This window comes from Maricaulis sp., from assembly GCF_015665295.1.
GTDB lineage: Bacteria > Pseudomonadota > Alphaproteobacteria > Caulobacterales > Maricaulaceae > Maricaulis.
This window is the reverse complement of sequence record NZ_JADFAJ010000011.1, coordinates 56,205-112,537: the sequence shown is the minus strand read 5'-3', so window position 1 is coordinate 112,537 and position 56,333 is coordinate 56,205. Positions and strand designations below refer to the sequence as shown.

Here is a 56,333-nt window from a genome sequence, read left to right as displayed (position 1 = left end):
GACTCGTAGAAGGCGCCGGTCGCCGTGGTGATGCGGTATTGCTCAACGGCGCGAACCTCGAGTTCGGCCCGCGGAAGCTGCCCGAAATATTGCGGGGCGACTTCGGTGATCTGGTCGATCATGGCGGCCGACTCGGTCAGATAGCGCTGCCGGCCTTCCTCGGAATCCTCATAGTAGAATTCATCGCTCGTGCGCAGGTGCTCAAAGAAGTCCTGCAGCGTGCCCTCGAAGCCGACCTGCGCCATGATCTGGCGCATCTCGCCATGGATGCGCGCGACCTCGTCCAGCCCGGTCTGGTGGATCTGGTCCGCCGTCATGTCGCTGCGGGTCGTGTAGTTCATCAGCTGGCTGCGGTAATAGGCTTCGCCATCGGGCAGGGCCCAGGCGCCGTTATTGGCCTCGCCGGCCAGCTCGGCATGGGACTGCATGGTGGCGATCAGACGGCCATAGGCCGGGCCGACGCCGGTGAGCAGGGCGGCCTCGGCGCGGTCGAGCAGGGCCTGGCGGGTCTCGTCGTCGATCTCGATGCCGGCCAGCTTGGTCTGGATATCGCCCCAGAGCGGCGAGTCGGTGTTGCTGTCGCCGAACGGGGCACCGGTGATGAAACGCTCGGACGCGCCGATGATGATCGGATAGGCGAAAGCCGGTGCGATCACGCCCTGGCGCGCCCGATCATCCGCCTGCTGCGTGTAGACGTCGAGCACTTCGCCGAGGGATTCCAGGCGGCTGAGATAGGCTTCAGCATGGTCGAGATTGTCGATCCTGTGATAGCCGATCAGCGTTGAAGGCAGGCCGGTATGCTGGCCGAAGAAGGACGAGAAGACAAAGCCGTGATCCCAGAATTCCGATTGCTGGGCATTGTTCTCGGTGATGAAATCGGCGAAGCGCCAGGTGACCTGCGCTTCCGGGGTGAGCGCGTCAAAGTCGAAATTCTCATGCATGTAGCGCTGCCGGTCGGCGGCGCGCTGCAGGCCGGCGCGGAACGCCTCTTCGCCGGGGTCGTTCCACTGGCCATAGGCCTCCAGGTCGTCCAGCATGCCCAGATAGGTCTTGGCGACCGGCTGGAACTCGATCTCCGCCTCGAACTCCTGCTGGAACCAGGCATAGAGGCGTTCGGTCTCGGTCTGCTCGCTCGCCGCTGCTCCGCTTGCGGAGGCCGGTGTCTCGACCGCCGGACGCGCAGCCGCCGTGTCGATGGTCTCGTCGGCGGGCGTGCAGGCCGCCGCCAGAACCAGGGCGCTCGCGCTTGCGAGCAGGAGATGAAGGCGCATGACTGGGTGTCCCCGTTTACAAGAATTGACTATTTCTTAACGCTGCAGAGGCATGCGTAAATATAATTAATCTTAAGACCGATTCTCCCCGCTTGTGCTGAGGCGAGACCCGTGACCGGACCTGAAGTTCTCGATTTCGCAAGAGAAGCCATCTGGCTCATGCTGGCCATGTCGGCCCCGGTCATGCTGGTCGGGCTGGCCGTGGGGGTCACGATTGCCCTCTTTCAGGCCCTCACCCAGGTCCAGGAAATGACCCTGGTCTTCGTCCCGAAGATCATCGCCATCTTCATTGCCCTGCTGCTTTTCCTGCCGCTCATGGGCGGTTTGATGGCCGGCTTCATGGCCATGATCTTCGACCGGATCGCCAATCCATGATCCCCGAGCTTCCCGCTCTGGTTTACGCTGCGGGCCTGGTTTTCGCCCGCCTCGGGGCAATCCTGATGCTGCTGCCCGGCTTTGGCGAGCCGTCCATCCCGGTCCGTATCCGGCTGGCTTTCGCGCTGCTGCTCTGCCTGATCATGGGGCCGATCATTGCGCCCGGTCTGCCTGCCATGCCGGCCCAGCCGCTCTCGATGGCCGGGATTGTGATGAGCGAGGTGATCATCGGTCTGATGATCGGCGCCGTGGCCCGAATGCTGGTGTCCACGGCGGCTGTGGCCGGGCAGGTGATCGGCATGCAGTCGGGCCTCGCCATGGCGCAGTCCTTCGACCCGTCGCAGGGATCGCAGGGCGCGCTGATCGCGACCTTCCTGAACCTGACCTTCCTGCTCGTCCTGCTGGCGACCAATACGCACCACATGCTGCTGCATATGGCGGTGAATTCCTATTCGGTGTTTGAGGCCGGCAGCATGCCCTCGATGGCTGACGCGGCCGACTGGGCCCTGTCGGCCTTCAGTGACTCCTTCCGCCTCGGCGTGCAGCTGGCTTCGCCCCTGATCCTCTACGGCCTGCTCTTCTATCTCGCGCTGGGCATTCTCTCGCGCCTGATGCCGCAGGCCCAGATCTTCTTTATCGCCATGCCTTCGAATATCATGGTCGGTCTGTTCATCCTCACCATCGCGCTCGGCGCGATGAGTGCGGTCTGGCTGGAGCGCATGCAGCGCTTCGCCGTAGACATGAACTGAAAGGCTGAACCGGCATGGCCGAAGGTGAAGACGACAGCCAGAAAACCGAGGAACCGACCCAGCGGCGGCTGGATGACGCGCGCAAGAAGGGCGATGTCGCCAAGTCGCAGGAGATACCCGGCTGGTTCATACTGGCGGCCGGCCTGGCCCTTTTGAGTTTCATCTTCCCGCTGATGTCGCGGGCGCTTGCCGGCAACATGGAAGTCTTCTTCGAACAGCCACACCGTTTCGCGCTCGAGCCGGGCGCCATGATGACGCTGATGCGTTCGGTGTCCTGGCAGGTGGTGACCGTTGTCGGCCTGCCGATTGGCGTGCTCGCGCTGGCCGGGTTTGCCGGTCATTATGTCCAGCAGGGCCTGTTATTCACGACCGAGAAGATCCAGCCCAAGCTCGACAAGCTCAATCCGATCGAGGGGTTCAAGCGCAATTTCGGCCCGCAGGGTGTCGCCAATTTTCTCAAGGGTGTCGGCAAGATGGCCCTGGTCGCGATGGCCGCCTTCCTGGTCATCTATCCCAAGCGGGAAACCCTTGCCGGCATGCCGGCACTGGATATCACTGCGCTCCTGTCGCTGGTCCGGCAGGGCGCGATCGAGCTGTTGCTGGCGGCCCTGACGGTCTATGCCGTCATCGCCGGCCTCGATTATGTCTTCCAGCGTCAGAGCTTCATGAAGCGCAACCGGATGTCGCGGCGCGAGATCAAGGACGAGATGAAGCAGTCCGAGGGCGACCCGCTGGTGCGCGCCAAGCTGCGCCAGCTGCGCCATGAACGCGCCCAGCGCCGCATGATGACCAAGGTCCCCGATGCCACGGTTGTGGTCACCAATCCGACCCACTACGCGATTGCGCTCTATTATGTTCAGGGCGAAACGCCGGCCCCGATCTGTGTGGCCAAGGGTGTAGACGAGGTGGCGCTGCGTATCCGCGAGGTCGCCGAGGAGAACAGCGTGCCGATTGTCGAGGACCCGCCGCTCGCGCGGGCCCTGCACGCAACCGCCGATCTCGACGAGGAGATTCCCACCGAACATTTCCAGGCGGTGGCCAAGGTGGTCGGCTATGTCCTGTCGCTCGCACAAGGACAGCGCGCACGTTATCGCCCGAGCGAGTAGACTTCCCCTTTGCCGTCCTGATTCGCGCCGGAGAGCCGCATGGCCGAAACGTCCCAGTCCAGCCCGCAAGTCGATGCCCCTGTCGAGCGAAAGCCTTTCTGGTCGAAACCGGCCGGGCGGGTGGCTTTCTGGGTTTGCGGGGTGATCGCGGTCGCGGCTGCAGCCGTGGCGCTGGTCGGCGCCGGCCAGGATGGCGGGCATGGGCTGGTCTACCTGTTCGGGCTCGCAGTGATTGCGGTCCTGATCCTGTTCGCCATTGCGGCGGGTGAGGCAGCCGGCCAGACCATGCGGCGCCAGGTGGCGCGCAACCAGGCGCCCAGTACCACTGATATCGGATTCGCAGCGATGGACGGGTTTCCCGATCCGGTCCTGATTTCCGACCAGCGTGGCGCGGCCCGCTGGGCCAATGCAGCCTATCGCGAACTGGCCCGCAAGGCCGGCGGTTTTGGCCAGAGCTTCGGCCTGCCGACCGTCGACCGGCTGTGGGCCGGCTCCGGTGGTGGCGACGGAACGGTCTATCGCCTGGCCCGCGCGGCGGCGCGCGGCGAGGGGGCTTGCGAACTGCTGCCGCCGCTTGATCTCGGCGAACATGGCGTCCAGCGCTTCCACCTCGAGGCCGCCCCGCAGGACGGTGGCCTTATCCTGTGGCGTTTGATGCCGGCGGGCGATCGCGAGAGCGGGTCTTCGGCGGCGCTGGCGGACTGGTCACAGCATTCTCCGGTGGCGCTGTTTTCATTGCGCCCCAATGGCGACGTGCCGATGGGCAATGCGACGTTGCGCGACTGGCTCGGCCTGTCCGACGGCGCGGTCTTCCCGCCGCTCAGGGACATGTTGACCGGTGACGGTGCCAAACGCGTGCTTCAGACGCGCGGCGGCGAGGGCATTGCCCGGATCGATGCGCGCCTGAAGGCCCGCGACGGGATTGAAAGCCCGGTCGCGCTGGCGGTCGAGTGGGCACCGGGCGATCCCGGCGCCGGTCGTGTGGTGATGTATGGCCTGTCGATCACCGGCGCACCGCCCGGCGTGGCCCAGGCCATGGCCAGCGATGATGGTGCCGCCCCGCGTCCGACCGGTCGCACGCTGGACGACATGTTCGGCAATGCGCCCTTCGGTGTCGTGCGGCTCGACGGGGCCGATCCGGAAACCGCCATTATCGAGGATGTGAATCCCGCCCTGGTCCAGCTCTCCGGCGGCAAGGCGTTGCCCGGCATCAAATTCTGCGACCTGTTCAACTGGGAGGACGGGCGCTCGCCGACCGATGCCTTCGCCGCCGCGATGGCTGGCAGCAGCGATCCGGCCGAGGCGCGCATCGATCGCGAGGAACGCTCGATCTATGTCCACCTCGCCTTTGCCCCGGCCCGCGGTGGCAAGCGGGTCGCCTATGTCATCGATGTGACCGCCTGGAAAGAGCTGGAACGGCAGTTCAGCCAGGCCAACAAGATGCAGGCTGTCGGCCAGCTCGCCGGCGGTGTGGCGCATGATTTCAACAATCTGCTCACCGCCGTCCGACTCAATTGCGACGAGCTCCTGAACCGTCACCCGGTCGGCGATCCTGATTATTCCGAGCTGCAGGCGATCAACCAGACCGTCGCCCGGGCCGCCGGCCTGGTGCGCAAACTGTTGGCCTTCTCGCGCAAGCAGACCTTCCGCATGGAGACGATGGATATCGGCGACCTCCTGTCCGACGTCTCGGTCCTGTTGCGCCAGATTGTCGAGGAAACGGTGCGGCTGGACATCAAGCATGGCCGCGACCTGCCGCTGATCAAGGCCGACAAGGGCCAGCTGGAGACCGCCATCATCAATCTCGCGGCCAATGCCCGCGACGCCATGCGCGATAATGGTGGCGGCTCCCTGATCGTGAAGACGAGCCGGGTCGATGCCGACACGGTGCGCAATGCCGGTGCGCCCAATCCGCGTGAGGGCGACTGGCTGGCCATCGCCGTGACCGATGAGGGCCACGGCATGGACAAGGCGACGATGGAGAAGATTTTCGAACCCTTCTTCACCACCAAGGAGGCCGGCAAGGGCACCGGTCTGGGCCTCGCCACCGTCTACGGCATCGTCAAACAGTCGGGCGGCTTCCTGTTTGCCGACAGTGAAGTGGGTGTCGGCACGACCTTCACCATCTATCTGCCCGGTCATGAGCCGACCGAGGAAGAAGCCAGCGAGCTGGAACAGGCCGAGGTCGCCAGGACCGTCGAGAAGGCACCGGCAGATCTCTCCGGTCGCGGCCGCATCCTCTTGGTCGAGGACGAGGACGCGGTCCGCCAGATCGCCGCCAAGACCCTGGTCAAGCGCGGCTATGAGGTGGTCGAGGCCTGTGATGGCGAGGAAGCCTTCGAGATCCTGGAAGACGAGGAAGAGGGTTTCGACCTGATGATCTCCGATGTCGTCATGCCGGGGCTGGACGGGCCGGGCCTGTTGAAGAAGGCCCGCGACCTGCTCAAGGACACCCGCATCGTCTTCATCTCCGGCTATGCCGCCGAGCAATTCTCCGAGACGCTGTCCAAGGAACAGGACGTCTCCTTCCTGCCCAAGCCCTTCACGCTGACCCAGCTGGCGGAGAAGGTGAAGGAAGAGCTCGGCCAGCGCAGCGAGTAGCGGCGTCCGGATTCGCCCAGGCCCACAGCGTCGATCCGCAGTTTGCGGGCTGACAATTGCCGTGAGATGTCCATAAAGGTGCCGAACGCGCGCTTTCGCGCCCAACTCGCTGTGCGGACCATGATGGACAAGACCTTCAACCCGAATGACGCCGAAACCCGGATCTACCAGGCCTGGGAAGACAGCGGGGCTTTCCAGCCAAAGGATGACGACAATGCCGAGGCCTTCTCGATCGTCATTCCGCCGCCCAACGTCACCGGTCGCCTGCATATCGGCCACGCGCTGAACAATACGCTGCAGGACGTGCTTGTCCGCTACAAGCGCATGCTGGGCTGTTCTGTCCTCTGGCAGCCGGGCACCGACCATGCCGGTATCGCCACCCAGATGGTGGTCGAGCGCCAGCTCGCCGACGAAGGCAATATCTCGCGCCGCGACATGGGCCGCGACGCCTTCATCAAGCGCGTCTGGGAATGGAAAGAGGAGAGCGGCGGCGCCATCCTGCAGCAGCTGCGCCGTCTCGGTGCCTCCTGCGACTGGTCGCGCGAGCGCTTCACCCTGGATGAGGGCCTGTCCAAGGCCGTCCTCAAGGTCTTCGTGGAACTGCACCAGCAGGGTCTCATCTACCGCGATAAACGCCTGGTGAACTGGGACCCGCATTTCCAGACCGCGATCTCCGACCTTGAAGTCGAGAACCGCGAGACCCAGGGCCATTTCTGGCATTTCGCCTATCCGCTGGCCGACGGCTCCGGCGAGCTGGTCGTGGCCACCACGCGCCCGGAAACCGTGCTCGGTGACAGCGCCGTCGCCGTCCATCCGGAGGATGAGCGCTACAAGCATCTCATCGGCAAGATGATCAAACTGCCGATCGCCAATGTCGAAATCCCGATCGTCGCCGACGAGCATGCCGATCCGGAGCAGGGCACGGGTTGTGTGAAGATCACGCCGGCGCATGACTTCAACGATTTCGAGGTCGGCAAGCGTCACGACCTGCCGAAGGTCAATATTCTCGACCGCGAAGCGCGCCTCCTCACCGAGGATGACGGCACCGGCGGTCTCGAGCGCATTCCGGCCGAATGGCGCGGCCTGGACCGCTTCGAGGCCCGCAAGAAGCTGGTCGCGAAGATGGACGAGCTGGGTCTTCTCCGCGCCGTCGAGGACAAGGTCATCCAGCAGCCTTATGGCGACCGTTCCGGCGTGGTCATCGAGCCCTGGCTGACCGATCAGTGGTATGTGAATGCCGGCGAGCTGGCCAAGGAGGCCATCGCCGCCGTCGAGGATGGCCGCACCACCTTCCACCCCAAGACCTGGGAAAAGACCTATTTCGAATGGATGCGCAACATCCAGCCCTGGTGTATCTCGCGCCAGCTCTGGTGGGGGCATCGGGTTCCGGCCTGGTATGACGAGGACGGCAATGTCTTTGTCGCCGAGAGCGAAGCAGAGGCCGCCGAGCAGGCACGCGCCCAGCACGACAGGGACGTGCCGCTGAGCCAGGACGAGGACGTCCTCGACACCTGGTTCTCCTCCGCGCTCTGGCCGTTTTCCACGCTGGGCTGGCCGGATGACACGCCGGAGATGGTCGAGAAATTCTATCCGACCTCGGTCCTGATCACCGCCTTCGACATCATCTTCTTCTGGGTTGCCCGCATGATGATGCAGGGCCTTCACTTCATGAAGGATGCCGACGGCCAGCCACAGGTGCCCTTCAAGGACGTCTATATCCACGCCCTCGTCCGTGACGAGAACGGGCAGAAAATGTCCAAGTCCAAGGGCAATGTGATCGACCCGCTGGAGCTGATCGACGAATACGGCGCCGACGCCGTGCGCTTCACCCTGGCTGCCCAGGCCGGGCAGGGCCGCGATATCCGCATGTCCAAGGAACGCGTCGAGGGCTATCGCAATTTCGGCACCAAGCTGTGGAATGCGGCGCGTTTTGCCGAGATGAATGAATGCATCGTGCCGGACGGGTTTGATCCCAAGTCCGTCACCCAGACCGTCAACAAGTGGATCCTTTCGGAGGCCGCCCAGGCCATCGAGGCGATCAATGCCGGCCTCGATACCTACCGCTTCAATGACGCCGCGGCGGCGGCCTACCGTTTCGTGTGGAATGTGTTCTGCGACTGGCATCTGGAATTCGCCAAACCGCTCTTCAATGGCGAGGACGAGGCAGCGAAGGCCGAGACCAGGGCGACGACCGCCTTCGTGCTCGACCAGGCGCTGAAAATGCTGCACCCCTTCATGCCTTTCGTCACCGAGGAACTGTGGCAGCAGACCGGGACGCGCGACACCCATCTCATTGTCGCCGACTGGCCGCAGCTTGATGGCCTGCAAAATGTCGACGCCACCGCCGAGATGGACTGGCTGATCAATCTCGTGACCGATATCCGCCGCCTGCGTGCCGAGATGAACATCCCGGCCGGGGCCCAGCTGCCGCTGGTGGCCGTCGGGGCCGATCCCGTCACCACCGAGCGCTTTGCCCGTCACGAAGCGCTGATCAGGCGCATGGCGCGCCTGTCCGACGTGACGACCGCCGTCGCCGTCCCGCCGGCCTCGGCACAGACGGTACTGGGCACGACGACGCTGGCCCTGCCGCTTGAAGGTGTCATCGATTTCGACGCCGAGAAGGCGCGTCTCTCCAAGGAGGTCGCCAAGCTCGACGGCGAGATCGGCCGGCTGGAGAAAAAGCTCGGCAATGAGAAATTTGTCGCCAATGCCCCGGAAAGCGTCGTCGCCGAGCAGCGCGAGAAACTGACCGATTATGCCGGCCAGAAAGCCAAGATGACCGAAGCCCTGGCCCGGCTCGAGGGGATGTAGTGGACGAACGTTTCCAGGCCGTTTGGACCGAAAAACTCGAACCCTGGCTCGCCGGTCTGGAGGCGGACCGGAAGCGTTTTGTCGGTCGGCGATGGATGTGGCTGGGTGGCGGTGCTGCGCTCGGCGGGGGCCTGGCGACTGTTCTCGCGGCCAACAATGCCGAGGGCATGCCGGTCGTGATGGCGCTCGTTCTGGCGCCCTTGCTCGGCTACGTGATCGGCAGCCATGCGCTGCATGCCATGTCGAAACGGGTCAAGGCCGAGCTCAATACCACGATCGCCGAGGCGCTGGGCCTGGCCTATTCGCCCAAGCCCTATTCGCCGTCCCGCTTTGACCGCTTGCGTGAATTCGGCCTGTTGCCGTCGTCTGACCGTCGCAAGTTCGAGGACCATTTCTCCGGCGCGCGCGATGGCTGTGAGTTCGAGCTCTACGAGGCGCATCTGGAACAGCGTCGCCGCTCGAACAAGCGCACCTACTATGTCACCGTGTTTCGCGGCGTCATCATCCGCATCAATTTTCCGCGCAAGGTCGAAGGGATCACGGTCATTACGCGCGATGCGGGCTGGTTCAACGGCGTCCAGTCCTTCGCTCGGGGATTCGGGGCCCACAAGCTGGAGCGCATCGGCCTGGTTGACCCGACATTCGAGAAGGCCTTCGAGGTCTATGGCAATGACCAGGTCCTCGCCCGCTACATGCTCACCCCGTCCTTCATGGAGCGTTTGCTGGCGCTGGAAACCAGCCTGAACGGCAAGAAGGTCCGCGCCGCCTTCGATGCGGATAGCGGTGAGGGCGAGCTCCTGATCGCGGCCGAGACCGGCAATCTTTTCGAGGTCGGCTCGATGTCCAAACCGCTGACCGAGCCGGGCCGTTTCTCCCGGGTCGTCGAGGAACTCGACCACATCACCGGCCTGATCGACCTGCTGATCGCACCGGCGCAGCTCGGCGAGCACGAGGCCCGTCAGGGGCAGTAACCGCGGACGGGCGTCAGCCCTGGCGCGCCGCGATCACGCGTGTCGCCAGCACGTCCAGCGCATCGTCTGACAGGCTGGGCGTTTCAAGCACGACACACCCTTCAACATCGCCATCGCGTTTACGGGCGCGGTCATAGGCCGGGTCGTAATGGGCGGTCACGAGGGCGGCGGCAAGGGCTTCGAGATTGCCCGCCTCGGCCATCGCCTGCCAGGCTTCGATATCGCTGCGCGGATGGAAGCGGCGCAAAACCTCTATGGCGGCCAGCAGCTTGTCCCGATCCCCGGCAAGGTCGGGATAGGCGGTTATCAGATAGCGGGCCCGCTCGGCCACCGGTGCCCGGATCTCGATCCGGGGCGCGGCCTGCATGGCGGCCCATAGCCGCTGCGGCACGCGGCGCTGGCCGACCTGGCGGCTTTCCGCCTCGACATAGACCGCGCGGGCGGGGTCGAGCTCGCGGATGGCGCACCACAGCGCGGTTTCGAACGCTTTCTGGCCCGGCTGGGGCTGGTCGACAAAATCCCCGAAGATCGAGCCGCGATGATGGGCGAGGCCCTCCAGGTCGATCACCTGTTCACCGAGATGGGCAAGCTGGTGAAGGAGGCGGGTCTTGGCGGTCCCGGTCTGGCCATCGATCAGCACAACCGGCAGCGCGCGCTCGTCTTCAAGGGCGGCACTGACCTGGCGCCGCCAGGTGCGATAGCCGCCGGCGACCAGCGTGGTTTTCCAGCCGACCGCGGCGAGAATGGTCGCCATGGATTGCGACCGCATCCCGCCGCGCCAGCAATAGACCAGCGGTTTGAACGTCTTGTCCTTGTCCGCCAGGGTCGTGGCGATATGTTCGGAAATATTCCGTGCCGTGATTGCCGCCCCCATCCGGCGGGCCTCGAAGATCGAGACCTGGGTGTAGTGCGTGCCGACCTTTGCCCGCTCCGCATCATCGAGCACCGGCAGGTTGATGGCACCGGGCAGGTGATCCTCGGCGAATTCGGATGGCGACCGCACATCGATGATGGCATCAAAGCGTTCCAATCCGCGCGCGGATAGGTCATCAGTGGTGGCAATGCGTTGCATCGGCGTGTCGATCCCGGTCATCGGGGCAGACTAGCCAAAACTGGAAGGTTCGCGATGATGGATGACACAGCCCCGATCCGCCTCTCCTCGCTCGCCCATGGTGGCGGGTGTGGCTGCAAGCTCGACCCGGCCGTGCTCTCCGACATATTGGGCGGAGCCTCGGCCTTTCCCGTGCCGCCGCAGCTGATCGTCGATTCGGCCACCCGCGACGACGCTGCCGTCTGGCGCATCAATGACGATATGGCGCTGGTCGCCACCACGGATTTTTTCACGCCCATCGTTGACGATCCGGAGACCTTCGGGAAGATCGCCGCCACCAATGCCCTGTCCGACGTTTATGCCATGGGCGCGACTCCGATCTTCTGCCTCGCCCTGGTCGGCATGCCGGTCGGCAAGCTGCCGGCGGCGATGATCCGTGCCATCCTGGCCGGCGGGCGTTCGGTGGCCGAAACCGCCGGGGCGCCGATTGCCGGTGGTCATTCCATCGATGCGGCCGAGCCGATCTACGGCCTGGTCGCCCTCGGCACCGTCCATCCCGACCGCCTGCTGACCAATGCCGGTGCACGGCCGGGCGATGTGCTGATCCTCGGCAAGCCGATCGGGATCGGCGTGTTCTCGGCGGCCCTCAAACAGGATCGCCTCTCGGCTGACGGCTATGCGCAGATGGTCGCCTCGACGACACGGCTCAACACGCCGGGGGCGGGGCTCGCGGCGCTGGGCGGTGTGCATGCCGCGACCGATGTCACCGGCTTTGGCCTGCTCGGCCATTTGACCGAGATGTGCGAGGGCGCCGGCGTCCGCGCCGTGATCGACCGGGCCGCCGTGCCGGTCTTCGCGGAGGCCCGCGCGCTGGCGGCAGACGGGGTCAAGACGGGTGCGTCAGGTCGCAATTGGGCGGCGGTGCGAGACGGTATCGAGACGCCCGGCGACTGGTCCGGGCTGGACCAGATCCTGTGGTGTGACCCGCAGACCTCCGGCGGTCTTCTGGTCAGCTGCGCCCCGGAGCGTTCTGATGCTGTGCTGGCGCGGTTCCGGGAGCACGGCCATGTCGATGCCGCCGTGATCGGCCGCATCGAAACCGGTTCGGGGATCACGCTGACCTGACCGGAATGATCCGATTGCTCAGTCGGCGGGGACCCGCTCGATTTCGTGGGCATTGTCCGCCAGCTCAAACGTCAGCATGAAATCGCTGATTGAGGCGAAGGTTGCGACGCGAACCGGGCCGTTCGTCTGGTCGTCGAGGCGAATGCGCGGATCGAACCAGCCTGCCGTCATCCGCTGCCACCAGCCCAAGCGAAGGCTGGTCGGCAGGAAATAGGCGTCCAGATTGACCTTGATCCGGGTCCGGTCATCGGTCAGCCAGGCCGCTGCCGCGACCACATCGAGCAGGAATTCGGTGCAGTTCTGATAGCGCAGGTCGGCCGGGTTGGAGAGCAGGGAATAGTCCGGCTGGTGCAGGGCGTCATACTGGTCCGAGGCGAGCACATCGAGCAGGCGGATCTGCATCTCCTCGCTGGGAATGATCACCCCGACCTCGCCGACGGCATCGCCGCGCATGAAGTCCAGCGGCCAGTCCTGGACCAGGTGCGAGCGCGTCGGATCGGCTTGCCCGTGGTAGAGATTGTAGACCGCATAGCCATAGCCCTGCGAACCGTCCGCCTCGGTTACCGGGCCATAGACCCAGAAGGCGCCATGCGTGTAGCGGACCCCGTCGGGCAGATCCGCGCGCGGGCGACCGGAGCGGAAGACAAGGGCGATATAGGCGCCCTGGTCGGCCAGTTCACGCTCGACCTGTTTGGAGAAATTCGCCGCCTCCTGCAGCGTGAAATGATCGACCGGGCGGGCATCGCTGTCGGCCCCGGCCGGGATGCCGGGAATGAGCAGGACGAGGCAACACGCGATCAGACGGAGCATGCTACCGGTCCGGATCGGGGGCGGCGGGTGCCTGGCTGACGACCGTTTCGCTCAGGGGCAGGCCCGTGCTGGCTGGCGCGTCATTATCGCCTGTCGCGAGCGAGGCGTGCCGGGCCCGGGCCATGCGCTGGGCTGCCCGGGCGTGATTGCGGGTCTGTGATGGCGGCGCGCTGGCTCGGTCCTCCTGGGTGGCAGCCGGGCGTACATCTTCGGCCGGCGGCTGGGCGTCGGCCTGACCGGCATAAATGGCCAGCGTGAAGGTGGAGATCAAAAAAATGCGCATGTCCTGGTCCGTGCAGGCTGGTCCCTCGAGAAAACCCTATACGAGGTGCGCGTGTCTTTGGAGAGAAAATCGCGATCCACGCGAATAAGTGACCGGCGCCGGTATGTGGCGGCGCGTCTTTCTCGTGTTCGGCCAGTTGCCGCGTGTCAGGCCGGCCCGGTGCATCAAAGGCTGAAGCTGCCGACGATCGGGATGTGATCGGAGGCCTTCTCCTTGCCGCGCGTCCTGGTGTGGATCTCGATGCCCTCGAGCCGGTCGGCCGCCTGCGGTGAACACAGGAGGTGGTCGATGCGGATGCCATGGCCCTTGTTCCAGCGCCCGGCCTGGTAGTCGTAGAAAGTGTATTGGTGACCGCGCCCGTCGAGCTGTTCGAAAGCCTCGGTCAGGCCGAGCCATTTGAGCGCCCTAAAGGCGGCGCGGGTCTGCGGCAAAGCGAGCGCGTCGCGCTCCCATTCGGCGATGTCCCAGCAATCGCTGTCGCGCGGGATGCAGTTATAGTCACCGGCCAGGACAAGCGGTTCCTCGAAGGCCAGCAGACCCTTGGCGTGCCGGCGCAGGCGTTCCATCCAGGCCAGCTTGTAGTCGTATTTCGGACCGGGTGCCGGATTGCCGTTGGGCAGGTAGATCGAGGCGACGCGGACCGGGCCGCTGGTCGCCGAAATCACCGCCTCGATATAGCGCGCCTGTTCGTCACTCTCATCGCCGGGCAGGCCGCGGCGGACCTCCTCGATCGGGTGTTTCGAGAGGATGGCGACCCCATTGTAGGACTTCTGGCCATGCGTCTCGACATTATAGCCGAGATCCTCGATCTCCAGCCGCGGGAAGCCCTCGTCAACCGTCTTGATCTCCTGCAGGCAGGCGACATCCGGCTGGGCGTCCCTGAGCCAGTCGAGCACATTGGGCAGGCGGGCCTTGATGGAATTGACGTTCCAGGAGGCAACGGTCAGGGTCATGGCAGGTCACGGGGGCTGGTGGGCGATGCAGCGGTCAGCCTAACCCGTTTCGCAAACGAGAAAAGGCGCGGAGGACACGGATGATGCAGAGACAGGTTTTCTTGGCCGGGCTGGGCGTTGTCCTGCTGGCCTCCGCCTGCCAGGCCGAGGATGAGGCGCCCGTCCTGCGCGACGAGCTGATGCCGCTCGCCTTCCTCGCCGGTTCCTGCTGGACCGGCGTCTTCCAGGGCTCGGAGGCCTTTGACGTCCATTGCTACGAGCCGGTTTATGGCGGGCAATATCTGCGCGATGTTCATGCCGTGCCGCAGGGCAGCGAGGTCTATCGCGGTGAGACGCTCTATCACTGGGATGCGGACGAGGCGGTGATCACCTATCGCTATTACAACTCCATCGGCGGCGTCTCCGACGGCACCATGACGCCGGACGGCGACCGCATGATCTTCCCGGACGAGACCCACCGCGGCCAGGACGGTGCCGAACGGGTGTTCTCGACCGTGATGGCGATCACCGGGCCGGACGGGTATTCGGTGGTCACGACCGAGGGCGGCGTGACCATCATGCAGGTCGATTTCCAGCGCATTTCACGCCAGGAGGCCGATGAGCTGATCCCGGACGGGCTGTATTAGTGCTCCAGAAATGTCGTGAAGCTGTCGACCGGATCCCGTTCCGAGCGCAGCGTGTTGACCGCGGCGTCCGGGTCGGCGTGGCCCAGTGCCATGCCGCACCAGATGCGTTCCTCCGGTGACAGGCCGATGGCGGCGCCGACGGTTTTCCAGCGCGTCATCCAGGCTTCCTGGGCGCAGGTTGCCAGACCCTTTTCCTCGGCCGCCAGCATGACGCACATGATGAACATGCCCAGATGCCCCCATTGATTGGGGTTCATGCGCGCATCGAGGCTGAAGAAGAGCCCGACCGGGGCCCCGAAGAACTCGAAATTCTTCAACAGGTGATTGAGCCGCGCCGCCTTGTTGTCGCGACCGATCCCCATCGTCTCATACATCTGCTCGCCCAGCGCATGGCGACGGGTGCGGAAGGGTTCCCAGAGCGATTTGGGATAGGCGCCGAAATCATTCTCATCGCCAAACGGATCGACCTCGAGACGCATGCGGACCGTGTCGATCACGCGCAGACGAGCCTGGCCGGTCACGACATGCACCGTCCAGGGCTGGAGATTGCCGCCGGAGGCGGCCCAGCGGGCGGTATCGAGAATCTCGCGGATCTCCGCCTCGCTGACCGGTGTGTCGAGAAAGGCGCGGGTCGAAATGCGGCGCCTGGCGATGTCTGAAAATGTGCCTGCCATGTCGGTCAGAGCTCCCCGAGCGACTCAAACCCGCCAAAGATCAATCGTTTGCCGTCGAACGGCATGACGTCGGACTTCATGCGCGGATCCGCCATCATTTTTTCCATTGCGGCATCTGCCGTCGCCTTGTCCGGCCAGACGGCCCAGGAAAAGGTGACGGTTTCCCCGTCGCGTTTCTGGACGGCCTTGGGGAATGAGGTCACTTCGCCTTCGGGTACATCCACGCCCCAGCAATCGACCGCCTGCAAGGCGCCGAATTCCTTCATCATCGCACACATCGTCTCGCTGCTCTCGATGAAGGCATCGCGATTCTCGTCAGGCACGGCTGCAACATATCCCTGCACATAGGCCATGGCTTTCTCCTCCCGTTGGCTGGCAAGGGGGATAGCGTAGTGCGGTGTGGTGGGCGATGGCTAGATCGAGAAACTCGTACCGCAGCCGCAGGCCGCCGTGGCGTTGGGATTGTGGATCTTGAAACTCGCGCCGATCAGCTCGTCGACATAGTCGATCTCCGAGCCGTCGAGGAAGGGCAGGGAGGCCTCGTCGATCACCACCTTGGCGCCATCACGTTCGATGACGAGGTCGTCGCCATTGACCGTCTCATCAAGGTCGAACGTGTAGGAAAAGCCCGAACAGCCGCCGCCGACCACACCGATCCGCAACAGGCCGGCCGAGGCCTGGCTGGCGATGATGGCGTTGATCTGTTTCGCGGCCGAGGCCGAGAGGGTGACATTGACGGTCATGGTTGAGCCTGTCTTTGCCCCGATGGGGCCTTTGGATTTGTACCGGTGTGGTCCTATATGGACCTCCCCCCGCGCGGATAAAAGGCCCCGCTGACATGATCATCGCCGCGACTGACCGCACCCGCGCGCCCTATGCCTGCCATCCCGCGCAATCGCGCGGCCGCCGCTTTGCCCAGCCGGACAGCACCATGCGCAATGCTTTCCAGCGCGATCGCGACCGCATCATCCACTCTGCCGCCTTCCGCCGGCTGAAAGAAAAGACCCAGGTCTTCGTCGCCCATGAAGGCGATCAGTACCGCACCCGGCTGACGCATTCGCTGGAAGTCTCGCAGATCGCCCGCACACTGGCGCGGGCGCTTCGCGGCGATGAGGACCTGGCCGAGGCGCTGGCGCTGGCGCACGATCTCGGCCACCCGCCCTTCGGCCATGAGGGCGAGCGTGTCCTGGCGCAGAAGATGAAGGATTTCGGCGGCTTCGATCATAATGCCCAGACTCTGCGCGTGGTCACCAAGCTGGAAGTCCGCTATCCCGAGTTCGACGGCCTGAACCTGACCTGGGAGACCCTGGAAGGCGTCGTCAAGCACAACGGGCCGCTCCTGGGGCCGGGCCAAAGCGAGGCGGATCTGCCCTGGGCCTTTACCGATTATGAGGGCTGGCGCGATCTGGAGCTTGCCACCCATGCCGGTCTCGAGGCGCAGGTCGCGGCCCTGGCCGACGATATCGCCTACAATAATCATGACATTGATGACGGTTTGCGTTCCGGCCTGCTGGAGATGGAGCCGCTGCTGGAATTGCCGCTCGTCGGCGAGATTTTCGTCCGGGTCCGGTCGCGCTGGCCGGACAAGCCGCAGGCGATCATCGTGCATGAAGCCGTGCGCGAGTTGATCGGGATCATGGTCGAGGATGTGCTTGCGGAGACCGGCCGACGGCTTGCGGCGGCGAATCCGGCCAGCGCCCGGGCCCTGCGCGAGCTTGACCATCCGGTCGTGGCCTTCTCCGAGCCGATGCTGATGCATCTGGCGGCGCTGCGTCGCCATCTCTTCGCCCACATGTACAAGCACTACAAGGTCAACCGGATGATGAGCCAGGCCCGCCGGGTGACAAGCGATCTGTTTGACCTGTATCTGGGCGATCCCGGCGTGCTGCCAAGCAATGTCCAGGCCGGTATGACGGGCGCCGGAACGGCACAATCGGCGCGCGCGGTGTGCGATTATATTGCCGGGATGACGGATCGCTTTGCAGTGGAAGAGCACAGACGGCTTTTCACCGTGCAGGGGTATTTCTAGACTGAGGCTGCGGTAAGGGCTTATCGACCGCGGTGTTATCCTGTGGCGGCGCGTCGCGATTCGCGTGGCGGCCGGGCAAGTGTGAGAACCGGAATTTATGACAGACCAGGACGAGGAAAGCCGGATCGGGGCCTATGCGCCGCCAGCTGACGAATTCGCCACCTTTGATGCGCGTGACGAGGATGCCCGTCGCGGCCTGCTCTTGTTGACCACGGCGCTCGCGGCCTTCGTGCTGTTCCTTGGCGTGGTCTGGAGCGCCTATAATCAGGGCCTGCGCGACAGTGGTCGCGATGGCGCGCCGCGCCTCATTCCCAACGAGGAACCCTATCGGGAACGTCCCGCCGACCCCGGCGGTGAGGCGACGCCCGACACCAATCTGGAAGTCTATGACCGGCTGACCGGCGATGATACGACCGATGATCCGGTTTCGGTCCGTCCGGCGCCGGAAGAACCGCTGGAAGAGACTGGCCGGCCGGCCTTGCGCGTCGAACAGGTTGATGCCGATGATGCCGCGGGTGGCGCCCGTGTCGAGACGGATACCCTGCCGGACGCCACGCCGCGCCCGGCACCGCAGCGCCCGGCGCGCCAGCCGGATCCGGAACCCGAACCGGAAGTCCGGACCCCCGCCCGCCAGCCCGATCCGGTCCCGGCTGCCGCCGCCGGCACGGCTACCATTGGCGTTGACCTGTCGGGCAGCTGGGTTGTCCAGATCGCGTCTTTCCGCACCGAGGCTGATGCCGAGGCTGCCTGGGTCGCCTTCCGCACGCGCTTCCCGGACATCTCGTCCGGCATGGCGCCCGATGTCGCTTCGGTCGAGATCGACGGCCGCGGCACCTATCACCGCCTGCGTATTGCCGCCTTTGCCGATCGCGATGATGCGGTCGGCTTTTGCTCGACCCTGCAATCGCGCGGTCAGGACTGCCTGGTGGCGCGCCGATGACGATAGCCTCGGTGATCTACGGGCTCGGTGGTCCCAAGCTCAGCCCGGATGAGAAGGCCTTCTTCCGCGACATCGATCCGTGGGGCTTTATCCTGTTTGCCCGCAATATCGAGGGCATCAACCAGGTCTCGCGGCTGACGCTGGAGCTGCGTGACTGTGTCGGCCGTGACGCCCCGGTCCTGATCGACCAGGAGGGCGGCCGCGTTGCCCGCCTCCGCCCCCCGACCTGGCGCGCCGCGCCGGCGGCGCAGCGCTTTGCCGATCTCTGGTTCATCGACGAGGAGCTGGCGATCGAGGCGACCCGGATCAATCACCGCCTGCTGGCGCACGAATTGCGCACGATCGGTGTGGATGTCGATTGTGCCCCGGTCGCCGACCTGCGGATTGACGGCGCCGACGACATCATCGGTGACCGCGCTTTCGGCACAACGCCGGAGCCGATCATCCATCTTGGCCGCGCCGCGATGGACGGTCTGATGGCGGGCGGTGTGGCGCCGATCATCAAGCACATCCCGGGACATGGCCGCGCCCGCGCCGACAGTCATCTCGAATTGCCGGTGGTTCCGGAAGAGCACGGCCTGCTGTCGGAAACCGATTTCGCCCCCTTCAAGGGGCTCAACCACGCGCCGATGGCGATGACGGCGCATATTGTTTACGCCGATATCGACCGCGACCAGCCAGCCACCCAGTCGGCTGATGTGGTCGGCAAGGTCATTCGTGGCGAGATCGGCTTTGACGGCCTGCTGATGACCGATGATTTGTCGATGAAGGCGCTGAGCGGGACATTCCGCGAGCGCGGTGAGTTGTCCCTCAAGGCCGGCTGCGACATGCTGCTGCACTGTAATGGCCAGATGAGCGAGATGATCGGCGTGGCCGAAAGCGCCGCAGGCTTGACCGGTCGGGCGCTGGAACGCGCCGAAGCGGCGGAAGCGGCACGCGACGGGATCGAGGAATTCAACCCGAGCGAGGCCGAATCGCGGCTCAATGACTGTCTGGACAGGCTTCCGGCCTGATCCGGGCAAGCTGAAGCGGAAATGATGTGAACGAGGAATTCGAGGAAGACGTCCGGTTTGAAGCCGCCGAGAATGCCGAGACCGATGCGCTCGTCGTTGATCTCGACGGATTCGAGGGACCGCTTCACCTCCTCCTGGCGCTCGCCCGCAAGCGCAAGATCGATCTGGCGAAGATCTCGATCCTCGAACTGGCCGAGCAATATCTCCGCTTCATGGAAGCGGCGCGCCAGAAGCGGCTCGACCTGGCCGCCGATTATCTCGTGATGGCGGCCTGGCTGGCCTATCTCAAATCGAAGCTCCTCCTGCCCAAGCCGGCCAGGGAGGAAGAAGACCAGCCGGCCGAGGTCATGGCCGCGGCGCTGGCGTTTCGCCTGCGTCGTCTGGAGGCCATGCGGGCAGCGGGCGAAGCCTTGTTTGCGCGATCACTCCTGGCGACCGATGTCCATGCGCGCGGCATGCCGGAAGGCGTGCGGGCGACCCGGTCGGTTGTCTATGAGGCGGATCTGCACGACCTCCTGTCGGCCTATGCCAGTCGGCGGGTGAAGCAGGCGCGCTCGGTCTACCGACCGCCCACGCCCAGGGTTTATGGCCTGGAAACTGCAAGAGACCGGCTTGAATCGCTGATGCCGCAAATCAGTGAATGGCGAGAACTGGACAGCCTGCTTCCCGGGGCCGGGGAGCTGGGCGCCAATCCACCTCCGATGCGGTCGGTGCGAGCCAGTTCGATGCTGGCCGCGCTTGAAATCACCAAGGAGGGCCATGCACGATTGCGGCAGCGTGAAGCTTATGCGCCGCTCTTCGTGCGGTCGCTGGCCGGGCAAGAGGGCGCGACAGATGACTGACGAAACGACGACAGACGAGCCGCAGGACGCGATCGCCAGCGCCATCTCGGCGCTGCGCGAGCGCGCCGCCCATCAGGGGCCGAGCGTCGCTGCCGATGCCGAGGCTTCCGACGCGCTGGGCGTGCATCTCGCCGTGAATACGGAACGCCGGAATCTTCGCATCCTCGAAGCGCTCCTGTTCGCTGCGGCTGAACCGCTGGACGAGGAAACCCTGATCGGACGTCTGCCGCTGGAAGCCAATATCCAGGACCTGCTCGGCAAGCTGAAAGCCGAATATGCCGAGCGCGGCGTGCAACTGACCGAGGTCGGCGGACGCTGGCGTTTCGAAACGGCCCCCGATCTCGCCGACGTGCTGGTCGAAGTGAAACAGGAGCCGCGCAAGCTGTCCCAGGCCGCGCTCGAGACCCTGTCCATCATTGCCTATCACCAGCCGGTCACACGGGCCGAGATTGAGGAGATCCGCGGCGTGGCCGTCTCGCGTGGCACGCTGGACCTCCTGTTCGAACTGCGTTGGGTCCGCCCGCGCGGTCGCCGCCGGACCCCTGGCCGCCCGGTCACCTACGGCACGACCAAGGCCTTCATGGAATATTTCTCGCTGCAGTCGATCGGCGACCTGCCGGGCATGTCGGACCTCAAGGCTGCGGGCCTGCTCGACGCCCGCCTGCCGCCGGATTTTTCGGTTCCCGATCCGACTCGCAGCGTCGAACCGGACCTGCTGGAAGACCCGCTCAGCGATGAGGAGGCGCACGCCTTCCACGTCGACTTCATGGACGGGGATGACGATCCGGACGGTGCTGCCTGATTGACGGGTTGGACGGCGCTGGGCAAACGCAGTAGACCCAATTGGCGTGTTTCAGACGGAGGGGCAAATGGCTCCCGGTATGTGGCAAATTCTTCTGGTAGTTCTGCTTGCGGTGCTGCTTTTCGGCGGCCGTGGCAAGATCGCTTCGGTCATGGGTGACTTCGCCAAGGGCATCACCAGCTTCCGCAAGGGGCTCAAGGATGATGAGGGCGAAGGCGAGGAGACGACGTCGGATACGGCGGCCGGTTCGCTCAATGCCGAGGCCCGTGAAGACGAAAAGACCGGGAGCTAGGCGATGAGCCCCGGCATCGGCATGCCGGAATTGCTGGTGGTCCTGGTCCTCGCCCTGGTCGTGGTCGGTCCGCAGCAATTGCCAGTCATGATGCGCAAGGTCGGCCAGATGCTGGCGCAGGCCCGCGCCATGGCGAAGGATTTCCAGAACAGTTTCGAGGAAATCGGTCGGGAGACCGAACTCTCCGAGCTGCGCCGCGAAATCGAGGCCCTCAAGCAGTCCAATCCGGTCAACGAGATCCATGGCGAGCTGGGCAAGGCGGCCCGTGCCGCGCAGAACGACGATATTCGTCAGCTCAAGTTGAAGCAGGTCGAGAAGGACCAGGCCGTGCTTGAGGCGGCGAAGGCCGACAAGCAGGCCGCCCTCGAACAGGCCGGTGCGGCTGAAGCGGCTGCGACAGGTGATAGGGCTTCATCGGACGATGGGATGGCGGCTGCCGACGACGCGCCGGCGCCGCAAAAGCCCGTCGACGAGATCAAGGGACGCTGAGCCGCATGGCCGAGATTGAACATGATGAGGTCGAATCGAGCCGGGCGCCGCTGGTCGATCATCTGATCGAGCTGCGGTCGCGGCTCGTCCTCATCATGGGTTTCCTGCTGGCCGGTTTTGTCGGCTGTTTCCTGTTCTCCGAGACGCTCTACCAGTGGCTGCTTCTGCCCTACCGGGATGCGGCTTCCATCGTGCGCGGGGTTCCCATCGAGGAGCTCGACCTGACAGCGAATTTCTTTGCGCCGCTGGAATTCTTCTTCGTGCGGCTGAAACTGTCGCTGGTCGGTTCCATCATCATTATCTTCCCGGTCATCGCCTGGCAGGTTTACGGCTTCGTCGCGCCGGGCCTCTACAAGAATGAGCGCGGTGCCTTCGCGCCCTTTCTGGCCATGTCGCCCGTGCTGTTCGGACTGGGTGTGAGTTTCGTCTATTTCCTGGTCCTGCCGATGGTGATGCGGTTCTCCCTGGGACAGGAACAGTCGGCCGAGCTGGTCGGCACCCGGATCGAGCTCCTGCTCAACGTGTCCGACTACATGAATCTGATCACCACGTTGATGCTGGTCTTCGGCCTGTCCTTCCAGATGCCGGTATTCCTGATGCTGCTGGCCAAGGCGGGTATTCTCAAGGCGAGGACCCTGCTCAAGGGCTGGCGTTTCGCGGTCGTCGGAATCGCGCTCTTCGCCGCCTTCGTGACGCCGCCGGACCCGATCTCCCAGATCACGCTGGGTGGCGCCCTGATGCTGCTCTATTTCCTCTCGATCGCCGGCATGCACCTGATGCAGCCCTCCGGTGCCGACGCAGACGAGACCCAAGAGGACTGATCCGGTTTACGACGCGCGCGGGCAGGGCTATAGCCCGGCCTCGTCATTTCATTCCAACCGGATCAGACCCATGCACGACATCAAGCTCATCCGCGACAATCCCGACGCTTTCGACGCTGGCCTTGCCAAGCGTGGCCTCGCGCCGCAATCCGCGATCCTGATCGAGCTTGACGCCTCCCGCCGCGAAGCGCTGGGCAAACAGCAGGATGCCGAGACCGAGCGCAACGCGCTGTCCAAGCAGATCGGCAAGGCCAAGGCCACCGGCGACGAGGCGGAGTTCAATCGTCTGCGCGGCGAGGTCGATCGGCTCAAGACCGTACTCGAGGAGGCCGGTCAGCAGGCGCGTCATTTCGACGAGACGCTGAACCAGCATCTCGCTGCCCTGCCGAACCTGCCGCATGATGATGTGCCGCAGGGCGCCGATGAAAACGACAATGAGCAAGTGCGTCGCTGGGGTGATCCGCGGGCCATGGATTTTGCGCCGCGTGACCATGTCGATCTCGGCGAAGGTCTCGGACAGATGGATTTCAAGACGGCGGCCGAGATCTCCGGCTCGCGCTTTGTTGCCCTGCGGGGCGGTCTGGCCCGGATGGAGCGTGCGCTGGCGCAATTCATGCTCGATCTCCATACAAGCGAGCATGGCTATGAAGAGGTCAGCCCCCCCTACATGGTGCGAGATGAAGCCATGTTCGGCACGGGTCAGCTTCCCAAATTCGCCGATGACCTCTTCCGCACCACGGATCACCGCTGGCTTATCCCGACGGCTGAAGTGCCGCTGACCAATCTGGTCCGCGATGCGATCCATGCCGAGAGCGATCTGCCGATGCGCATGACCGCCTACACACCCTGCTTCCGTTCGGAAGCCGGCTCGGCCGGGCGCGATACGCGCGGGATGATCCGCCTGCACCAGTTCCAGAAGGTGGAAATGGTCTCGATCACCACGCCGGACGACAGCGATGCCGAGCTGGAACGCATGACCGCTTGCGCGGAAAAGGTCCTGCAGCTCCTGGAACTGCCCTATCGGGTGATGAAGCTGTGCAGCGGTGATATGGGTTTTGCCGCCCGCCGCACCTATGACCTGGAAGTCTGGATGCCCAGCCAGGATTGTTATCGCGAGATCTCGTCCTGCTCGACCTGCGGTGATTTCCAGGCGCGCCGGATGGATGCCCGTTTCCGCAAGGAGGGCGAGAAGCGTCCGGCCTTCCTGCATACGCTCAACGGATCCGGCGTCGCGGTTGGCCGCGCCCTCGTCGCGGTGCTGGAAAACCACCAGAATGCCGACGGTTCGATCACCATTCCGGCGGCGTTGCGCCCCTATATGGGCGGTCTCGAGACGATTACAGCCTGATTCAAGGGCTTCCGGCCCTGCCAGTGAGTCCATCCGGCCGGCAGGACAGACGTCCCGTTCCACCGGTCGAAGCGGCTGCAGCATCGCGTGAGGTCGCATCGGCACGTATGCAATGCCTCGCGTGGATGTCCGGGATCAAGGGCTACCGTATGGCACCCCTGTCGCGCCGGGGTCGAGGTTGTGCGCTCACCCGCTTGGGTGATTGCTCGCATTCGAAGATTCTTGTCTCTCTCACCGGAACCGGCGCCGTAGGAACGGAACTCAAGAGCGTGCATCGCACGCCTGGTCAGGCAGATGCATTCGACTTGCCCGGTTGGGTGTTTTCGGCCTGCCCCAGGATTGAACTGCCCTGGCACCGCCCGTGTCCGACATGCCGGCAATCTTGTGGTCGTCGCAGTGTTGAACTGGCCTGTCGCTTGTCTGGCACACTTGTGACCGCGTCCGGGGACTGGCGGCTGGCTCGAATTGCTTTAGAAGCAGGCGAAAGCCAACACAGCAAGCGACCGGTCGATCATGATCCCAGACAATCCCCGCATTCTCCTCACCAATGATGACGGCATCCGGGCCCACGGGCTCAAGGTTCTCGAGAAGATTGCCCGTCAGTTGTCGGACGATGTGTGGATTGTCGCACCGGCCGAGGAACAATCCGGGGCCGGGCGCTCGCTGTCGCTCCACGCGCCCTTGCGCGTGCGCCATTTCGATGAGCGCCGCATGTCGGTGTCGGGGACGCCGACCGATTGCGTGCTGATGGGCGTGCAGGACCTGATACCGGGCAAGCAGCCCGATCTCGTCCTGTCCGGCGTCAATCGCGGCCAGAACATTGCCGAGGATGTGACCTTCTCCGGGACTGTCGCCGGCGCCATGCAGGGCATGCAGCTGGGTATACCCTCGGTCGCGCTCTCCCAGGCCTATGGCTTTGGCAAGGACGATCCGATCCAGTGGGAGACGGCGGAGATGTATGGCGCGCCGATCCTGCGCCGCCTGTTCGACCTGAAATGGCCGGATGACGTGCTGATCAACATCAATTTCCCGGACCGCAAGCCGGAAGATGTCGAGGAGGTCGAGGTCACCCGCCAGGGCCGCCGCGACCAGCACATCCTGCATGCCGAACACCGGACTGACCCGCGCGGCATGGATTATTACTGGCTCGCCTTCAAGGGTCTGTTGTCCAATCCGCCGGACGGGGTCGATCTGCGGGCCATCTATAATGGCAAGATTTCTGTCACGCCGCTGCACATGGACCTCACCCATGGCGAGACGCTGGGCAATCTGAAAAGCATGCTCGGCGGCGTGCCGCCCAAGTCCTGATCCCGCCCCGGGCGGCGACCCGGCGTTTCAAGAAGGTTGTCTCGCATGCAATTGCCTGATCCCCGCATGATCCAGCTCGTGATGAGCCTGCGCGGTGGCGGTGTGACCGATGCCAAGGTGATGGGCGCGCTCGAACGCACGCCGCGCCATCTCTTCGTGCCGCAGCGTTTCGGCGACCAGGCCTATGATGACCGGGCCCTGCCGATTGATTGCGGCCAGACGATTTCTCAGCCGCTCATTGTCGCCCTGATGACCCAGGCGCTGAAACTGGATGATCGCTGCAAGGTGCTCGAGATCGGCACCGGCTCGGGCTATCAGGCCGCCGTGCTCGCCCGGCTGGCGCGGCGGGTCTATTCGGTCGAGCGCTATCGCACCCTGTCACGTGAGGCCGAGGCCCGGTTCGAAGGCCTGCGCCTGACCAATATCGTGACCCGGATCGGCGACGGAACGCTGGGCTGGCCCGAACAGGCCCCCTTTGACCGCATCATCCTGACCGCTTCTGCCCCGACCCGCCCGGATGCCATCCTGGCGCAGCTCAAGGAAGGCGGTATCGCCGTGGCGCCGGTTGATCGCGAGACCCGCCAGGTTCTGGTGCGCTATGTCCGCGATGGCGACACGATCTCCGAAACCGACCTCATGGATGTTCGCTTCGTGCCGCTGGTGAAGGGTGAGGCACGCGCCCTTTAGCGGGCGGCGCCACGCTGATAGGATCAGAAAATGGGCATCGTATACGAGAGTCTGGGTGGGGACGGCCTGATCAGCGTGACGCTTGTCGGGCTGGCCAGTCGTACCGAGCATGCGTCGGCCGAGGAGCAGGCCCGGCGCGATATAAGCAGTGGCCGGCTGAAGGCGCTCATTGTCGATGCCTCGGGCGCGGAAGTTCCGGCCAATCAGAGTATCTCCCTGGAAATCTGGGAAGATTTTCTCTGCACGCTGGGGGCGCGCCCCTTTGCCTACCTGCCGCCCGTCGGACATCAAAGCGAGGCCCGCGACGCCATGATCGCCGAGCTGGTTGAGGAATGGGGCGCCAGGTTTCGCCTCGCCGCCTCGGTCGAGGATGCCCGGCAATGGTGCCTCGCCGAGATCGCGGCCGGCGGCACCGGTCCGGAACAAGGCAACTGAGACCGGCGTGGACCGCGGATCGGCCTCATATTAAATCTGCATCATGGATCGCGCGTGACCGCGCATGGATAACCGCCGGTTAAGCCTTATCTGGCTTGATGACCCCGCTATTCCTGCCGGAGGTCGAGCCCGAAATGCGTTCTGTGTCCCTGATCTGCCTCCTTGTGGTGGTGAGCGCGAGCCTTGCGGCCTGTGCTTCCGGCCCGCGTGAGCCGGCCCGGGTCGACTATCGCAGCTTCGGCAATGGTTCGACGACAAGCAGCGCTTCGCGGCCGTCCCGTGGCGGCTCGGTGAATTGTGGTTCCGGCTATACCGTCCGCACCAATGATACCCTGTCCGAGATTGCCGAGCGTTGCGGCGTGAGCATGTCGGACCTGGCCAGCACCAATGGGCTCAGTGCGCCCTATACGCTTCGGGTCGGCCAGACGATCGCCATGCCGCGACCGCCGGTGCATGTCGTGCAGCGCGGCGAGAACCTCTACCGTATCGGCCTGCGCTACGGCGTGCCCTTCCAGCAATTGGCCAGCCATAACGGTATTCGTGCGCCCTACGAGATCGAAGTCGGCCAGCAGATACGCCTGCCGCATGGCGCCCAGGTCGCCTCGACCACATCGGGCGGCTCTTCGCGCGCTCCGACGACGTCGGCGCCGAATGACCGCTACGCCCCGCCACCGGCCGAAGCCGGAGCGCCCAGGTTTGACTGGCCCATTCGCGGGCAGGTCCTGTCGTCCTTCGGGCGTCGCCCCAATGGCGAGCGCAATGACGGCATCAATATCGAGGCCACGACCGGGGCCGAGGTCCGCGCCGCGGCGCCGGGTCAGGTCGTTTATGCCGGCAGCGAGCTCGCCGGCTATGGCCAGCTCGTGCTGGTTCGCCACAGTGGTGGCTTTGTGACTGCCTACGCCCATAATTCGCGCCTGCTCGTCCGTGAGGGCGACCAGATCAGTCGGGGCCAGATTATCGCCCAGGCGGGTGCTACCGGCACGGTCGACCGGCCGCAGGTGCATTTCGAGATCCGCTCCGGGGTGAATCCGGTCGATCCGATGTCCTATCTGCGCTGAGCCCGGTGCGTGTCCCGTGTGCCTTGGAGCACACAGTCCGGCAGCGCCGCTACAGCCGACCCTTGTTGCAACCAGGCCTCGTCCCGATATAGTCCCGCGCATTCGAATTTCAGGGCGTTTTCGCACTCTCGTTGCGTTACGCACCCACAAGCCGCGGAGCGCGCTACCTCATGGAACAGTATTCTTCGATCATCATGTTGGTCCTGATGGGCCTGGTCTTCTACTTCCTGCTCATCCGTCCGCAACAAAAGCGCATGAAAGAGCACAAGGCGCTGATCGACGGTCTCAAGCGTGGCGATGAAGTCATCACCCAGGGCGGCATGATCGGCAAGATCGCCAAGGTGACGGACGAGGAAGTGACGCTGGATCTCGGCGAGGGCGTGAAGGTCCGTATCGTTCGCTCGACGATTGCCGATGTGAAGGGTCGCACCGCGCCCAAGCCGGCCAATGATTCCAAGACCGATGCCAAGAAGGACGACAAGGAAATCGGCTGAGCCGATTGACCGTCATCCCTGATCGTCCCTGACCAAGAGGCCGCGCTGACATGCTGCATTTCGGGCGTTGGAAACTGCTTTCCATATTCCTCATCACGCTGCTCGGCGTGATGTACACCATCCCCAATTTCGTGCCGGAAACCGACCGTTACACGATCAATGAGGCGGATGGGACACGCACGCCCAAGGGCATCTGGCGCTTTATTCCTGCAGGGACGATCAATCTCGGCCTCGACCTCCAGGGCGGTTCGCATATCGTCTTTGAAGTCGATATGGATGAGGTCCGCGATGCCCAGCTCGAAGCGCTGGCCTCGGATATCCGCACCTCGCTGCGTGAAGCACCGCCCGTGCTGGCCCGCTCGGTCTCGGTGATCGGCGATGAGGTCGTGGTGTTGATGGTCCGTCCCGAGGATCGCGAAACCGCGCTGGAACGTGTCCGCGATCTCAACGCGCCGGTCACGACCGGGGTTGGCCAGGTCGGTCTTGCCAACATGTATGACATTGCGGCGGACGCATCGGATCTCAGCGCGATCCGTATCTCGGTCACGCCGCAACAGTATGAAATGATCCGAACGCGGACGCTGGAGCAGTCGATCACGGTGATCCGTCGCCGCCTCGACGGGCTCGGCACGACTGACCCGACCATTGCCCGTTCCGGTGATCGCCGCGTCCTGGTCCAGGTGCCGGGCGCTGACGATCCGCAGGCGATTATCGACCTTGTCGGCACCCAGGCCGCCATGAGCTTCCATCTCGTCGATGACAGTGTTGATCCCGGCCCGAATGGCCAGGCGCGCACGCCTCCCGGCGTCACCGTTTTTCCGATGGCGGACACGGGCGGGACAGCCTGGCTTGCGGTTGAAACCCGTCAACGTCTGACCGGCGAAAATCTCAACAGCGCCTACGTCACGAACCACCCGAACTATGTGGGTCCGGTCGTCGGCTTCCGCCTGGACACGCAAGGCGCCATCATTTTTGGCGAACTCACGCGCGCCAATCGTGGCCGCAGCTTTGCGATCGTGCTGGATGACGAGATCATCACGGCGCCCCGGATCAACGAGCCGATCCTGTCCGGCTCCGGCGTGATCGGCGGCGGCTACACCTATGAATCTGCCAACCAGCTTGTCATCCTGCTCAATGCCGGCGCGCTGCCGGCGACCCTGACGCCGGTCGAGCAGCGCGTCGTAACGGCCTCGCTCGGACGTGACCAGATCGAAAGCGGACAACTCGCCGTGATGATCGGTTTTGGCCTGGTGATCATCTTCATGGTCGCGATGTATGGCGTGTTTGGCGTCTTTTCGACGGCGGCGCTCCTGATCAACGTCTTCCTGATCCTGGGCGGCCTGTCCGGACTTGGCATGACGCTGACCCTGCCGGGTATTGCCGGTATCATCCTGACCATCGGTATGGCGGTTGACGCCAATGTGCTGATCTATGAGCGGATCCGCGAAGAGGTGAAGAACAACCGCACCCCGGTGCAGGCGCTGCAGGCCGGTTATGAGCGGGCGCTGGCCGCCATTCTCGATGCTAACATCACCACCTTCATTGCTGCGGCCGTGCTGTACATGCTCGGCGCCGGACCGGTGCGCGGCTTCGCCGTGACGCTCGGGGTGGGCATCATCACCTCGGTCTTCACCGCTTTCGTGATCTCCCGCCTGCTGGCGGTTGTCTGGCTGCGGGCGTTCAAGCCCAAGACGCTGCCGCTTTAAGGGGAGGAAACGGACATGACCCTCGCACTCGTCAAATACCTGCCGACATCGGCCAAGGTCCCCTTCATCCGCGGACGCTTCATCGCGCTGGCGGTCTCGGGCCTCTTCATCGTCTTCTCCATGTTCGAATTCGCCACGGTAGGCATCAATTTCGGCATTGATTTCCGCGGCGGTATCCAGACCGAAGTCGCCGCGCTGAACACCACCTCGATCGAGGGCTTGCGCACGACAGCCAACGCGCTCGACCTGGGTGAAGCCCGGGTGCAGGGCGCCGGCGCGTCCGGCGAAGACCGTACGACCTACCTGATCTCGCTTCCCTTGCAGGAAGGCGAGGGGCTGGAGGGCGAGGCGGCCCAGAATACGGCCCGGCAGGCGCTGGAAGATGCGCTGCTGGCCGATTTCCCCGATATCGAAATGCGCGGAACGACGGTGATCGGTGGGGCTGTTTCGGGCGAGCTGATCGTTTCCGGCTTTACCGCCATCGGCGTCGCGCTTTTCTTGATGCTGGTCTATATCTGGTTCCGCTTCGAGTGGCAGTACTCGGTCGGCGCAATCGTCGCCCTGACCCACGACGTTATCGCCACGATCGGCATGTTCTCGCTGACCCAGATGTCCTTCGATCTCGCCACCGTCGCTGCCATCCTGACCATTGTCGGTTACTCGATGAACGACACCGTGGTCGTGTATGACCGGATCCGTGAAAATCTCCGCAAGTACAAGCGCATGCCGTTGCCCGAAGTGCTCAACCTGTCGATCAATGACACGCTGTCACGCACGATCCTGACCTCGGTGACCACGCTGGTCGCGCTGATCTCGCTCTATCTGATCGGTGGCACGGCCCTGAAGGGGTTTGCCTTTGCGATGATCTGGGGCGTGCTGATCGGGACTTTCTCGTCGATCTTCGTGGCCGCGCCGATCCTGCTGTTCACCAATGTCCAGCGCGAGAGCAATGAGAGCTGAGCGGGTGTGAGGCCGGCTACACTATCCTGAGGCGCGAATAAGCCGTATTTTCCCTCCACTGACAGAGTGATTCTGTCGATTGGGGAGGGAAAACAATGGGTGCAATACTCAGCAATCTGCGCACGACGGTCATCGTCTCCTTCGTGCTCGTGGCCCTTTATTTGGGCGCCTATGTCATGTCCGGTGCGATCGTGCCGGATGGGGCTTTCTGGCAGGGCCTTGCGCGCTGGACGCATGTTGTCGCCGGCATCATGTGGATCGGCCTGCTCTGGTATTTCAACTTCGTGCAGATCCCGAACATGCCGAACATTCCGGACGAGCAGAAGCCGGCCATCGGCAAGGTGATCGCGCCGGCGGCCCTGTTCTGGTTCCGCTGGGGTGCCGCCTTCACCGTTCTGACCGGCCTCATGGTGGCCGGCCTGCGCGGCTACTCGATGGAAGTGCTCAGTCTCGGACTCGTGGCCGAGGTCTACACGCCACAATATTCATTCATCGGAATCGGCATGTGGCTGGCCATCATCATGGCGATCAATGTCTGGTTCGTGATCTGGCCGAACCAGAAGATCGCTCTCGGCCTGGTCGAGGCAGACGCCGACGCCAAGCCGAAGGCCGCGCGCACGGCGATGCTGTTCTCGCGGACCAATACGCTCCTGTCCTTCCCGATGCTGATCGCGATGGCCATGGCCCAGACGATCTTCGGCTAGCGACGCCTCCGATCTGTCTGCCCGAAACGTTCAGGGCCCGCCGGAGACTTCGGCGGGCCCTGTTCACGTTCGGGGGGTACGTGAGCATCCGTGCGGCTTTTCGGGGAGGGGCGCCGCTCGATGCCTTCGTATAACGAGCAGACGCGTCACATTCCGTCGCCGGGACGGCGCTCGATTTGCAGCCGCCTCAGTCGAAGGCGAAACTCGCATACACTCGCGGCCGGAATTCGCGCAGTGTGCGTGGTTCGGGCCGATACTGCGAGGGCTGGATCTGGGTCATGATCACCGCCGCCGTGCCGGTGCGCGGGCTGACGAAGAAGTCGGTGTCAAAGAGACCGCCCCAGCTCAGATCACCCGGAACGCCGGCCGGGCGCTGGCCTTCCTCTGGCGGCAGCACAACGTCCATGGCGAGCGCGAAGGCGCGGCCATCCCAGCCTTCGCCCAGCTGATCGCCGGTCGCATGCGGGCTGGAGAAGATCGCGAAGGTCTCCTGCGACATCAGTTCGACATCGCCGAGCTGGCCGCCATTGGCGAGCAGCATGGCAAAGCGGATATAGTCTGACGCGGTCGAAACCAGACCACCGCCACCGGACGGCCAGGTCGGGGTGCCAAATTCGAACGGCACCATCGCGCCGTCTTCGTCATGGATATAGAGCGGCGCCAGTTCGTCCTCGGAGAAATCGACGTCCTCGAAGAAGAAGCCGGTCGAGTTCATGCCCAGCGGCGTGAAGATCTCGGTGTCGAAGAAGGTGTTGAGCGGCATGCCGGAGACCACTTCGATCACCCGTCCGGCGACATCCAGCCCATAGGAATACATCCAGCGTTCGCCGGGATCGGTATAGAGCGGCATGGCCGTCAGCCGGTCGACCCGGAAGGCGAGGTCGCCCTCGCCGTCATACATGGAGTTTTCCAGGTAGAGCCGACCCAGATCGCTCTCCGCCTCGAAGATATAGCCCAGCCCGGCTGTATGGGTCAGCAGGTGCTCGATCGTCATCACCGTGTCCGGTGCCCGCGTCTCGATCTCGCCGGCCTCATTGGCCATGGGAGAGACGGCGACGCGGACATTGGCGAAGGACGGGATGTAGTCGCTGACCGGATCGTGCAGCGCGATCTCGCCGCGCTCGACCAGCATCATGATCGCAACCGCAGTGACCGGCTTGGTCATGGAAGCAATGCGCACCGGCGTGTCGACGGTGAAAGGGGCATGATTGTCCAGATCGGCTTCGCCGGCCTCGGACAGGAAGGCAATCTGTTCACCGCGGGCGATGATCGCGGCATAGCCGGGGCGGGCGCCGGCAGCGGCGAGCGTGTCGAGATGATTGTCCAGATCGGCCAGGGCGACCGGGTCAAAACCCAGCGCAGCCGGATTCTCAACGGAGTGTGTGTCTTGCGCCAGCAGCGGCGCGGTGACGGGCATGAGCACCGTCGTGGCCAGCGCGAACGCAGCCATGGCTTGTTTGAACGCCATCTAACCTTCCCTTCGGGATTGTAATTATCGACCGAAGGGAAGGTTAGGGCGCAAGAGCCGCTCTGACGAGAGGCTTATTGGGCAGCGGCGAGGTTTTCAGCCGCAAATTCCCAGTTCACCAGCTTGTCGAGGAAGGTGGAGATGTAGTCCGGACGGCGGTTCTGGAAATCAAGATAATAGGCGTGCTCCCAGACATCCATGGTGAGGAGCGGGGTGACGCCCTCATCCGTCAGCGGCGTCTCGGCGTTCAGCGTCTTGCGCACTTCCAGCTTGCCATTGGCCAGGACCAGCCAGGCCCAGCCGGAGCCGAACTGGGTGGCGCCGGCATCGGCGAAGGCGGTCTTGAAGGCGTCCAGCGATCCGAAATCGCGGTCGATCATTGCGGCAAGATCGCCGGTCGGTGCACTACCGCCATTGGGACGCATGGACTGCCAGTAGAAGGTGTGGTTCCAGATCTGGGCGGCATTGTTGAACACGCCGGCCTTGGCGGCATCACCGGCAGTGGCCTTGATCACGTCTTCCAGCGACATTTCGGCCAGATCGGTGCCCTCAACGAGGCCGTTGAGTTTGCCGACATAGGCGTTGTGGTGTTTCCCGTGGTGGAAATCCAGCGTCTGGGAGGAGATATGGGGAGCCAGCGCGTCCTTGGCATAGGGCAGATCGGGCAGGGTGAAAGCCATGGGAACCTCTTACAGTGACGAAGTCGGGGAAGATGAGGGCCGGTCGGGCCGTTTTCATGTCCGCACATATGGTGTGGATGCCGCCCAAGTCCACCCGGGAGACGCATGATGGCCAAAGAAATCGACAGCTTGCTGCAAAATGCCGATCCCGACCGCTATCTCTGCGCCCTGTTCGCAAAGCCGCAGGAACGGGCCGGTCTTCTGGCCCTTTACGGTCTCAATCACGAGCTGGGCCGGGCGGCCGATTCCAGCTCGGAAAGCCTGATCGGCGAGATGAAGCTGACCTGGTGGCGCGACGCCATCGCCGACCTTCATGCCGACCCGCCCAGGGTCCGTCGTCATGATGTGACCGAGGGGCTGGCCGCGCTCACGGACCGCATTTCGCTGGACCAACTGACACCGCTTGTCGAGGCCCGCTTCGATGACATTGCGGCACGCCCCTATAGCGATCTCGACGACCTGCTTGCCTATGTCGACGCAACCGCTGTGCGACTGGTGCGTCTCGCCCTGATCGTGGTTGATGCCGTCGATGCCGTGCCCGAGGACAGCATTCGGGATGCGGGACGGGCCTGGGGGCTGACCGGGCTGTTGCGGGCCTTCCCGATGCGCGCGCAGATCGGACGGGCTCCGATTGGCGGCGAGGCCCTGGCGGCGGCCGGCGTGACGCCCGCCATGATGGCCCAGGGGCTGGGGCAGGCGCAGGTCGCCGAGGCACGGGCCGGCATCATCGCGGCCGCCCGCAGCGCTGTTGAAGGGCTGCAGGCGGCGCGCCCCCTGCCGGCCGAGGCCGTGCCGGCGATGGGCTATTGCCTTCTGGCCGCGGGGTATCTGAAGCGCTTGCCGGACAATCCCTACGCCCTGGCAGCGGATATCAATCCGCTGGCGCGACGCCTGCGCCTGACCTGGCTGGCCCTGACCGGCCGCTAGCTGGTCTAGGAGGCTTGCCTCGCCGGGGCGCTCGCGTCCAACATGGCGGCAACCAAGGAGACGACACATGCATCACGCGCTTATCACCGGAGCCAATCGCGGACTGGGGCTGGAGCATGCCCGGCAATTGCTCGAGCGCGGCTGGCATGTCAGCGCCGCGGTTCGCGATCCGGCCGCGGCCACAGAGCTCGCCGCATTGCAGGTCGGCGCGGGCAAGCTGGATATTCATGCCTATGACGCGGCCGATCCCGACAGTGCCCAAGCGCTGGCCAGGATGGTCACGGGGCCGGTCGACCTGCTGTTTGCCAATGCCGGCATGATGGCGCCCGAGACGCGCCGGTTCGGTGCCGCCGCAGGGGCCGCCATGCTGGAGGAATTCAGGGTCAATTCGATCGCGCCGCTGGCCCTGGTCGAGGCCTTTGTGGACCGCGTCGCCGAGTCCGAGATGAAGGTGATTGCCCTTCAGTCGTCGCGCATGGGGTCGGTCCGCGACAATGACAGCGGCGGTGGCTACGGCTATCGCGCCTCGAAGGCCGCGCTCAATGCGATCGGCAAGTCGTTGAGCATAGACCTCAAGGATCGCGGCATTGTTGTGCTGATCCTGCACCCGGGCTGGGTGAAGACCGATATGGGGGGCCCCAATGGTCAGCTTACGGTTCAGGAATCCGTCTCCGGCCAGCTCGATCTGATTGCCCGTGCCTATGGCAATCCGGTCATGAGCGGCCGTTTCTATCACGTCTCCGGCCAGGACTTGCCCTGGTAGGTCGCCCTTGGAACGGGGCACGGCTCACGCCTTATTCCTCGCCGAGATGCTCGGCGAGGAAACGCTCAAGCTCGGTCAGAAGCGTTTCACGTGTCTGCGGCTGGGTGAGCCAATGGTCGCCGTCCTCTAGCCGGATGAAGGTCACCAAATCGCGGTCGCGTGCGGCATTGTTGAAAAACACGCTCTGTTCGATCGGAACGACGCTATCGCTTTCGCCATGGAGGATGAGTACCGGGATCGACAGGTCCGGCGCGAGATGGCGCGGGGAGACATTGTCGGCTTCGGTGAAGCTCAACAGGTCGTTTTCGCCCAGGATAGACCGCCGAAAACCGGCCTGCATTGCGCTGGAAAGCCCGGTGCGCCGGTCGATGAAGCCCAGCATTGCCGGCAGGTCCGTCACGGGCGCAAAGGCCGCGGCGCAGGCATACAGGTCCGGCGTCAGTGTTGCCCCTGCCAGCGCCGCATAGCCGCCATAGCTCGCGCCAACAATGCAGATCCTGTCAGGATCAGCCAGTCCGGCCTCTGTGAGCGCGTTGACGCCATCCGAAATGTCCTGCTGCATCAAGCGTCCCCATTGCCCGTCGCCGGCGCGTGCCCATGCATAGCCATAACCATCGGAGCCGCGAAAATTGGGTTGCAGGACAGTGTAGCCGCGGGAGCCGAGGAAATGGGCCCAATAGTCGAAGCGGCCGTTCGCGCGCGCTTCCGGCTGACCGTGCACGAGAAGTGACCCGTGTGATTGCGGGCCGCTATGGATCAGGATGATGGTTGGTTGCGGACCCGCTCCGGCAGCGCGCGTGAGGTAGCCCGGAATGGGCGTCCCGTCCCGTGCCGCATAGCTGTAGGGTTCACGGGCGGGCAGTTGGACATCGGCGAGGTCGGGATGCGAATTTGCAAACTGGGAGAGTGCGCCGGTTTCTCCGTCGAAATAGTAATAGACGGTGGGGCCGTTGGCCGGATGAGTTGCGACCAGGATCTTGGTGAAATCGCTCGACCAGGTCTCGATGGTCGTCGGCACGCCGCCAAGCGCGGCTTCAAGCTGGCCGCGCAACTGGTCAATCCCGGCATTGAACCAGACTTGCGTGGGGGTCTGCGCTTCCACCTCAACCCCGCGCACGAGGTTGGAATGCGGATCACAGATGATACGGGAATGGTCGAACTGTTGGTTCTGGAAGATCGGTGCACCTATCACGCCGGTCTCCAGCGACAGCGGCAGGACACTTAGATGGTCGTCCATGTAATAGCCGACGGCGAGATCCCCGGACGGCAACAGGCCGTACACTTCCAGCCCTTCGATCCGGGAGTCTTCCAGCGCGAAGACTTCTTCCCAGTTGCCGCCACGCAAAACGCGTATCGATTGATAGTCACCGACTGCATCATAATCCATCCGGGCGACGGCCTGGCCGTCGCGATCGAGGAAAAACCGGACCGTGCTCGCGCCACCTTCGTGGACAAGGGTCGAGCGCCGGGAGCCGGGACTCGCCCGATGCAGGTCGCGCTGGCGGCTGACACTGTTGATCGCGATCATGACCTCGCCGGTTGACGGCACCCGCCCCGCAATACGGCCGCGGTTGAGGTCGAGGCCGGTATTGCCTTCCTCACCGAGATTGCTGCCGATGCCGCCACTGGAATTTTGCCGCGACATCAGGCGCACGGGCTCGAAGCCATTATTGATCTCAAAGCCGAACGCCGCGGTGAAATCGACCATGCCTTCCAGATAGGGCAGGCGGCCGGACTGACTGGCGACCATGACCAGGCTGTCGTTGTCAGCCCAGAGCACGGTATGCGGCACGAGGCCCGATATGTTCGAGATACGTCGCTCGCCACTGGCCAGGTGAGCGGCGAGCAGGATCAGGTTCCCGCCAGTGTCATTGGTCACGAAGGCGATCCGTGAGCCGTCTGGAGAGAGGGCAACCAGGCTCGCGTGGGGCGTGCGGGAGAATGCCGAAACGGCCGGCAAGGCCTGTGCAAGACAGCTGCCTGCCGAGATGAGCCCAACGGCCACGGCCACCAGCAGGGAACGCGGATTGAATCGGGACACGGGCTTTCCTCCTCGGGCATTCTGCGCCGCCCATGCGCCAGGCTGATCAGGTCAGCCGGCCGCCCAGCTCGCCAAATCGCTCAGCGCGCGCTCCGACAGCGCCGTCTTGCGCGCCGGTGTCTTGGCCTTGCCCCTGATGCGATTCCCGTCGGCATCGATCGTGGGCTGCTCGATCGGCGGGAAGAGACCGAAATTGACATTCATCGGCTGGAAAGACCCCTTGCCGCCATCCAGATGACCGCCCGTGACATGGCCGATCAGCGCGCCGAGCGCAGTGGTGGCAGGCGGCGGGATGAGGGCAGTCCCCAGGCGCTCCGCGGCGGCATAGCGGCCCGCGAGCAGGCCCATGGCGGCGCTTTCGACATAGCCCTCGACACCGATCAGCTGGCCGGCAAAGCGCAGGCGCGGCTGGCTCTTCAGGCGCAATTGCGCATCGAGGAGTTTCGGTGAGTTCAGGAAGGTGTTGCGGTGGATGCCGCCAAGCCGGGCAAAGCGGGCCTCCTCGAGACCCGGGATCATGCGCAGGACTTCGCCCTGGGCGCCGTATTTCATCTTGGTCTGGAAGCCGACGAGATTGAACAGCGTGCCCAGCGCATTGTCCTGGCGCAGCTGGACGATGGCCCAGGGCTTCACCGTCGGATTGTGCGGATTGGTCAGGCCGACCGGTTTCATCGGGCCGTGCCGCAGGGTCTCGCGACCGCGCTCGGCCATCACCTCGATCGGCAGGCAGCCGTCGAAATAGGGGGTGTTGGCCTCCCATTCCTTGAACTCGGTCTTTTCCGCCGCGATAAGCGCGTCGATGAAGGCCTCATACTGGTCCTTGTCCATCGGGCAGTTGAGATAGGCCTTGCGCTCGGCCTCGGTCTCGCCCTTGTCATAGCGTGACTGGAACCAGGCTTTCTCGGTGTTGACGCTGTCGCGATAGACGACCGGTGCGATGGCATCAAAAAAGGCCAGCTCGCCTTCGCCGGTTTCCTTCAGGATCGCTTCGGACAGGCTTTCCGAGGTCAAGGGACCGGTGGCGATGATGACGCTGTCCCAGTCCTCCGGCGGCAGGGCGGGGATTTCCTCGCGATTGATCGTCACCAGCGGATGCTCGGAGAGCTCCTTCGTGACGGCCTGCGAGAAGACGTCACGATCAACAGCCAGCGCGCCGCCGGCGGGCAGGCGGGCGGCATCGCCCTGGCGCAGGATGATCGAGTCGAGGCGGCGCATTTCCTCGTGCAGGAGGCCGACCGCATTGGTGCGGTGATCATCCGAGCGGAAGGAGTTCGAGCACACCAGCTCGGCCAGCCCGTCTGTATGGTGGGCATCGGTGCCCTTCACGCCGCGCATTTCGTGCAGGATGACCGGCACGCCCTTGGAGACGAGCTGCCAGGTGGCCTCGGAACCGGCCATGCCGCCGCCGATGACGTGAACGGGTTTCATCGCTTGATCTGTCATGCGCGGCATATCGAACCGGGGCGCATGGGAGTCAAGCGGGCGGGGGCAGGCTTGTCGTCATGCGGGATGGTCCGCGATACCCGTTGGAGGTCGCAATGGCCGGGTTTGAGGGCGTGATCTATGTGAGATTTGTCGTCACCGAGACCGGCGAAGTGGACGACATCGAGATCGTCGGCGGCTTCCCGCCAGGCGCGTTCAACGAGGTTGTGGTCGATGCTCTGGAGGGCTGGCGCTACGACCCGGCCACCCAGGACGGGGTTCCAGTCCGGCGCAGCGGCGTTGAGCAACGCTTTGATTACCGCATGCAGCGCTGACGCGACCGCGCGTCGCGCTTGATCCTTGCGGGCAGGGCGGTATCTCTGGCGACGAAGTGATCGGAGCCGTCATGTCGAGCCAGCCCATTCCCGTCCTGCCCATACCCGTCCTGCGCAGTGTTGTGGTCGCCTATGGCCTGCTGGCCACGCACTGGCAGCGCTTTGCGCTGGCCGGCCTGCCCTTCACCCTGGCCTATGCGGTCCGGCTGTGGCTGGCGCAAAAGGGTCAGGCTGCGCCGCTGGACGGTTTCTGGCTGACCCTTGATGCCACGGCCCTGATCGCCATGACCGTTGGCAGCCTGGCCTTCTCGGCCATGGCCTTTCGCCTTGCCGTGCGCGACGAGTATGCCGGTCGCTGGGGGCTGCAGTTGTCCGGCGATGAGTGGCGCCTCTTCATCGTGGCCCTGCTCAATGCGGCGCTGGTCCTCATCGTCGCCCTGTTGGCGGCCATGTTCGCCTTTGTCGTGTTCAGCACGATTGCCGGCGGTGCGGTCGACCGGGCCGGCATCAATCCGGAAGAGGCCGGTTTCGACCTGCCGACCGCCATGAGCTACATGACACTGGCCGACTGGATCGCGGCCTGGGTCGTCAATGCCGTCGCCTTCCTGCTGGTTGCCTGGCTGATCGCCCGTCTGTCGATCTCATTCCCGGCCAGCATCGCGCAGCGCGCTGTGCGGGTCCTGTCGGTCTGGACGCTCAGCGAGGGCCAGGCCTGGCGCATCATGGGCGCGATGGCGCTGGCAGTCCTGCCCCTGTTCGCCATCGAGATCGGGCTTTATGAGGCGCTCAGCGCGATGTTGGGTGATCGATTCCTGGCGACGCCGGTCACCGTCGGCGCCACGGTGGAGACCTCGGGCGGCTTCGTGATGATGCAGGAATACATGCGGGTGACCGGCTTTTTTGCCATCCTCAACCTGCCTGTAATTGCCGGTCTCTATGCCCATTTCCACGCCGTGCGAACCCAAACTTCCGCCTAGCGGGACGATTGCGGCTCTGTTCCCGCTGGCGATTTTTCGTCAGGCGCGCATGATGGTATTATCGTGACGCAAGGGCAGGGACTGATCATGGCCACGCAAAGCTTCGATATCGGCAAGGCAATCTTCTGGTTTTTCATTCGCTTCGGCGAGAAGCCGGGCGGCGCGCTCTGGCTTTTCGTCTTCCAGGCACTGTGCGCTGCGGTTCTCGTCGCCCTGTCGGTGATGATGATGGGGCCGGCCTATATCAACCTGTTCGAACTCATCGAGGCGGACGCCCATGGCGGTCTCAGTGATGCCGACGCCATGCGGCAGGTCTTCGGCATCTTGATGCCCTTCCTGACCTATGGCTTCCTGATTATCCCGCTCACCTTCCTGTTTGCGGTCACGTTCCAGGCCGCCTGGCTGCGCTTTCTCACCAAGGGTGAGATCAAGCCGGTCGTTCCGATCCGTTTCGGCGGCGACGAGCTGCGCCTGATCGGGGTCAATCTGCTCTACGTGGTCGTGGCTGCGGTGGCCTATTTCGGCGCGGCCCTGGTGATCGGGATCTTCGGCTTCGGCGCCGTGATGATGGCGCAGGGCGGTGGCGATTCCGCAGCGATCGGTTTCGGTGGCGGTCTGCTGGCCTTTCTCGCCTTCCTCGCGGTTCTGGTCGCATTGCTGGTCTTTGCCATCCGCCTGGCTTCAGCGCCGGCCCTGACCGTGCTGGACGGACGCCTGCGCTTCTTCGAGAGCTGGGATGCCAGCAAGGGCGTGTTCTGGCCGCTTCTGGTCAGCTATGTCGTTGCCTATGCCATCATGATGGTGATTGGCGGCACGCTGGGCTTCGTGGTCCAGCTGGCCCTGCTGGCGGCGCTCTTCCCGATGCTCATGGATCTGGTCGATGTCGCGGAACAGGGTAGCCAGGTGGATCCTGACGCCGTTCTCGCCAGCCTCCAGTCCAGCCTCAGCCAGCCCGGCACGCTGATCGCCCTGATTGTCGGCTTCGTGCTGCTCTACGCCTTCCAGGTCATGCTGGAAGCGGTCTGGCACTCGATCGGTGCCTATAATGCCGTGCGGGTCCGCAGCGGCGGTGAGGGCGAGGCGTCGGATGCGCCGACCCTGGCCGCGGGCCACCCGATGGGCGCCTCGCCCAGCGAGGGGTGAGCCGCCGCTCCGGTCTGACAGGATCGCGCACCCCCGGTCCGGCACAAGTCCGGACCGGGGGTGGCCCTGTCGTGAATCGCAACCTGAGATTAAATCTGCTATCCTGTCTCCCGTGAGTCTGCGCGGACGGCCTCCGCCAAGCCCAGGGAGGCACTATCATGACCACCAATCTTGCCGGCGCGTACATCACGGGTCTGTTCGGGAAATCTGACCTGCTGGCCCCGACGCAGTCGGAACTGCTCGCATCGCGCATGAATGACTACATCTTCTGGTCAGTCCATGTGAACCCGGACGGCAACCTGCACTACAATGACGTGCCGCTGGTCACCAATGGCGTGCTCGACCCGACCACCGGTGCCGGGATCGGCGGTATCATCAGTGCCGCCCGAAAGGCCGGGCTGGCCCAGAATGTATGGTTCTCGGTTGGCTCTGGCGGTGTGTCCGACTTCCAGAACATCCAGTCCATCCTGAACAGGGGCGGGGCCAATGAAGCAAACCTTTTTGCGAATTTCCAGGTCCTGATGGACCTCGGCGCCGATGGTTTTGACCTCGACTATGAGGAATACCTGACCGAGCCGGCCGGCCTGATCAGCCGTTTCACGATCGAGCTCAACCAGCGCATGGGCGCAAAGCTGACCTATTGCCCTTATTACGGCGTCTCGATGTGGATCGATTGCCTGAAAGCCAACATGACCGAGCTGGGCAGCCAGCCGGTCGTCGGCTTCAACCTGCAATGCTATGCCGGCGGCGCGAGCAATGATCCCCGCATATGGGTCCAGGAGATCCATCGGGCCGGTTCGTCGATCGGGGTCAGCAATGCGCAGGCCTTTGTCCGCCCGGGCATGGCGGTCGCAGGATCACCCTCGGCGCCGGCCCTGACACCCAGCCAGATGACCGCGCAACTCAACACCTGGCAATCGCCGGGCGGCTGGATCTGGAACACGGCCAATGTGCTCAATTCCCAGTCGAAGACCGGCTATTCGATCACCGATTATGCCAGTGCCATGCTGGCCGCCGCGCCGGTGGTCGAAAAGGCGTAAGCCGGACTTGCCCACATCTCCCGCCGCCGCCTAGTCTCGTGCGACAGCGCAGATTTGGGCGGCGGAACGGGGCATCGAACATGGCCGGACAGGAAATTTATGCCAAGCGCGGGCTGCGGGCCCGGCGGACCTGGACGGCGGCGGCCATTCCCATGGCCATTGCCCTGATCATCCTCGGCGCGGTCATCGGTGCGATAGCCGGTGTCCTCCTCGGCTATATCTCGGCCGATGGCACGTCGGACGAGACCTGGCAGGGCATGACCTATACGCTCATCGGCACGTTTGCGCCGGGAGCCGTGCTGGTCTTCCTCTGGGTCATCTTTTTCGAGCGGCGCCCGCTTGCCGCCCTTGGCCTGAATGCGAATTTCCTCGGGCGGTTTGTGCGCGGCTACGGACTTGGCCTCGCCTTCCTCGCGGTCGTGGTCGGCGGTATCTGGCTGCTGGGCGGGTATCAGGTCGAGGCCAGCGGATCACTCGCCCTGGCGATTCTCATACCCGCCGCCTGGGTCCTGCTCGGCTTCATCGTGCAGGGCTCGACCGAAGAGATCTTCATGCGCGGCTGGCTGATGGGGCTGATCACCTCCCGGCACGGGATTGTCTGGGGCGTGGTGATCAATTCGGCGATCTTCTCGCTCCTGCACGGCGCCAATATCGCGATGTCGGCCGAGCTGGCTTTCGGCCTCGCCAATATCCTGCTGGTCGGGGTGATGCTGTCCTTCTACGCCATCAAGGAAGGCTCGCTGTGGGGCGTGTGCGGCTGGCATGCGGCGTGGAACTGGCTGCTGGCGTCGGGCTTTGGCCTGCCGGTCAGCGGCCATGACAGCCCGGTCAGCCCGATCCTGATCGATCTCGCCGACAGGCCCGACGCCGCCTGGTGGCTCACCGGCGGTGTGTTCGGACCGGAAGCCAGCGCCGTGACAACCGTCGTCCTGCTCGCCGGCACGCTCTACTGGGCGTTCAAGGGCAAGGCGGCGGATTACGGGGTTGAGGCGGCGCCGGCCCCGGCAGAAGCCGCCGACTAACCCGCCTTCTTCCGCAATTCCTTCGCCCGTTCCAGCATCGGGGCCAGATAGCGACCGGTCCAGCTGCGCTCGACCTTGGCGACGTCTTCCGGCGTGCCGACCGCGACGATCTCGCCGCCGCCATCACCGCCTTCGGGGCCGAGATCGATCAGCCAGTCGGCGGTCTTGATGACGTCGAGATTGTGCTCGATGACCACGACCGTATTGCCGGCCTCGACCAGCTCGTGCAGCACTTCCAGCAGTTTGCGGACATCCTCGAAATGCAGGCCGGTGGTCGGCTCGTCGAGAATGTAGAGCGTCTTGCCTGTGGCGCGCTTGGACAGCTCCTTGGAGAGTTTCACACGCTGGGCTTCACCACCGGAGAGCTGGGTCGCCGGCTGGCCGATCTTCACATATCCCAGGCCGACACGCTTGAGGGTTTCCATCTTGTCGCGCACGGCCGGCACGGCCTTGAAGAAGTCGGCGCCTTCCTCGACCGTCATGTCGAGCACATCGGCGATCGACTTGCCCTTGAACTGGACCTCCAGCGTCTCGCGATTGAAGCGTTTGCCGTGGCAGACATCGCAGGGCACGAAGACGTCGGGCAGGAAGTGCATCTCGATCTTCACCACACCATCGCCCTGGCAGGCTTCGCAGCGACCGCCCTTCACATTGAAGGAGAAGCGGCCCGGCTTGTAGCCGCGGGTCTTGGCTTCCGGCAGCTGGGCGAACCATTCGCGGATCGGGGTGAAGGCGCCGGTATAGGTGGCCGGATTGGAGCGCGGTGTGCGGCCGATCGGTGACTGGTCGATATCGATGACCTTGTCGAGCCGGTCCAGCCCTTCAATGCGGTCGTGCGGAGCGGGGACCTGCTGGGCCTTTTGCAGCTTGCGCGCGGCGGCCTTGTAGAAGGTCTCGATGGTCAGGGTCGACTTGCCGCCGCCCGACACGCCGGTGACGCAGGACAGGACGCCGAGCGGAAATTCCGCATCCACCGCTTTGAGATTGTTTCCGGTCGCGCCGACGACTTTCACCGTGCGTTTCTTGTCGATCTTGCGGCGCCGGGTCGGCACTTCGATGCGCCGCGTGCCCAGCAGATACTGGCCGGTCAGGCTGTTCGGGTTGTGGGTGACTTCCTCCGGTGTGCCGGCGGCGACGATCTCACCGCCATGAATGCCGGCGGCGGGGCCGAGGTCGACGACATAATCCGCGGTCAGGATGGCTTCCTCGTCATGCTCGACAATGATCACCGTATTGCCGAGATCGCGCAGCCCGCGCAGGCTTTCCAGCAGGCGGGTATTGTCGCGCTGGTGCAGGCCGATCGAGGGTTCGTCGAGGACATAGAGCACGCCGGTCAGGCCGGAGCCGATCTGGCTGGCCAGGCGGATACGCTGGCTCTCGCCGCCCGACAGTGTGCCCGAGGCGCGGTCAAGCGTGAGATAGTCCAGCCCGACATCGACTAGGAAACGCAGGCGCTCGCGGATTTCCTTGAGGATGCGCTCGGCGATCTGTTTTTGCTTCGGGCTCAGCGTCGCTTCCACGGCGCCAAACCAGTCCCGGGCATTGCGGATGGAAAGTTTCGAGGCGTCGGCAATGTCCTGGCCGTCGATCTTGACGCTCAGCGCTTCCGGCTTCAGGCGCCGGCCGCCGCAGGTCTCGCAGGGCTGGGAAGACTGGAAACGGGCCAGGTCCTCGCGCACCCAGCTGCTGTCGGTCTCGCGCCAGCGCCGTTCGAGATTGGGGATGACGCCTTCAAAGGGTTTCTGGGTCTCGAATTTCCGCAGCCCGTCCTCATAGACGAAGGTGACCTTCTCCTTGGTGCCAAAGAGGACAATCTTGCGGAAGGGTTCGGGCAGGTCGCGCCAGGCCTGGAACATGTCGCCGCCGAAATGTCCGGCCAGGGCCTGCAGGGTCTGCTGGTAGAGTTTCGAGGTCGCCCGGCTCCACGGCGCGATGGCACCATCGGAGAGCGGCTTGTCGCGATCGGGCACGACGAGGTCCTCGTCAAACTTGAGCGACTGGCCCAGACCGTCACAGCTCGGACAGGCGCCGAAGGGATTGTTGAACGAGAACAGGCGCGGCTCGATCTCGGAAATGGTGAAGCCGGAAACCGGGCAGGCGAATTTCTCCGAGAAGATCATCCGTTCGGCCTGGCCCTTCTCGTCCTGGCGGTCGGCGAACTCGGCGACCGCGAGCCCGTCGGCCAGGCGCAGCGCGGTTTCCAGACTGTCGGCGAGGCGGCTTTCCATGTCCGGCTTGATGACGATCCGGTCCACTACCACGTCGATATCGTGCTTGAATTTCTTGTCGAGCGTCGGCGTGTCTTCCAGCGTGTAGAACTCGCCGTTGACCTTGACCCGCTGGAAGCCGGCCTTCAGCCATTCCGCGAATTCCTTGCGGTATTCGCCCTTGCGGCCCCGCACGACGGGGGCCAGCAAATAAAGGCGGGAGCCATCCTCCAGCGCGGTCAGCCGGTCGACCATCTGGCTGACGGTCTGGCTCTCGATCGGCAGGCCGGTCGCGGGCGAGTAGGGCACGCCGACGCGGGCCCAGAGGAGACGCATATAATCATAGATCTCGGTGACCGTGCCGACGGTCGAACGCGGGTTCTTCGAGGTCGTCTTCTGCTCGATCGAGATCGCCGGGGAGAGGCCTTCGATACTGTCCATGTCCGGCTTGGACATCAGCTCAAGGAATTGCCGGGCATAGGCCGACAGGCTCTCGACATAGCGGCGCTGGCCCTCGGCATAGATCGTGTCGAAGGCAAGGGAGGACTTGCCCGATCCGGACAGGCCGGTGAACACGATCAGCTTGTCGCGCGGCAGCTCGACCGAAACATTCTTCAGATTGTGTTCGCGTGCGCCCTGCACGCGGATTTTGTCGAGCGCCATGCGTCTGCCTGTCTTTATTGGTCACGCCTGTCGGCTGAGAATCGCAACCGGTGCGGAACGTTAGGGGAACGTCGTGTGGTCTGTCCAGCGCACGAGGTCGATGTCAGGAGATAGGACGCCGATCCCGCCGGGTCCAGCGCCGGACACGGGACAACTGACATGACGGTGGCAGGAGGCGTGCTTGCGGCGAGGTGTGATTGCCCTGTTGCGCTCGACTGGACTCTGTCGCCAGCCTCCTCTCAAATCACCGTGACTCGCAGGCGTGAATTGACCTGCGGAACAGAATGTGAACACTGGGTTGCCCCTGATAACAGGACCGGGCAGCAAGGATGGAGAACGGGCGATGGCGGGAAGCGTGAACAAGGTAATTCTGGTCGGCAATCTGGGACGTGATCCGGAGATCCGCCGCATGAACAATGGCGATCCGGTCGTCAATCTTTCGGTCGCGACCTCGGAAAGCTGGCGCGACAAGTCCTCCGGCGAACGCCGCGAGAAGACCGAATGGCACCGTGTCGTGATCTTCAACGACAATCTCGCCAAGGTCGCCGAGAATTATCTCAAGAAGGGCTCCAAGGTTTATGTCGAGGGCCAGCTTCAGACCCGCAAATGGACCGACCAGAATGGCCAGGAGAAATACTCCACCGAGGTCGTGCTGCAGCGTTTCCGTGGCGAGTTGACCATGCTCGACGGTCGCAATGAGGGTGGTTCCGGCGGCGGTGGCGGCGGCTACGAGGAAATGGGCGGCGGCTCCGGTGGCGGCCAGCGCTCGATGGACGGTCCGAAGGAAGATTTCCGCAATGCTGATCTCGATGATGAAATTCCGTTCTAGCCTGACCGGCCTGATCGGCGCCGGCCTGCTTGCCGCTTCGGCGGCGGGGGCGGTGCTGGCCCAGGATGCGACCGGCGACGCCAACGCCCGGTCGCCCGGGATCGTGGTGATCCCGATCGAGGGCGGTGAAGCGCATTTCGTGGTCGGCGACATGGCCTGGGGCGACGCGCTGGGCACGCTCAGCCAGCTCCAGACCCAGACCGAGATTCCGCCTGATGAGCTGGCGCAGCGCCTGTGGCTGGCACGGCACGATTCTCCGCCACTCTTCATGTTCGAGCTGGCCCGGATGACGGTCGATTCCGATCCGGCCTTTGCCATCCAGGCCTATTTTCTTGGCCGCGTTCGCACCATGTATGATGCGGCGCGCTGCCTCGACTCATCCGCGATCGAGATCATCAATGAAGCGTCGGCCTATGCCGGTGAAGCGATCATCTCGGTGATGGCCGAGCGTCCCGAACTGACCGTCGCGGCCATCGAAACCATCCTTGAATCCGGCAGTGCATTCAGCGGCGGCAACTCGCCCTGGTGGGCGTGTTCCTTCGGGTCGAATGCCTATTTCGCCGCCGTCAATGAACAGACATTGAGCGGTGACGAGTGGTTGATGGTGGAAAATCGCTGGCCGGCCATCGAGGCGCGTATCACGGCAAACATTCAGAGCAATCTGGAGATGATGCGTGCCACGATCGTGGCAACGGACGACTAGGAAGGCGGGCGTCCAGGCCTGCTCGGCAAGGCGATCGGGAATGAGATCCCGGCCCTTCCATGCTCAATTACTAATTTTTTAGTTGATGATGTCCGGGTGGCGCAGGCACCTTGTCACCATCAACTAAGGAATTCGTAGATGGCCCGTCCGGCATCCCCTCAACTCACTGATGCCGAGCAGCGCATCATCACCGTTCTTTGGGAGCGCGGCGAAGCCAGTGTCCGGGAGGTGACCGATGCCCTCAGCGCCGAACACGGACTCGCCTACACCACCGTCCTGACCACGATCCGGATCATGACCGACAAGGGTTATGTCGGGTTTCGAAAGTCCGGGCGCGCCCATATCTATTCCGCCCTTCTCAGCCGCGATGGTGCACGAGCCCAGGCCCTCGGCTCACTGGTCCGGTCCCTGTTTGGCGGCTCGGCGCAAAGCCTCGCCCAGCATCTCGTGCGCGAGGAAAAGCTGACTCTCGATGATATCGACGCCCTGCGCGCCGCCGTGTTGCAGGGGGAGGTCCGTGACCGGCCGGTCACTGATGATGAGGACGGGGAGGGGCAATCATGACGCTCGAAACCGTGCTGCTCGCCGGCCTGGCTAGCGGGGTCGCCGCAACCATGTTTGCGGTCCTGGTGACCGGACTGGATCGTCTGCTGCCGGCGTCCCTTGTGCGCGAACGGCATGACCTGGCCCTGGCCGCGCTGGTCGTCATTCCGCTGGTCTGCCTTCTGGCCCTGCGCACCGCACCGGAAACGCCGCTCGCCCCGCCCGAGTTGACGCGAGCCAACACGTCGATCACCAGCCTGGCGCAGGCGGCCGGGCCGCGAGCCGGCGGGCTGCCTGGTGCGGCCGGGATTGCGGAAGACCGGGCAGACAGGCCGGTGTCCGACATGTGGAGGCCCGTTTTCCGAGCGCTGTTGCTGCTCTGGCTGATCGGGTTCGTCGCCATGGCCGTGCGTCTGGCGCGCGACTTTCTTGCCCTTCATCACATGCGCTCCGCCGCAAGCCCGCTGGACTGTCCCGAGACCTTGAGCCTGTCAGCCCCACTCCCGCTCGCCACCAGCGAGGCCGTGACGGCGCCCATGCTGGCCGGCTACCGGCGGCCGCAAATCCTTCTGCCTGACGGCTTCATGCTCAATCAGGCAGCCCTGCCGGTGCTCGAGCACGAGATCGCCCATGCCCGCCGCGGCGATGCATGGACCGTGCTGGCGCTGCGGGGATTGCACGCCGTTTTCTGGTGGGTTCTGCCGCTGCAGCCGCTGATGGATCATCTGGAACGCAACCGGGAAACCCTGTGCGACCGGGACGCTGCCCGGATCACCGGTCGGCCCCGCGATCTGGCCCTCGCCCTGATCGAGGCCGCTGCCTCGAACACCCGTCAAGCCTCTCTCGCGCTGGCCGCTGCGCCGGCACGCTCGAGCCTGGCCCACCGTGTCGGACGGCTGACCGCTGCCGATGAATGCAACAGAAAGGATACCCCGATGCGTCTCGCGCTCATTCTTCCCGTCCTCACCGCAACGGCGCTGGTACTGACACCGCAATTCGGCGAGGCCCGCGCCATGGAAGGCAGCGACACCCGTCCGTCTCCGCTGCGTCATCTCGATGATAGCTACAGTCTCGACGCTCGCCTCTACCAGGCTGCCCGGCGCGGCCGCGCCGGACAGGTCAGCACGCTGCTGGCCGAGGGTGGCAATCCGGATGTCCGCTACCGCGGCGATGGAACGGCCTTGATCGCGGCGGTCCGGTCCGGCGATGCCGAGACGCTCCAGACCCTGCTCGATGCCGGCGCCAATCCCGATCTTGGTGTTGATGGTGACGGCAATCCGATGATCGCTGCGGCGGCCCGCGGCCGTGATGATCTGGTCCAGCGCCTGCTCGCTGCCGGCGCCAATGTGGATGCGGGCCAGTCCGGCGACGGCAATCCGCTGATCGCGGCCGCGCTGCATGGCCGGGTCGGTACGGTTGATCTGCTGCTCGGCGCCGGGGCCGATCCGGACGGCTATGTCTTCGGTGACGAAACCCCGCTGGTGAATGCTGCCCAGCAGGGTCATCTTGCTGTGATCGAGCGCCTGGTCGCGGCCGGGGCCGATCTCTCCCTGACGGTGCGGGCCACGGACCGCAATGGCCAGGAAATTTATCGCTCGCCGCTGAGCGAGGCCCGTCGGACCGGTCATGGCCGGATCGCGGCCTGGCTCGAAGCCCGCGGCGCCCAGCACAATGAGCCGACGCGCTGAGCCGGCGGATCGGCCGGGCCCGACCCGGTCGATCCACACACCACCCCCAAAGCGAAACAGGAGAGTTGGATGATCCGCCCGTCTTTCGCCGGTCTGGCGAACCCCTTTGTCATGCTTGCTTTCAGCCTCGCCGTCCTTCCCGGTCCGTCAGCCGCAGCCCAGACCGAGCCGGCCGATTTCGTCGAGGCGCTGCGGCCGCGTGTCGTGACCGGTGTCGCCGATGAAACCTGGTCGCTGGAGGCGCGCATGGCCCATTACGGCGTCCCCGGTGTCGCCATCGCTATCATTGCCGATGGCGACATCGTGCTGGCGACCGGTTATGGCGTCCTGCAGGCTGGAGGCAGTAACCCGGTGACCGCCGACACAGTTTTCTCCGCCGGTTCGGTGAGCAAGGTCGCCACCGCCAGCCTGATCCTGCACCTTGTGGCGCAGGGCGAGCTGGACTTGGACCGGGATGTCCGCGCGCAATTGACCCGTTGGCAGCTGCCGGCCGAGCGCGACATGTCGCCGGAGGCGCCGGTGACGCTGCGGGCCCTCCTGTCGCACACCGCCGGGTTCAACCTGCACGGCTTTGCCGACTTCCAGCCCGGCGAGGCGCTGCCAACGACCGTCCAGACGCTCGACGGCAAGGCGCCGGCCACGCATGCGCCGCTGGCGCGCGAGCATGCCCCGGCCACGCGCTATCGCTATTCCGGTGGTGGTTACACAATGGTTCAGCTGCTCGTCAGTGATGTTCTCGAGCGCCCGTTCCAGGAGGCCGCTGCCGCCCATCTCTTCGCCCCGCTCGGGCTTGACCGGTCGAGTTTTGCCAATCCGCTGCCGCAGGCCCATGGCAATATTGCCCGGGCCCATGACCGGCTCGGCGCGCCGGCGGCCCTGCCGCGCGGATACGAGGCGATGCCGGAAGCCGCTGCATCGGGGCTTTGGACCAGTGCCCATGATCTGGGCCGTCTGGTGACGATGCTGATGGCGGACTATCACGGCCAGGGGCGCTATCTGCCCCAACCGCTCGCCATCGAGATGCTGACCCGGGTGGCGCCGGGTGAACATGGTCTGGGGCCGCGTGTCACCGGCCTGGCGCAGGACTTCTTCTTCCATCATGGCGGAGCCAACAATTCCTACCAGACCTGGATCGAGGGGCATCCGCAAAGCGGGGAAGGGCTGGTCATCCTCACCAATGGTGCGCGCGGCCGGGCCCTGATCAACGAGATCCGCAATGCCGTTTCCGACACGATGAACTGGACAATCAACGCCCCGGTCATCGATCCCGGCCTCGACCTACCTGAAGGTCTGCTCGCCGACTATGCCGGTACCTACACGCTCGACCAGAGCTTCCCGCTGGCCTTGCGCCAGCAAATGGTCGGGCGCTTCTTCCAGAACGATCTGGAGATCCGCGCGACGGACGGAGCGCTGTCGGTCGGCGCAGCCGGCACCGAGCAGTTTTTCGAGCTGGTTCCGCTCAGCCCGACATGCTTCCTGATACCGGCGATCGAGGAGACAGTCGGGCTCGCCCGGATCGATCTTCATCGGGACGCGCGGGGCCGGACCACCGGCATGAGCTTCTCGCTGGAAAACGCAATCTCCCATTATCAGCGCCAATAGGCTGACACCCCGGCTTCCCTCCCCGCTTGCGCCGTCTAGACTGGCGGTGCAGCTGAGGCGGGGTGGGGACATGCGCATTCTGATTGCCGGAGCCAGCGGGTTTATCGGGTCGCATCTTGCGGCCCGTCTTCACGCCGAAGGCCATGCCGTCATCGCTGCCGCGCGCGGCGTGACGAAAGCGCGTCGCAGGGCGCCTTGGCTGGACTGGGTGGCGTGCGATTTTCGTTGCGACACGACGGAGGACTGGATCCCCCGCCTGGTCGATGTCGATGCCGTCATCAATTGCGTCGGCGTGTTGCAGGACGGGCTCGGTGACAATAGCCGCAAGGCGCATGTCGATGGCGCCGCCGCCCTGTTTGCGGCCTGCGAGCTGGCCGGCGTGCCGCGCGTCCTGCACATCTCTGCTGTCGGTGTCGACGCGGCCGCCCGGTCCGGCTATGCGCGCGACAAGCTGGCTGGCGAAGCGGCGCTGAAGGCCTGCAATCTCGACTGGCTGATCCTGCGGCCCTCGCTGGTCATCGCCCGCAATGTCTATGGCGGGACGGCATTGGTGCGCAGCCTGTGCGGCCTGCCTTTCGTCACCCCGGTGGCTGGCGGCGGGCAGGTCTTCCGGCCGATCGGCATGGACGATCTGTGCGCCGCGATTGCGGACCTCCTCAGGCCTGACGCGCCGACCCGTACCTGTTTTGACCTTGCCGGGCCGGAACGGGTCAGCCTTGCTGACACTGTGCGCAGCTATCGGCGCTGGCTCGGCTTCGGCGACAGCCGGATCTGGGCCGTGCCACGATGGCTGGCGCGCCCGGCCTTCCTGTTCGGCGACCTTCTGGGCTGGATGGGCGTGCGCACCTCGATGCGCTCGAATGCGCTCAAACAGCTCGATTTCGACGTTGAGGGCGATCCGTCAGCCTGGCTCGCAACGACCGGGGCGACCCCGCGCGGCTTCCATGACTGGCTCGCCGCCCACCCGGCCGGGCTGCAGGACCGCTGGCACGCCCGGCTCGGCCTTGCCCGGCCTCTGGCGCGCTGGGTCCTCGGGCTTTACTGGCTGATGACCGGGGTGCTGGCGCTGACCATCGCCAGGGATCACGCCTATTCCATCCTCGCGGACGGCGGATTTTCCGCAGCTGCCCGGCCGCCCGTCCTGTGGTTCGGTTCCCTGTTCGACATCGCCATGGGGCTTGGCATGCTGGCCAAGTGGCGGGTACGCCTGCTCTCGGCGATCATGATCGCTGGCAGCTTTGCCTATATTGCCACGCTCAGCGTGACCCTGCCGGGCCTGTGGGCCGATGCTCTGGGCCCCATTCTCAAGGTCTTCCCGATGATGGCGCTGGCGCTGATGATTGCTGCGACCGAGGATGAGCGCTGATGGAGCTCTACCCGGTTCTGCGGCTGATCCACATCCTCGGCGCAGCCGTCCTGTTCGGATCGGGCGCGGCGATTGCCTTTTTCATGCTGATGGCCTGGCGCAGCGGCGAGCGGGCCGGCTTTGCCCTGGTCGCGCGCCATGTCGTGCTGGCCGACTGGGTGTTCACCGCGAGTGCTGTCGTGCTGCAACCCGTCTCCGGTCTCGCCCTGGCCCATGTGGCCGGCTGGTCCCTGACCGCGCCCTGGCTGGTGGCGAGCGTGGCGCTCTATCTCTTCATCGGGGCGTGCTGGCTGCCGGTTGTGTGGATCCAGATGCGGGTGAAGCGCCTGCTGGCCGAGGCCGACGGTCCTGCCATTCCCGAGGCCGTGCACCGGCTGATGCGGATCTGGTTCGCGCTCGGCTGGCCAGCCTTTGCGGCGCTGATCGCGCTTGTCTGGCTGATGATCACGAAGCCGGGATAAGGCGTTCGACGAGATCGCTCGTATTGCGACCGCTGGCGCTCGACGCGCCGCCAATGGCATAGATCGCACCATCCAGACCGACACCGCCGAGGCCGTGGCGCGGGGTGAGCATGGGCGGACCGGCCTGCCAGGCATCGGCCTGCGGATCATAGACCCAGACCTGCGGGTAAACCCCGCCGCCATTGTCGAAATACTCACCGCCGAAAGCATGAATCCGGCCTCCGGCGACCGCCGCCGCCAGACCGCCCTGGCCCTGGGGCAGGGGGGCGCGGCGATGCCAGGCATCGGTGACGGGATCATAGGCCTCGTGATGGGTTTCATTGCCGGCATTGACCCGGCGGCCGCCGACGACATGGAAGCGACCGTCCAGCACGACACCGGCGGCCGAGTTTCGCGGGTTGGGATTGGGCGCCCGGCGGGACCAGCTGTCGGCCGCGGCGTCATAGGCGAGATGGTCGCCGCGATCGCCATGATCGGGCCAGTTGGCATTGGCCTCGCCATCGGGCTGACGACCCGTGGCGACATGGATCAATCCGCCCAGCGAGACCGCGCAGGTCTCGGCATAGGGCGTCGGCATGGGCGCCATTTCGGTCCATTCATCGCGCGCCAGCTCGTAGCGCGTTGTATTGGGGATCATCTCCCAGATGCCGCCATCACCGGCCCGGAAGCCGCCAATCGCGTAGACGAAGCCGTCATGCCCGACGAGATTGGGGTGGTGGCGCGGTTCCGGCAGCGGGGCGCGGGTCTCCCAGGGCGAGGCCGGGTCGGCGGGCGCGTGCTGCACGAAGAGCTGGTCGCTGATCGAGTCGACATTCGCACCGTTGCGCGCCTCCAGCCCGCCCGCGAGATAGAGGCGTCCATCCAGCAGGCCCGGATAGATTTCCTGCACGCGGCGGGGCAGGGCGGCCATGACCTGCCAGGCCGTCTCGCCGGATTGTTGCGCCGCCCATGCCGGAGCGGGGAGGCCGCAGGCCGCCAGGCCGGTCAGCACGGTCCGCCGGTTCATTCCGGTCATCGCAATCTCCCTCATTGCGCCGGGCAGCGTCCGCCCGTGATGCGCTCAACCTCCGCCGGATCACCATCGGTCGGCGCCGGCTCGAGGTCCAGTGCGCAGGCGATCAGGCCATAGACATTGATGTTTTCGAAGGCGGCCGGGCGTGTACCCTGCGGGAATATCGGGCCGGCGCCGATGAAGGTCGCGCCCATCGTGTCGGCATGATTGTCATAGCCGTGGGTGGCCAGCAGGCTGGCGATATAGGGGTTGGAGAGGTCGGTGTCGGAGCGCGTCAGCAGCCAGCCGGGATCGGCGTGGATGAACAGGTCCGGCCCGCGATCGGGATGGTCGAAATGCCAGTGCGCCGGCATGTCGTCTCGACGATAAGCCTGCATGTGCGGATGGGCGCCCTGGAGTTCGGCATGGATGCGGGCCACGGTCGCTGCATCGCCATAGCCCATGAGGAAGGGTTCCAGACCGGCGCCGTACTCACCGCCGAACTCCTCGATGAACAGACCCTCGAGATCGGCCAGTTCATCGACGGCGATCGAGCGCTCGGTCGAGACATTCACCATGCCATGGTCGGAGACGATGATCAGCGTGACCCGGTCCATCATGCCGCGCGCCTCGAGGCCTGCAACCAGCTCGCCCACCAGCGCATCGACCCGGGCGACGGCGTCGCCCTCGGCCTCTGTCTCGACGCCGGCGCGGTGCACGACCGTGTCGACATGATCCATGTAGAAGGCGGCAAAGCGCGGCTGTTCGGCAAGCGGTGCGTCGAACCAGGCCAGCACTTCCGCTACGCGCTCCTCATAGGGTTTGTTGTGCTCGTAAGGGTGCCAGACCGTCGGTCGGATGCCGTTGATCTCCACTTCCGAGCCGAGCCAGAACATGATGTGCGAGCGCAGGCCCTGTTCCTCGGCCGTGATCCAGATCGGCTCGCCGCCCCACCAGCGCGGATCCTGCGGGCTGCCGCCGGAATTGGAGAAGGTCTCGTTCAGCCGCCGGTCCCAGGGCGAGTTGGAGACCATGCCGTGATGTTCCGGATAAAGCCCGGTCGCCAGCGAGTAGAAATTCACGAAGGTCTTCGTGGGCATCACCGGATACATGCGCTCGGGACGCGTGCCGCGCGCGGCGAGGGCACGCAGATTGGGCGCCTCATGCCGGTCGATCGCGTCAAAGCGAAGCGCGTCCAGCCCGATCATGATGACAACCGGCGGCGCGTTCGCCGCAACCCGTTCGGCGGCCGGTTCGGTGGACGGTTCAGTGAAGGGTGCAGGCAAATGGCTGCAAGCGGCGATAAGGCCCGTCAGCATGGCGATGGTGAAAATACGGAACGTCATGAAAGCCCCCGATCGGTGGTATGGGTCAACCGCTTCGGCCCTAGTGAGGCAGGCCCGCCGCGACAAGGCAAGGATTTGTGACGGCGGCGGTGCAGGGCCGGCCCGGATATCTTTTCTTCCCCACATGTGGGGAAGTGGCCCGAGGCGCAGCCTCGGGTCGATGGGGCCGAGCGAAGCGAGGGTGGGGCGAAGCGAGGGCGGGGCAAAGCGAGGGGGAGCGTGGCACACCACCTGCGGCGGCCCCTCCGTCTCGCTCGTTCGGGCGATCCACCTCCCCGCAGGGCGGGGAGGAAAGGTGCATTCGTACTCCGGCCGTGCTCGCCCACCCCCGCCTGACCAAAATTTCATCAATGAAATCAGTGTCCGGACGTTAAAAGGCGTGCGTCGGGACGGCAAATCGGTTCTTCTTGGCCGGCCTGGTGTGGCCAGATCGGCTCGCACTTGGATGTCAGCGTGAAACAAGGGTCGGCCCGCCTGGCGGGTCGGAAACGACATGAAACGGCGTGAAAAACAGAGCGAGTTCCTGGAAATCCGCATCGGTCACCAGACCAAGCAGGACTTCATGCAGGCTTGCCAATCGCAGGGCGTCACAGCCAGCGAGGTGTTGCGCGCCTATGTCGAGACCTATTCCGGTTCACGCCGACCGCGCCGGGTGCTCCCCAGTCTCAATTTCAAGGAGTACGCCATGCCTGCCAGTTTTCTCGCCCTCATCTCGGTTGTCGCTGCGGCAACCGGTCTGCAAACCACATCACCCGCCGACGCGGACCGGAATGATCCGG

At 64.6% G+C, this 56,333-nt stretch carries 55 protein-coding genes (2 of these 55 cut by a window edge); 40 read left to right on the top strand and 15 right to left on the bottom strand.

Annotated features, from left to right (window positions below):
• On the bottom strand, positions 1–1,271 hold the 5' portion of the coding sequence (locus QZZ02_RS05700) for a DUF885 family protein (protein ID WP_291842943.1). The gene continues 619 nt to the left of window position 1, outside the view; the window shows 1,271 of its 1,890 coding nt (coding positions 1–1,271); it begins with the start codon at positions 1,269–1,271; its stop codon lies off the left edge, out of view.
• 111 nt (positions 1,272–1,382) lie between these two features.
• Between QZZ02_RS05700 and fliQ the strand changes: the two genes are divergently transcribed.
• The 6 genes from fliQ to QZZ02_RS05670 all read left to right on the top strand — a co-directional run bounded on the left by fliQ (position 1,383) and on the right by QZZ02_RS05670 (position 9,884).
• Entirely contained in the window at positions 1,383–1,646 is a 264-nt protein-coding gene (gene fliQ, locus QZZ02_RS05695; RefSeq protein WP_291842942.1) for a flagellar biosynthesis protein FliQ, read from the top strand.
• Positions 1,643–2,395, top strand: a complete 753-nt coding sequence (gene fliR, locus QZZ02_RS05690) for a flagellar biosynthetic protein FliR (RefSeq protein WP_291842941.1) — start codon at positions 1,643–1,645, stop codon at positions 2,393–2,395. Before fliQ ends, fliR begins: the two co-directional genes overlap by 4 nt.
• Before the next feature lie 14 nt (positions 2,396–2,409).
• Positions 2,410–3,501 (top strand): flagellar biosynthesis protein FlhB, encoded by a 1,092-nt coding sequence (gene flhB / locus QZZ02_RS05685; protein WP_291842940.1) that lies wholly within the window; start codon positions 2,410–2,412, stop codon positions 3,499–3,501.
• A gap of 39 nt (positions 3,502–3,540) precedes the next feature.
• On the top strand, positions 3,541–6,102 hold the full coding sequence (locus tag QZZ02_RS05680; protein ID WP_291842939.1) for a response regulator: 2,562 nt from the start codon (positions 3,541–3,543) through the stop codon (positions 6,100–6,102).
• Positions 6,103–6,222: 120 nt separating this feature from the next.
• Positions 6,223–8,913: a valine--tRNA ligase gene (locus QZZ02_RS05675; protein WP_291842938.1), complete on the top strand. Its 2,691-nt coding sequence runs from the start codon at positions 6,223–6,225 to the stop codon at positions 8,911–8,913.
• Positions 8,913–9,884 (top strand): DUF3137 domain-containing protein, encoded by a 972-nt coding sequence (locus QZZ02_RS05670; protein ID WP_291842937.1) that lies wholly within the window; start codon positions 8,913–8,915, stop codon positions 9,882–9,884. The genes QZZ02_RS05675 and QZZ02_RS05670 overlap by 1 nt, the downstream gene beginning before the upstream one ends.
• A 13-nt stretch (positions 9,885–9,897) precedes the next feature.
• Here QZZ02_RS05670 and mnmH read toward each other — a convergent pair whose 3' ends face one another.
• On the bottom strand, positions 9,898–10,956 hold the full coding sequence (gene mnmH, locus QZZ02_RS05665) for a tRNA 2-selenouridine(34) synthase MnmH (RefSeq protein WP_366511505.1): 1,059 nt from the start codon (positions 10,954–10,956) through the stop codon (positions 9,898–9,900).
• A gap of 54 nt (positions 10,957–11,010) precedes the next feature.
• Between mnmH and selD the strand changes: the two genes are divergently transcribed.
• A complete protein-coding gene (selD, locus tag QZZ02_RS05660; RefSeq protein ID WP_291842933.1) occupies positions 11,011–12,060 on the top strand; it encodes a selenide, water dikinase SelD in 1,050 nt (349 codons plus the stop codon).
• Between the two features lie 18 nt (positions 12,061–12,078).
• Here the strand turns inward: selD and QZZ02_RS05655 are convergent, their stop codons facing one another.
• From QZZ02_RS05655 to QZZ02_RS05645, 3 genes are all read right to left on the bottom strand, one after another.
• Positions 12,079–12,870 (bottom strand): DUF2145 domain-containing protein, encoded by a 792-nt coding sequence (locus QZZ02_RS05655; protein WP_291842932.1) that lies wholly within the window; start codon positions 12,868–12,870, stop codon positions 12,079–12,081.
• A 1-nt stretch (position 12,871) separates the two neighbouring features.
• Positions 12,872–13,153, bottom strand: coding sequence for a hypothetical protein (locus tag QZZ02_RS05650; protein ID WP_291842931.1), 282 nt, complete (start codon positions 13,151–13,153; stop codon positions 12,872–12,874).
• A 164-nt stretch (positions 13,154–13,317) separates the two neighbouring features.
• On the bottom strand, positions 13,318–14,106 hold the full coding sequence (locus tag QZZ02_RS05645) for an exodeoxyribonuclease III (RefSeq protein ID WP_291842930.1): 789 nt from the start codon (positions 14,104–14,106) through the stop codon (positions 13,318–13,320).
• 80 nt (positions 14,107–14,186) lie between these two features.
• Between QZZ02_RS05645 and QZZ02_RS05640 the strand changes: the two genes are divergently transcribed.
• Entirely contained in the window at positions 14,187–14,732 is a 546-nt protein-coding gene (locus tag QZZ02_RS05640) for a hypothetical protein (protein WP_291842928.1), read from the top strand.
• On the opposite strand, the gene QZZ02_RS05635 is transcribed toward QZZ02_RS05640, so the two are convergent.
• The 3 genes from QZZ02_RS05635 to erpA are packed head-to-tail and all read right to left on the bottom strand — an operon-like array spanning position 14,729 to position 16,149.
• Positions 14,729–15,406 (bottom strand): nitroreductase, encoded by a 678-nt coding sequence (locus QZZ02_RS05635; RefSeq protein ID WP_291842927.1) that lies wholly within the window; start codon positions 15,404–15,406, stop codon positions 14,729–14,731. The two genes, QZZ02_RS05640 and QZZ02_RS05635, sit on opposite strands and share 4 nt — an antisense overlap.
• A gap of 5 nt (positions 15,407–15,411) precedes the next feature.
• Positions 15,412–15,759, bottom strand: coding sequence for a DUF1428 domain-containing protein (locus QZZ02_RS05630; RefSeq protein ID WP_291842926.1), 348 nt, complete (start codon positions 15,757–15,759; stop codon positions 15,412–15,414).
• Positions 15,760–15,819: 60 nt separating this feature from the next.
• Positions 15,820–16,149 carry an iron-sulfur cluster insertion protein ErpA gene (gene erpA / locus QZZ02_RS05625; RefSeq protein WP_291842925.1) on the bottom strand — a complete coding sequence of 110 codons (330 nt, stop codon included), beginning with the start codon at positions 16,147–16,149 and terminating at the stop codon, positions 15,820–15,822.
• A gap of 95 nt (positions 16,150–16,244) precedes the next feature.
• Between erpA and QZZ02_RS05620 the strand changes: the two genes are divergently transcribed.
• From QZZ02_RS05620 to QZZ02_RS05540, 17 genes are all read left to right on the top strand, one after another.
• Complete coding sequence (locus tag QZZ02_RS05620; RefSeq protein WP_291842924.1) at positions 16,245–17,435, top strand: deoxyguanosinetriphosphate triphosphohydrolase; 1,191 nt, start codon at positions 16,245–16,247, stop codon at positions 17,433–17,435.
• Positions 17,436–17,532: 97 nt separating this feature from the next.
• Entirely contained in the window at positions 17,533–18,375 is an 843-nt protein-coding gene (locus QZZ02_RS05615) for an SPOR domain-containing protein (protein ID WP_291842923.1), read from the top strand.
• Positions 18,372–19,388, top strand: coding sequence for a beta-N-acetylhexosaminidase (nagZ, locus tag QZZ02_RS05610; RefSeq protein WP_291842922.1), 1,017 nt, complete (start codon positions 18,372–18,374; stop codon positions 19,386–19,388). The genes QZZ02_RS05615 and nagZ overlap by 4 nt, the downstream gene beginning before the upstream one ends.
• Positions 19,389–19,414: 26 nt before the next feature.
• Positions 19,415–20,230: a ScpA family protein gene (locus tag QZZ02_RS05605; protein WP_291842920.1), complete on the top strand. Its 816-nt coding sequence runs from the start codon at positions 19,415–19,417 to the stop codon at positions 20,228–20,230.
• Positions 20,223–21,032 carry an SMC-Scp complex subunit ScpB gene (gene scpB, locus QZZ02_RS05600; protein WP_291842919.1) on the top strand — a complete coding sequence of 270 codons (810 nt, stop codon included), beginning with the start codon at positions 20,223–20,225 and terminating at the stop codon, positions 21,030–21,032. The genes QZZ02_RS05605 and scpB overlap by 8 nt, the downstream gene beginning before the upstream one ends.
• Positions 21,033–21,099: 67 nt before the next feature.
• Positions 21,100–21,324 carry a twin-arginine translocase TatA/TatE family subunit gene (locus QZZ02_RS05595; protein ID WP_291842918.1) on the top strand — a complete coding sequence of 75 codons (225 nt, stop codon included), beginning with the start codon at positions 21,100–21,102 and terminating at the stop codon, positions 21,322–21,324.
• A gap of 3 nt (positions 21,325–21,327) precedes the next feature.
• Positions 21,328–21,813: a Sec-independent protein translocase protein TatB gene (gene tatB, locus QZZ02_RS05590; protein WP_291842917.1), complete on the top strand. Its 486-nt coding sequence runs from the start codon at positions 21,328–21,330 to the stop codon at positions 21,811–21,813.
• Between the two features lie 5 nt (positions 21,814–21,818).
• Positions 21,819–22,634 (top strand): twin-arginine translocase subunit TatC, encoded by an 816-nt coding sequence (gene tatC, locus QZZ02_RS05585; protein ID WP_291842916.1) that lies wholly within the window; start codon positions 21,819–21,821, stop codon positions 22,632–22,634.
• A gap of 70 nt (positions 22,635–22,704) precedes the next feature.
• Positions 22,705–23,982, top strand: a complete 1,278-nt coding sequence (gene serS, locus QZZ02_RS05580) for a serine--tRNA ligase (protein ID WP_291842915.1) — start codon at positions 22,705–22,707, stop codon at positions 23,980–23,982.
• A 513-nt stretch (positions 23,983–24,495) separates the two neighbouring features.
• On the top strand, positions 24,496–25,290 hold the full coding sequence (gene surE, locus QZZ02_RS05575) for a 5'/3'-nucleotidase SurE (protein ID WP_291842914.1): 795 nt from the start codon (positions 24,496–24,498) through the stop codon (positions 25,288–25,290).
• A gap of 45 nt (positions 25,291–25,335) precedes the next feature.
• A complete protein-coding gene (locus QZZ02_RS05570) occupies positions 25,336–25,977 on the top strand; it encodes a protein-L-isoaspartate(D-aspartate) O-methyltransferase (RefSeq protein WP_291842912.1) in 642 nt (213 codons plus the stop codon).
• A gap of 30 nt (positions 25,978–26,007) precedes the next feature.
• On the top strand, positions 26,008–26,412 hold the full coding sequence (locus QZZ02_RS05565; protein WP_291842911.1) for a hypothetical protein: 405 nt from the start codon (positions 26,008–26,010) through the stop codon (positions 26,410–26,412).
• Between the two features lie 134 nt (positions 26,413–26,546).
• The gene (locus QZZ02_RS05560) at positions 26,547–27,473 is read left to right on the top strand and encodes a M23 family metallopeptidase (RefSeq protein ID WP_291842910.1); all 927 of its coding nucleotides are present in this window, start codon (positions 26,547–26,549) and stop codon (positions 27,471–27,473) included.
• A 170-nt stretch (positions 27,474–27,643) separates the two neighbouring features.
• Positions 27,644–27,967, top strand: a complete 324-nt coding sequence (gene yajC, locus QZZ02_RS05555) for a preprotein translocase subunit YajC (protein WP_291842909.1) — start codon at positions 27,644–27,646, stop codon at positions 27,965–27,967.
• 50 nt (positions 27,968–28,017) lie between these two features.
• A complete protein-coding gene (secD, locus tag QZZ02_RS05550; RefSeq protein ID WP_291842908.1) occupies positions 28,018–29,673 on the top strand; it encodes a protein translocase subunit SecD in 1,656 nt (551 codons plus the stop codon).
• 15 nt (positions 29,674–29,688) lie between these two features.
• Positions 29,689–30,633, top strand: a complete 945-nt coding sequence (gene secF, locus QZZ02_RS05545) for a protein translocase subunit SecF (protein WP_291842907.1) — start codon at positions 29,689–29,691, stop codon at positions 30,631–30,633.
• 95 nt (positions 30,634–30,728) lie between these two features.
• The gene (locus QZZ02_RS05540) at positions 30,729–31,337 is read left to right on the top strand and encodes a urate hydroxylase PuuD (protein WP_291842906.1); all 609 of its coding nucleotides are present in this window, start codon (positions 30,729–30,731) and stop codon (positions 31,335–31,337) included.
• A gap of 187 nt (positions 31,338–31,524) precedes the next feature.
• On the opposite strand, the gene QZZ02_RS05535 is transcribed toward QZZ02_RS05540, so the two are convergent.
• Both QZZ02_RS05535 and QZZ02_RS05530 read right to left on the bottom strand, forming a co-directional pair.
• Positions 31,525–32,805 (bottom strand): serine hydrolase domain-containing protein, encoded by a 1,281-nt coding sequence (locus QZZ02_RS05535; RefSeq protein WP_291842904.1) that lies wholly within the window; start codon positions 32,803–32,805, stop codon positions 31,525–31,527.
• A 74-nt stretch (positions 32,806–32,879) separates the two neighbouring features.
• A complete protein-coding gene (locus QZZ02_RS05530) occupies positions 32,880–33,485 on the bottom strand; it encodes a superoxide dismutase (RefSeq protein WP_291842903.1) in 606 nt (201 codons plus the stop codon).
• 108 nt (positions 33,486–33,593) lie between these two features.
• Here QZZ02_RS05530 and QZZ02_RS05525 point away from each other — a divergent pair, with 108 nt between their 5' ends.
• The gene (locus tag QZZ02_RS05525; protein WP_291842902.1) at positions 33,594–34,412 is read left to right on the top strand and encodes a squalene/phytoene synthase family protein; all 819 of its coding nucleotides are present in this window, start codon (positions 33,594–33,596) and stop codon (positions 34,410–34,412) included.
• A gap of 67 nt (positions 34,413–34,479) precedes the next feature.
• Positions 34,480–35,175, top strand: coding sequence for an SDR family oxidoreductase (locus tag QZZ02_RS05520; protein ID WP_291842900.1), 696 nt, complete (start codon positions 34,480–34,482; stop codon positions 35,173–35,175).
• Between the two features lie 31 nt (positions 35,176–35,206).
• Here QZZ02_RS05520 and QZZ02_RS05515 read toward each other — a convergent pair whose 3' ends face one another.
• Both QZZ02_RS05515 and trmFO read right to left on the bottom strand, forming a co-directional pair.
• Complete coding sequence (locus QZZ02_RS05515) at positions 35,207–37,216, bottom strand: alpha/beta fold hydrolase (protein WP_291842899.1); 2,010 nt, start codon at positions 37,214–37,216, stop codon at positions 35,207–35,209.
• Between the two features lie 51 nt (positions 37,217–37,267).
• Positions 37,268–38,668 carry a methylenetetrahydrofolate--tRNA-(uracil(54)-C(5))-methyltransferase (FADH(2)-oxidizing) TrmFO gene (trmFO, locus tag QZZ02_RS05510; protein ID WP_366511502.1) on the bottom strand — a complete coding sequence of 467 codons (1,401 nt, stop codon included), beginning with the start codon at positions 38,666–38,668 and terminating at the stop codon, positions 37,268–37,270.
• Positions 38,669–38,718: 50 nt separating this feature from the next.
• Here trmFO and QZZ02_RS05505 point away from each other — a divergent pair, with 50 nt between their 5' ends.
• The 5 genes from QZZ02_RS05505 to QZZ02_RS05485 all read left to right on the top strand — a co-directional run bounded on the left by QZZ02_RS05505 (position 38,719) and on the right by QZZ02_RS05485 (position 43,155).
• Positions 38,719–38,973 (top strand): energy transducer TonB, encoded by a 255-nt coding sequence (locus tag QZZ02_RS05505; RefSeq protein ID WP_291842897.1) that lies wholly within the window; start codon positions 38,719–38,721, stop codon positions 38,971–38,973.
• Between the two features lie 71 nt (positions 38,974–39,044).
• A complete protein-coding gene (locus QZZ02_RS05500; RefSeq protein WP_291842895.1) occupies positions 39,045–39,950 on the top strand; it encodes a hypothetical protein in 906 nt (301 codons plus the stop codon).
• An 87-nt stretch (positions 39,951–40,037) separates the two neighbouring features.
• On the top strand, positions 40,038–41,093 hold the full coding sequence (locus tag QZZ02_RS05495; protein ID WP_291842894.1) for a hypothetical protein: 1,056 nt from the start codon (positions 40,038–40,040) through the stop codon (positions 41,091–41,093).
• 158 nt (positions 41,094–41,251) lie between these two features.
• Positions 41,252–42,133: a hypothetical protein gene (locus QZZ02_RS05490; RefSeq protein WP_291842893.1), complete on the top strand. Its 882-nt coding sequence runs from the start codon at positions 41,252–41,254 to the stop codon at positions 42,131–42,133.
• 80 nt (positions 42,134–42,213) lie between these two features.
• Positions 42,214–43,155 (top strand): type II CAAX endopeptidase family protein, encoded by a 942-nt coding sequence (locus tag QZZ02_RS05485; protein WP_291842892.1) that lies wholly within the window; start codon positions 42,214–42,216, stop codon positions 43,153–43,155.
• On the opposite strand, the gene uvrA is transcribed toward QZZ02_RS05485, so the two are convergent.
• A complete protein-coding gene (gene uvrA, locus QZZ02_RS05480) occupies positions 43,152–46,025 on the bottom strand; it encodes an excinuclease ABC subunit UvrA (RefSeq protein WP_291842891.1) in 2,874 nt (957 codons plus the stop codon). The two genes, QZZ02_RS05485 and uvrA, sit on opposite strands and share 4 nt — an antisense overlap.
• A gap of 343 nt (positions 46,026–46,368) precedes the next feature.
• On the opposite strand from uvrA, the gene ssb reads away from it, so the two are divergent.
• From ssb to QZZ02_RS05445, 7 genes are all read left to right on the top strand, one after another.
• Positions 46,369–46,854, top strand: coding sequence for a single-stranded DNA-binding protein (gene ssb, locus QZZ02_RS05475; RefSeq protein ID WP_291842890.1), 486 nt, complete (start codon positions 46,369–46,371; stop codon positions 46,852–46,854).
• Positions 46,838–47,557, top strand: a complete 720-nt coding sequence (locus QZZ02_RS05470; protein ID WP_291842889.1) for a hypothetical protein — start codon at positions 46,838–46,840, stop codon at positions 47,555–47,557. Before ssb ends, QZZ02_RS05470 begins: the two co-directional genes overlap by 17 nt.
• A gap of 138 nt (positions 47,558–47,695) precedes the next feature.
• Complete coding sequence (locus QZZ02_RS05465) at positions 47,696–48,121, top strand: BlaI/MecI/CopY family transcriptional regulator (protein ID WP_291842887.1); 426 nt, start codon at positions 47,696–47,698, stop codon at positions 48,119–48,121.
• Positions 48,118–49,788 carry a M56 family metallopeptidase gene (locus QZZ02_RS05460; RefSeq protein ID WP_291842886.1) on the top strand — a complete coding sequence of 557 codons (1,671 nt, stop codon included), beginning with the start codon at positions 48,118–48,120 and terminating at the stop codon, positions 49,786–49,788. Before QZZ02_RS05465 ends, QZZ02_RS05460 begins: the two co-directional genes overlap by 4 nt.
• A 69-nt stretch (positions 49,789–49,857) precedes the next feature.
• Positions 49,858–51,390 carry a serine hydrolase domain-containing protein gene (locus tag QZZ02_RS05455; protein WP_291842885.1) on the top strand — a complete coding sequence of 511 codons (1,533 nt, stop codon included), beginning with the start codon at positions 49,858–49,860 and terminating at the stop codon, positions 51,388–51,390.
• Between the two features lie 70 nt (positions 51,391–51,460).
• Entirely contained in the window at positions 51,461–52,756 is a 1,296-nt protein-coding gene (locus tag QZZ02_RS05450; RefSeq protein ID WP_291842884.1) for an SDR family oxidoreductase, read from the top strand.
• Complete coding sequence (locus QZZ02_RS05445; RefSeq protein WP_291842883.1) at positions 52,756–53,217, top strand: DUF2269 domain-containing protein; 462 nt, start codon at positions 52,756–52,758, stop codon at positions 53,215–53,217. The genes QZZ02_RS05450 and QZZ02_RS05445 overlap by 1 nt, the downstream gene beginning before the upstream one ends.
• Here QZZ02_RS05445 and QZZ02_RS05440 read toward each other — a convergent pair.
• Complete coding sequence (locus QZZ02_RS05440) at positions 53,201–54,232, bottom strand: kelch repeat-containing protein (protein WP_291842882.1); 1,032 nt, start codon at positions 54,230–54,232, stop codon at positions 53,201–53,203. The genes QZZ02_RS05445 and QZZ02_RS05440 overlap by 17 nt on opposite strands.
• 11 nt (positions 54,233–54,243) lie before the next feature.
• Positions 54,244–55,554, bottom strand: coding sequence for a nucleotide pyrophosphatase/phosphodiesterase family protein (locus QZZ02_RS05435; protein WP_291842880.1), 1,311 nt, complete (start codon positions 55,552–55,554; stop codon positions 54,244–54,246).
• 493 nt (positions 55,555–56,047) lie between these two features.
• On the opposite strand from QZZ02_RS05435, the gene QZZ02_RS05430 reads away from it, so the two are divergent.
• Positions 56,048–56,333, top strand: partial view of an EF-hand domain-containing protein gene (locus tag QZZ02_RS05430; RefSeq protein WP_291842879.1) — the beginning only. It continues 320 nt past the right edge of the window; 286 of the gene's 606 nt are visible here — the first part of the coding sequence; it begins with the start codon at positions 56,048–56,050; the stop codon falls past the right edge of the window.

Bases quoted from the DNA above. Each gene is read 5' to 3' on its own strand.
- fliR (WP_291842941.1), top strand. From the start codon at position 1,643: ATGATCCCCGAGCTTCCCGCTCTGGTTTACGCTGCGGGCCTGGTTTTC.
- flhB (WP_291842940.1), top strand. From the start codon at position 2,410: ATGGCCGAAGGTGAAGACGACAGCCAGAAAACCGAGGAACCGACCCAG.
- QZZ02_RS05680 (WP_291842939.1), top strand. From the start codon at position 3,541: ATGGCCGAAACGTCCCAGTCCAGCCCGCAAGTCGATGCCCCTGTCGAG.
- QZZ02_RS05675 (WP_291842938.1), top strand. From the start codon at position 6,223: ATGATGGACAAGACCTTCAACCCGAATGACGCCGAAACCCGGATCTAC.
- mnmH (WP_366511505.1), bottom strand. From the start codon at position 10,956: ATGCAACGCATTGCCACCACTGATGACCTATCCGCGCGCGGATTGGAA.
- selD (WP_291842933.1), top strand. From the start codon at position 11,011: ATGATGGATGACACAGCCCCGATCCGCCTCTCCTCGCTCGCCCATGGT.
- QZZ02_RS05655 (WP_291842932.1), bottom strand. From the start codon at position 12,870: ATGCTCCGTCTGATCGCGTGTTGCCTCGTCCTGCTCATTCCCGGCATC.
- QZZ02_RS05650 (WP_291842931.1), bottom strand. From the start codon at position 13,153: ATGCGCATTTTTTTGATCTCCACCTTCACGCTGGCCATTTATGCCGGT.
- QZZ02_RS05645 (WP_291842930.1), bottom strand. From the start codon at position 14,106: ATGACCCTGACCGTTGCCTCCTGGAACGTCAATTCCATCAAGGCCCGC.
- QZZ02_RS05640 (WP_291842928.1), top strand. From the start codon at position 14,187: ATGATGCAGAGACAGGTTTTCTTGGCCGGGCTGGGCGTTGTCCTGCTG.
- QZZ02_RS05635 (WP_291842927.1), bottom strand. From the start codon at position 15,406: ATGGCAGGCACATTTTCAGACATCGCCAGGCGCCGCATTTCGACCCGC.
- QZZ02_RS05630 (WP_291842926.1), bottom strand. From the start codon at position 15,759: ATGGCCTATGTGCAGGGATATGTTGCAGCCGTGCCTGACGAGAATCGC.
- erpA (WP_291842925.1), bottom strand. From the start codon at position 16,149: ATGACCGTCAATGTCACCCTCTCGGCCTCGGCCGCGAAACAGATCAAC.
- QZZ02_RS05620 (WP_291842924.1), top strand. From the start codon at position 16,245: ATGATCATCGCCGCGACTGACCGCACCCGCGCGCCCTATGCCTGCCAT.
- QZZ02_RS05615 (WP_291842923.1), top strand. From the start codon at position 17,533: ATGACAGACCAGGACGAGGAAAGCCGGATCGGGGCCTATGCGCCGCCA.
- nagZ (WP_291842922.1), top strand. From the start codon at position 18,372: ATGACGATAGCCTCGGTGATCTACGGGCTCGGTGGTCCCAAGCTCAGC.
- scpB (WP_291842919.1), top strand. From the start codon at position 20,223: ATGACTGACGAAACGACGACAGACGAGCCGCAGGACGCGATCGCCAGC.
- QZZ02_RS05595 (WP_291842918.1), top strand. From the start codon at position 21,100: ATGGCTCCCGGTATGTGGCAAATTCTTCTGGTAGTTCTGCTTGCGGTG.
- tatB (WP_291842917.1), top strand. From the start codon at position 21,328: ATGAGCCCCGGCATCGGCATGCCGGAATTGCTGGTGGTCCTGGTCCTC.
- tatC (WP_291842916.1), top strand. From the start codon at position 21,819: ATGGCCGAGATTGAACATGATGAGGTCGAATCGAGCCGGGCGCCGCTG.
- serS (WP_291842915.1), top strand. From the start codon at position 22,705: ATGCACGACATCAAGCTCATCCGCGACAATCCCGACGCTTTCGACGCT.
- surE (WP_291842914.1), top strand. From the start codon at position 24,496: ATGATCCCAGACAATCCCCGCATTCTCCTCACCAATGATGACGGCATC.
- QZZ02_RS05570 (WP_291842912.1), top strand. From the start codon at position 25,336: ATGCAATTGCCTGATCCCCGCATGATCCAGCTCGTGATGAGCCTGCGC.
- QZZ02_RS05565 (WP_291842911.1), top strand. From the start codon at position 26,008: ATGGGCATCGTATACGAGAGTCTGGGTGGGGACGGCCTGATCAGCGTG.
- QZZ02_RS05560 (WP_291842910.1), top strand. From the start codon at position 26,547: ATGCGTTCTGTGTCCCTGATCTGCCTCCTTGTGGTGGTGAGCGCGAGC.
- yajC (WP_291842909.1), top strand. From the start codon at position 27,644: ATGGAACAGTATTCTTCGATCATCATGTTGGTCCTGATGGGCCTGGTC.
- secD (WP_291842908.1), top strand. From the start codon at position 28,018: ATGCTGCATTTCGGGCGTTGGAAACTGCTTTCCATATTCCTCATCACG.
- secF (WP_291842907.1), top strand. From the start codon at position 29,689: ATGACCCTCGCACTCGTCAAATACCTGCCGACATCGGCCAAGGTCCCC.
- QZZ02_RS05540 (WP_291842906.1), top strand. From the start codon at position 30,729: ATGGGTGCAATACTCAGCAATCTGCGCACGACGGTCATCGTCTCCTTC.
- QZZ02_RS05535 (WP_291842904.1), bottom strand. From the start codon at position 32,805: ATGGCGTTCAAACAAGCCATGGCTGCGTTCGCGCTGGCCACGACGGTG.
- QZZ02_RS05530 (WP_291842903.1), bottom strand. From the start codon at position 33,485: ATGGCTTTCACCCTGCCCGATCTGCCCTATGCCAAGGACGCGCTGGCT.
- QZZ02_RS05525 (WP_291842902.1), top strand. From the start codon at position 33,594: ATGGCCAAAGAAATCGACAGCTTGCTGCAAAATGCCGATCCCGACCGC.
- QZZ02_RS05520 (WP_291842900.1), top strand. From the start codon at position 34,480: ATGCATCACGCGCTTATCACCGGAGCCAATCGCGGACTGGGGCTGGAG.
- trmFO (WP_366511502.1), bottom strand. From the start codon at position 38,668: ATGCCGCGCATGACAGATCAAGCGATGAAACCCGTTCACGTCATCGGC.
- QZZ02_RS05505 (WP_291842897.1), top strand. From the start codon at position 38,719: ATGCGGGATGGTCCGCGATACCCGTTGGAGGTCGCAATGGCCGGGTTT.
- QZZ02_RS05500 (WP_291842895.1), top strand. From the start codon at position 39,045: ATGTCGAGCCAGCCCATTCCCGTCCTGCCCATACCCGTCCTGCGCAGT.
- QZZ02_RS05495 (WP_291842894.1), top strand. From the start codon at position 40,038: ATGGCCACGCAAAGCTTCGATATCGGCAAGGCAATCTTCTGGTTTTTC.
- QZZ02_RS05490 (WP_291842893.1), top strand. From the start codon at position 41,252: ATGACCACCAATCTTGCCGGCGCGTACATCACGGGTCTGTTCGGGAAA.
- QZZ02_RS05485 (WP_291842892.1), top strand. From the start codon at position 42,214: ATGGCCGGACAGGAAATTTATGCCAAGCGCGGGCTGCGGGCCCGGCGG.
- uvrA (WP_291842891.1), bottom strand. From the start codon at position 46,025: ATGGCGCTCGACAAAATCCGCGTGCAGGGCGCACGCGAACACAATCTG.
- ssb (WP_291842890.1), top strand. From the start codon at position 46,369: ATGGCGGGAAGCGTGAACAAGGTAATTCTGGTCGGCAATCTGGGACGT.
- QZZ02_RS05470 (WP_291842889.1), top strand. From the start codon at position 46,838: ATGAAATTCCGTTCTAGCCTGACCGGCCTGATCGGCGCCGGCCTGCTT.
- QZZ02_RS05465 (WP_291842887.1), top strand. From the start codon at position 47,696: ATGGCCCGTCCGGCATCCCCTCAACTCACTGATGCCGAGCAGCGCATC.
- QZZ02_RS05460 (WP_291842886.1), top strand. From the start codon at position 48,118: ATGACGCTCGAAACCGTGCTGCTCGCCGGCCTGGCTAGCGGGGTCGCC.
- QZZ02_RS05455 (WP_291842885.1), top strand. From the start codon at position 49,858: ATGATCCGCCCGTCTTTCGCCGGTCTGGCGAACCCCTTTGTCATGCTT.
- QZZ02_RS05450 (WP_291842884.1), top strand. From the start codon at position 51,461: ATGCGCATTCTGATTGCCGGAGCCAGCGGGTTTATCGGGTCGCATCTT.
- QZZ02_RS05445 (WP_291842883.1), top strand. From the start codon at position 52,756: ATGGAGCTCTACCCGGTTCTGCGGCTGATCCACATCCTCGGCGCAGCC.
- QZZ02_RS05440 (WP_291842882.1), bottom strand. From the start codon at position 54,232: ATGACCGGAATGAACCGGCGGACCGTGCTGACCGGCCTGGCGGCCTGC.
- QZZ02_RS05435 (WP_291842880.1), bottom strand. From the start codon at position 55,554: ATGACGTTCCGTATTTTCACCATCGCCATGCTGACGGGCCTTATCGCC.